The organism is Paenibacillus sp. FSL R5-0490 (assembly GCF_001956215.1).
In the GTDB taxonomy this organism is placed as follows: Bacteria; Bacillota; Bacilli; order Bacillales; family Cytobacillaceae; genus Cytobacillus.
This window is the reverse complement of record NZ_MRTQ01000014.1, coordinates 1-57,671: the sequence shown is the minus strand read 5'-3', so window position 1 is coordinate 57,671 and position 57,671 is coordinate 1. Positions and strand designations below refer to the sequence as shown.

The following is a 57,671-nucleotide window of genomic DNA, read 5'->3' as shown; positions in this document are numbered from 1 at the left end:
CGCTTAGCATTCCTGGCTTAAAGGCATATATCCGGTAGAACTCCCCTTTTTTTAGAGTTCTGGAAGTGATTCTTTTATTGCCATCCAGCTTGAATAAGGGTGTATCCTTCTCGATATTCAGCCTGCCGATTTGGCCCTTTTTCAGTTCCACGCCATCCCACCATATCCTTGTGGCTTCTCTGTAGGAATTGCATTCTCCCGCTGCGTTTGCCGGCTGATAAATTCCCGCAAGCATAATGAGGGACACAATCAGGGCTTTTAGTCCTTTTTTCATCTGTTCACTCTCCTGTTAACTAGTATATTAGTATTATATATGATTGATAAATAATAGGGGATATTATCCAATTTTTATAATAGGTTTCCGCCTGTAGCAGTTCTTATTTGGGGTTTTTTGCATATCATTATCTTAGTACCAAAAAAAATATAAAGTGAGGTAAATAGAATGAATAAATCCAGATTCAATGCAGCAGAAAATCAACCCCTAAGCCTCCGGTGTTCAGGCTGCTGGGTCGATTCACAACTGACCTATAGCCGAAAAAAGCATAGAAAAAGAGTCGGCAGATAATAAAAAATAAAGATTGGAATATTCGAACCACTGTATGACTGACCTTTAACAATTTCATACTGGAGCTTGCTCCAACCTTATAGCTTGATGGTTGGGCATCTCCTTTATGGAGTCCTTCCATCAAGCTTTTTTATATGATTATGGAAGGATGAGTGACAATGGATTTTATTAATTGGCATGAAGAAGTTCAACGGATTTCAGCGAAGAAGGATGAAGAGAAAAACCGCCTCCAGAGGATACTGGAATTGCAATCAGGAGTGGTAATTGCTTACGATGCTAAGGATAATTACAACGGATATGATTTTGACCTAAATAATCACATCTCTATACTTGTCGATAATTTTGCTGCTTATAAATATAACCTTTATGAGTCGATTATGCAGCATTATGCGAAGGAATTTCCCGATTTCTCCCCAGACTTGTGGAACTGGAATATTAAGAATGCCAGCGAATATCTGGACCGGGTATATTGCGTTGACCGGATTTTATCAATTTCCCATCCTGATTTTAATTATCCGGAAAATCCAATGCAGATAAACGTTCAAATGAAGGCCTGCCGCTATAAATCAGAAAGGCTGTTATTACCTGTTAGAAAAAGCATCAAGTACACGAACCATAAAGGAGATAGCTACAGTCATCCACGAGAACTTTCTAATCTAAATAACATTCAAATTTTTATTTGGTATCATTGGTGTCCTATAAGGCATGATGTGATTATCCATGTTCTAAAAGAACCTAGAGAGCTATTTAAATTGCTGCAAATTGAGAAGGGGTCTTATAAGGAACGCATAGCCGGAAATCCTTTGAAAATCGGGGATGATCATAAAAAAGCGGAAGTGCTCTACCTGGACCCAACTGCAGACCAATTTCCTTCTGATAACTTTATTTTAGTACACAATCCATTTGTTCATTAGCCGATAGGTTTCCTATCGGTTTTTTGTTGAGTCAAGAGGCAGTATTTTTGTTCTATTTTCCCTATAAACCTGTGCCCGATGTATGTAATAAAAGAGGCTGCCAAGACAGCCAAATTACGCTCTCCCGGTCTACCCCCTTTATTATAAAGTCGATTTAATTTTGCTTCACCAATTTCTTCTCTTTAAACCGATTACTCACTTCATTTATAACCATTACCAAGAGTAAGGCTATACCCCAAATAAAATCCTTGAAGAAATTCCCAACATGCAGCGCATTTAACCCGGTTGATAAAAATTGCAATGTCAAAACTGCCATAACAACTCCGGAAATTTTTCCAAATCCGCCTTTAACATTAACTCCCCCCATAACGGCAACAAGAATGGTCTGTAATATATAAGAGGTACCAAAATCAGCTTTTGCAGAATTCGTACTTGCTATAATAAGCAATCCTGCTATTGAAGCAAATAACCCGCTGCAAGCATACGCTTTTAATAAAACAACTGAGTTGCTAATGCCAGAGTATTTCGAAGCGACCGGGTTGGTACCCAATAGTTGAAGCTTTAAGCCAAATGCCCGCTTGTTAAGTAGAATGTAGGCCAGGATGATACAAATTATGAACATTATCAAGGGAAAGGGAATAATCCCAAGACTTCCATTTCCGATATCGGAAAATAACATCGGCAGTCCAACGATTGCCTGGCCTTTAGTTATTACGATTGCAATTCCCATAAACAGCTGCATTGTTCCCAGGGTTACTAATATAGGAGGAATTCCAATTAATGATACAGCGATCCCATTGACCAAGCCGCATAGCAAACCCATGATAACCGAACAAGCAACTGCCCCTGCAATAATTAGAATACTTGTCATTAATGACGCATCAGGAGGAAGAAACTTCACCATAATACCAGCTGCAAGAATTGATGTCAGGTTCGCAATACTGACAATTGAAAGGTCAATCCCTCCTGACACCATAGTAATCATCATAGCTATAGACAAAATTCCAAATACAGGAAATTGGTATGCCATCGAAATAAAACTATCTAAGGATAGAAATGTTGAAGGACTAATGCTGCCCATCAAAATAAAAACAAACATCATAATAAAGAATAGACGTGTTAAATTTCCGTCTTTGTTTAAAATCGGAAGAATCAACTGTTTTCTTTGGCCAGGTTCTATAGGTCCAGGGTTTGGCTTTGGAATATTTAACATAATAACCTCCTGACGTACTGCTTATGTTAATATCGATTTTCTCTTTGCATTTGTCTTTTTTACCTGAACAGCTGTAAGACCAGTTCCAATTAAAATAAGCCCTCCGATTACAAATCGCTGCCAGTAAGATGGAATCCCCATTAAAATTAAACTATTTTGAATTGTTATAACAAGAAGAAGGCCTAATAGTGCACCTTTAATGGTTCCATGCCCGCCAGAGATTCTTGTTCCCCCAAGGACCACAGCTGCTATGATCAAAAGCTCTGACCCCATTAAATCCACAGGATTAGAATTTCTCATCATACTTGTATGCATAATTCCGGCTATGCCGGACAACATTCCAACAAAGGAATACACGAAAAACTGAATAAAGACAGGTGAAAAACCAATTCTTTCTGCCGATGCCGGATCTCCTCCGAAGGCATAAATAGAACGGCCTATCATCGTATATTTCAATAATAATGAAACTAAAATTACTATACCTGCTGTTACTAATACAGATATAGGGAGACCTACCACAATACCTGTCTCATCAGTAAATTTCAGGATTTGCATTTTTGAGAAGTTAAGCATTGAAGTTGGAAGATTGCTAATTTGGCTGCTTCCAATAAACGTAAGTAAAAAACCACTAAATAAAGAGGATGTACCAAGAGTGACAATAAGTGTGGGAAGCTTAAATAAAGCTATAAAAACAGCATTAATAATTCCCAGAATCAACCCTATAGCACCTCCAATGAGAAAGGGAACAATTATAGGACCATTAAAACCAGCTTCTGATAAGATCGTGGTGGTAGTAAACATGCTAAATGCCGCAATGGCAGGAAATGATACGTCAATCCCCCCTGATACAAGGACAATCAAAGCACAAACTACAAAGACTCCAGGAACAATGCCGCTTCTAATCAAATCAAACAAATTATTTATTGAAAAAAAAGCACTATTTTGGCTGCCAATCGTCAAAAACAGCAAGCTAATAATTACAATTAAATAAAATTCAGTAGTCTGAAAGAATTTATTATACATAGAACACCTTCTTTCTGATAACTCTTCTAAGCTTCTTGAAGTTCTGACCAGGTTTTCTGATTAAAATCTCTGCCTTTTACTTCACCAGATATTCTTCCTTTATTCATAACCAGAACACGATTGCAGTTCTGCCTTAGCTCAGTCAGATCATCTGAAATTAATAACACGCCTAATCCACCCTTTGCTAAATCCTTTATAATATTATGGATATCTTCCTTAGCTCCAATATCAACCCCGACAGTTGGTCCATTCAATATTAAAATATTTGGATTGCTGGATAACCATTTTGCTAATACCACTTTTTGCTGATTTCCTCCTGATAGTGCTTTGACCGGAAGCTTGGAGGAATGTGTAACAACTCCTAGTTTGCCAATCCAATTTTCAACGGATTGATTTATTTTGTCCTGATTTAACATTTTTAATTTGGTCAAGAGACTAACCACTGTACTGGCAATAATATTTCTCTCTATAGATTGTTCTAAGAACAGACCTTCAGTAAGACGATCCTCTGGTACGTATACAATTTTTTCTTTTATCGCTTTTTGTACTGAATCTATCTTAATTTCTTTACTATTTATAAAAACTTTTCCGCTGGTTGCTGGCAATAATCCAAATAATGATTCAGCGAGCTCAGTCCTCCCTGAACCCAGCAAACCAGTAAGCCCCACTATTTCACCAGGATAAATTTCGATTGAGACATTCTCAAAGGAATGATCTAAACCAAATTTATCTGTTCTTAAAATTGGCACCTTATTTTTGACATCAACATCATAGTATTTATCCTGCAGCTTTCTGCCAGTCATATGATAAACTAATTTCTCTGTATTCATATTCTTGGCCTGTTCTGAAATGACATTTGAGCCATTTCTCAGGATCGTGATGCGTTCCGAAATGGCAAAAATCTCTTCAAGCTTATGGCTTACAAATAATACAGAAATGCCATCTTGTTTTAACCCATTAATTACTCTGAATAGCTCGTCAACCTCTTTATGTGTAAGCGCGGTAGTCGGCTCGTCCATAACAATTAATTTTGCCTTCTGCATCAGTGCCCTTGAAATAGCAATTAACTGTTTATCTGCAACAGATAGATTTTCAACTTTTTCGTTTAACTCAAGATCCACATTTATTTTACTCAGTGCTTCCTTTGCAATACGCCTCATATTAGGCCAGCTGACTACTTTTCTTTTAGCAGAAAGTTCACTGCCCAAGGCTATATTTTCAGCTACTGTTAAATTTGGAAAAATTGAAAAGTCCTGGTAGATTACTTGAATTCCCTCTTTAATGGCTTCTAATGGACTTAGATGTTTATACTTCTTGCCATTGATCAAAATTTCGCCATGGTCCGGTGTATGCACACCGGACATGACCTTTATTAATGTTGATTTCCCGCAACCATTTTCACCTGCCAAACAATGGATTTCCCCTGGTTGAATGGTCAGGCTGACTCCCTTTAATGCTTTAACTCCACCAAAGGACTTTGTTATATTCTCCAATTGAATAAGCGGACTTTCCATTCTTTAATCATCCTTCCTATCCAGAAGCGGATTTTAGAAGTTGTAATCAGATGCATTTTCTTTCCCAACGCCTACCCATGCGCTGCCATAGATATATTTTCCATCCACAACTTTAATATTTTCATATCCTGGCACACCAAGATCTACGCCTTCTTTAATTTCCTCTTTCTTTCCATCCAGTACCATTTCAGCAAGTTTATTCATCACATAACCTGCGTCAGCGGGATCCCAGAAACCAATTTGCGACATAGCTCCACTCTCTAAGTATTGTTTACTAACCGAAGGAACACTCGTTCCAACAACGCTCACTTTTCCATTCAGCCCCATCTCTTCTACTGCCAGTGCAGCACCTGCGGCATCATTACCCGAAGACCCCTGGAAGCCTTTTAGATCAGGATATGCCTTGATAGTCTCTCTAAACTTTTCACTAGCTGTTTTAAGGTCATCATTTGTTTCCAGTTTCCTCGCAACCGCTTTCATATTTGGATATTTCTCCATTTGACGTTTATAGCCGCCTTCTTCCCACTGTATGTGGGATTGAGTTGTTAAACTTCCAACTGTTGTCATGTATTCGCCTTCTTCTCCCATGGCTTCAGCGAGATTATCCATTAAAAAGGCGCCGTATTCATAGTTATCAAAAGCTTCAATATTAAAGTCAGTATTTTTCATTCCATCTGCTTCATGGGTAATTACCACTATTCCTTTGTCTCTGGCTTTTTTCAGTACCGGTTCTAACGCTTCTGCAGAGAATGGAACTACTGTAATGGCATCCACTTTTTGCGCTATTAAGTCTTCAATTATTTGCACTTGAAGAGCTGCATCTGCTTTTTGCGGCCCCTGCATAAAAGTTTCATGTCCAGTATCTTCACCAAACTTTTCTATGCCCTCTTCTAAACGGTCAAACCAGGCAACTCCAGTCAATTTAACAACTGTGGCAATCTTATATTTGCCATCACCATCTTTTTCCTCACCTGCAACTTGCTCTTCTCCATTATTTCCACAGGCGGCGAGAAATAAAGTAAGGATAAGCAGCATACTTAAGATAGAATAACTTGCTTTTTTCATTGACAAATTCCCCCTTGTTTTTTGCTACTAAAATATCTCAATATAGACGTTCACTTAGTATGAGTGAATGATATTTTTTAAATTATTTATATTTTCAGTAAACTTTTGCTGCACGAAATTCTTTTACCTTATCCATAAACTCTCTTGTCCGCTCCTGGCACACCATATTTTCAAATTTCCCATCAACCTTAAAAGTCGTTCCTACCACTGCCCCATCAGCAATAGTCAGCTGCTGCTCGAAGTTTGAACTCCTGACTCCTGTATTGGCAAGAACAACAGTTTCCGGAACTGCCTTTTTCACTTTCATCAGTGTTTGAGAGTCTGTCATAGCCCCTGCTGTCATACCAGAAACACAAAGAGCATCCGGACGATTATTAAAGACTGTAGATTTTGCGATACTCTCTATATCCCGATCAGCAAGATATTTGGCAGCTTCCGGTACAATATTGTATAAAAGCTTAACATTTTCTGCACCAATCCGATGTTGATGGCGGATGGTTTCTCCGACATTCGTATCCCAAGTTCCGAAATCACTTGCATATACACCTGTGAAGATTTCCCTGACAAATAGTGCATCCGTGGCTGCAGCTAAATCAAGCGACTTTTTCGCATCCCATAAGACATTGACACCAAAAGGGATTTTAATTTCAGATTTTAATTCTCCAATTACTCTTGCCATTGCCGCGACTGTTTCAGTATTCACGTCTGTTAAGTACGGAAGGCTAAATTCGTTGGAAAACATTACAGCATCAACGCCGCCCTCTTGAAGAGCATGTAAATCTCTGCGCGCCATCTGAACTACATAGTCCATCCCTCTGTCCTTATTATAATGCGGATCTCCCGGCAGAGGCTGCAAGTGACACATAGCAATAATAGCCTTTTCTGTTCCGATTACTTCATTTAACCATGTCATAATAAATTCCCCCTTGTCGTTTATAAAACTTAAATTCTATCCTCTTGCAAACTTATTTGTGCCATCTAGTGAATGTAAAATACCAACAAGTAAATCTGTTAACTGATCTACATCTTTTAAGTTTATTGCTTCTATTGGAGAGTGAGAATAGCGGGCTGGATAACCCAAGTCTACGATTGGAAACCCATCATTCTCAAGTTGACTGAATGATGCATCTGTAAGTATCCCCATGCAAACAGCCGGCTGAAGCGGCATGCTCATTTCACTTGCTACACTCTTAATATGCTTTACAAATTTCGGATTAGGAATTACTCCACCTAATGTGCCTCTTCCATGAAAAGTATACAACCCAATAGTCGGCCCTCCTCCCAGCTGAACATTTCCCTCATTTTCTAAATCCGGGGTGTCTGTAGCAATAGAGATATCCAATGTAATTCCAATATCCGGTTTTATTTTCCTTATAGCTGGAAGCACCCCCCTCAAATTAAATTCTTCCTGCACTGAAAACACCAGGTAAACTTCGCAAGGAAACTCTTTATCTTTCATACGATCTGCCAATTCAAGCAATGATAGACACCCTGCCCGATTATCGAGAGAATTGCTGAAAACCAAAGCTTCGTTATTAAAAAATTGTCTTGCGTAAGCTACAGGCGTACCAATATCAATTCCTGCCTGCAATGCTTCACTGCTTGATTGGAACCCAAAATCAGCATATATCTCATTTACAGGCAAAACACGGTATTTCTCATCAGGCTTTGTCACATGATGAGATTTTGCTCCGATGACACCCTGCCATGTTTTATTCTCTGTCTCGATAATAATAGGTGTACCTGCCAGACTCTTTTCAGGAATACCCCCTAATCTTTCAAGCCGGAGAAAACCGTTTTTTTCTACTTTTTTCACAACAAGCCCTAATTCATCCATATGGGCGAAGACCAGAACTTTAAATGGGGCGTTATCCTTTGACCTGTTCATCTGGACAATTACATTTCCTAGTGGATCAATGCTTAATTCCGCTGCTAAAGGAGCCAATTTCTCAGATACATAGTTGATCATTGAATCTTCATAACCAGACAGAGCCACAATTGATGTTAATTCTTTTAGTCTTTCTATCATATCTTCAAGTCTTTGTTCCATTTTTTAACCTCCTTTTTCAAGTTACAAATTGTCCATCAGATCCCTAGTCTGCTCATATAGTTTCCTATATACTTTGTAAGTACCTTCAAGAACCTTTTCTTTATCCGGCTCTGGACTAACCACGTAATCTGCTGACACCCATTTTTCCATTTCTTCTATTTTTTCATTCCAGCCTAATGCAAGTGAGCATAAAAAGGCATTTCCATAAGCAGCCCCAATCGTAACTTTCGGCACAATCTGAGTTAATCCGCAGATATTGCTTACACACTGAAGCCAAAGCTTATTCTTTGTTCCCCCGCCAACTGCGAAGATACGATTTATTTTAAATCCGCTTCTCGACATTTCATCAAGATTATGCCTAATAGAACAAGCTACTCCTTCTAAAATGGATCGGTACATATCCGCTTTTGAATGCTGAAGAGTTAAGCCGAAAAATACACCTTTGGCATTTGAATGATGAATAGGTGTTCGCTCCCCGCTAAAATACGGCAGAGTAATAAGGCCATTTGAACCAACAGGACTTTTTGCTGCCAGTTCGGTAAAATATTGATAACTTTCACTTATATTCATAGGTGATTGTTCATTAGAATTCCCTTCATTTTCGTCTCTCCATTGATCAATAAACCAACGGGTTAGGGAACCTGCAGTAGCCGTGCCTCCTGTCAGGGTTTTTAACTGTGGAACTGCATGTAAATTTGGCCAGAGTTTTTCTGATTGTGCTAATAAGCCTGTAACAAGAATAAAGAAAGTGGAACTCCCATACATAAGCATCAAATCACCTTCTTCTACCGCTCCTACACTAATCGATTCTGATAAAGCATCCGCTGTTCCGGCGATCACCTTCGTTCCGGCTTGCAGCCCCGTAATATCGGCAGCTTCACTCGTAACCTCCCCCACAATATCGCAGCTCCAAGCTAATCTAGGCATTTTATCCCTTTCAGTAATATGCAGAAGCATTTCTTCATTCCAGTCTTTTTTATGGATATCATAAAGAGGTGAATAAGATACGGCGGTATAGTGATCTATTGTTTTTTCCCCAGTTAGTTTATATACAATGAACCCTGAACCACAAAGAAATGTCCGGGTATTTTTATAGACTTCCGGCTCATTCTCCTTTATCCACAATATCTTCGGCCCTGCTGATTGCGAAGAGAGACTATGTCCAGCGATACTATGGATTTTGTCCTTCCCAATTCGCTCATGTAAATGAAGTATTTGCTGCTCAGCCCTTGTATCCACTCCGTAAAGAATGGCCTTCCTTAAAGGATTCCCTTCTGAATCCACAGGTACAACGGCTGGAGCAATAGAACTTATTCCTACTGCCTTAACATCAGATGCATTTATCCCAAGCTCAGCTTTCCCCCTGGTTAGGAGAGTATGGCTGATTTCCGCAAACTCCATCCACCAATTTTGATTTGCATCATGTTCAGCCCAGCCCTTGTATGGTATTTCAAGCCGATGTGGTACTGCATAACTAATCATTATTTCTCCTGCTTGGTTTACAAGAACGCCTTTTGACTCGTAGGTCCCAATGTCAACTCCCATAACGTAGGACAACCGCTACACCACCTCTTTATATATTAGACGAAGGTGACATTCGTGATATTTTGTAAACCAGGATGTAATGGGTGACTTTCTCTTGCATTCGTTACTATTTCATCGATCTGATTAAATTCACATAATCTCACTAGCGCCTTTTCCATAAACTTTGAGTGATCTACTACAGCAATAACTTTCCTTGACCGTGATATAAAAGCACGTTTAACTTCAGCCTCTTCTATACTGTAATCAGTTGGTCCAGATTCAAATTCCATCCCGGCTGCACCAAAGTAATACTTATCAAAGTTAAACTTTTTGACTGTCTCAAGAGCCATACTTCCAATTAGAGACATCTCATTTTTCCGAATTAAACCGCCAATCATGTAAACCTCAAGACTGCTGCTACGTGAAAGTATGTTCGCGACTTGCAGGGAAGATGTAAAAATAGTTATATTTGATCTTTTTAAAAGTTCCTTGGCAATTTCCGCTGTTGTTGTTCCGACATCCAGAGCTATTACTTCCCCTTCTTTTATCTGCTCTACCACGTATTTGGCAATTTTCCTTTTCTCTTCGATATGCTTCCTTTGCCTTTGATTATACAAAGGCTCAAAACCAGGTATCTGCAGAGTCGCCTTTCCTCTTTCACGCACAATTAATCCCTGTTTCTCAAGAAATGACAGATCTCTTCGAATAGTCACTTCAGAAACCTTCAGTTTTAACGCTAAGTCTTCTACATTAAGTGTAGAAACATCCTCCAGAAGGTTTAATATTGTTTTATGTCTTCCAATAAGCATTTATATCAAACTCCTTGTAGTTAATTTATCACAAATGATCATAAGTGATCAATAATTATCTGAAAATTTATAAAAAATAATTAATAAACCATTAAATTTGGTCATAATTGACTTTTACTTATAAAAAATGGTCACTTTTCTATATTTAATAATATTAACGATCATAAATGATCATTCTTTGATCATTCCAATTTTAATTATACACAACTTACCTCCTAGACAATTTTCTCATCCCTTATCATTATTTATCATTTCGATTCATATGCTTTCATAAGAAGGAGTGAAATTCATGCTTCAAGATGAAAGAACCGAAAGAATCGTTCAATACATCAACAAACAGGGGTTTGTCAAAACCAATGAACTTATTGATTTATTCAATGTCTCAAAACCTACTATTATAAGGGACTTATTAAAATTAGAAAAAGACGGTTCCATAATTCGTACTCACGGAGGAGCCAAAAGTATTCATAAGGGTACGAATTTTGAACCAACACATATGACAAAAGAACAGACCTCCCACTCAGAAAAAGAGAGTATAGCCATAAAAGCTAAAGAGCTGGTTCAGCCTGGGGAAACCATTCTCCTTGATAGCGGAACAACCACATTAATGTTGGCCAAACAGCTTGTGAACTTTGAGAACATCACTGTGATTACGAATGATATAAAAATAGCAATGTGCTTATCTGATAATGATTCTATTGACTTAGTTGTTCTAGGGGGACAAAGGCGTAAAGGAGTATATAGCCTAATCGGCCCCTTAACAGAATCCATTCTAAATCAATTACATGTTGATAAGGTATTTCTTGGTGCAGATGCAATCGATCTGCAAAAAGGAATTACAAACTCAAATATCGATGAATCAAATATCAAGAAAACGATGCTTACTATAGGAAATAGCATAATTTTATTAGCTGACAGCAGTAAATTTAATTGTGCCGCTTTCATGAAAATTGATGAAGTTTCTGCTGTTCATTTCATTATTACTGATAATGGAATCCATAAAAGGATCTCAGTGAAGCAGTTTAAAGAACAGGGTGTGGAAATTTTAATAGCGGAATAGGAGGGAATAAATTTGCACCTTTCAGATCTAATAAGTTCAGAGTTTATTTTTCTAAATGTAAGTGCTTACACGAATATCGAGGCGATCTCAATTCTTGCTGATTATTTATTCAATAAGAAAGTTGTGAAAGCATCGTTTAAACAAGCTGTTTTACAAAGAGAAGAAACCTCACCTACCGGCTTACAAACCAAATCAGCAGGCATTGCCATACCTCACACTGATATTGAACATGTGAACAGAAATATTATTGCGATAGCAGTTCTAAAAGAGCCTGTTTACTTTTGCAGCATGGAAGATCCCCAAAGAAAGATAGAAACCAATCTTGTATTTATGTTAGCTCTCCAAGATCCCCATGGCCATTTGAATGTATTAAAGGAATTAATAATGGTTTTCCAAGATGAAGAAACACTATCACATTTAATTTCATCCTCTACTCCGGAAGAGCTCTATGGTTATTTAAGAAACAGAAGTTGACCTTTAATATTATCGTTCTTAAGAAGTGATTCTAATTTGAATTGGGATAATCCCTCATGGGTTTATTTATAGATCAGCTTTGAGAAAACATAATGGCAATTGCTATAGATCTTGTTATTGGGAGGTGATTTATATATGAAGACAATCATAGTTGCCTGTGGTGCGGGTGTTGCTACTTCAACTCTTATTGTTGATAGACTCAACAGCCTATTAAAGAGTCATCAAATTCGAGCAAAAATTATCCAATGTAACCTGGGAGAAATTGAGGGCCATACGAAATATGCTGACCTTATTGTCACATCGATGAAATTGAATAAAAACTTTGAAATCCCTTCTATTACTGCAGTGTCTTTTATTACCGGAATTGGACAAGAGGAAACTGAAAGCTTGATATTGGGTCATTTAAACCCCCAAATTTAATAGAAAAGGGGAACTTCTATGGATTTAATTGTTAATCTTTTTGATTACATCAGCAATCTTGGTTCAATTGTTATGATCCCCGTCATGATCGCTATTGTTGGGCTTTTATTTAGATTAAGTATATTAAAAGCCATACGCGCAGGAGTCATGGTCGGGATAGGATTCATCGGCTTAAATCTCGTATTAAATTTGATTTGGGATTATATTGGTCCTGTCACCACTATTCTTATTGAAAAATTCAATTTAAACCTTTCAGTTGTGGATGCCGGATGGCCAGCAGCTGCAGGGCTAGCTTTTGCTACCAAAGTCGGAGTAGTCATCATCCCCTTCATTATACTAGTCAACATCCTCATGCTCATCACCAAACAGACAAAAACGGTCAATATTGATATATGGAATTACTGGCACTTTGCTTTCACCGGCGGGGTCATTATGACCATATCCGGCAGCTTTTGGTACGGATTACTAGGTGCTGCTGCCCACGCAGTCATTGCTTTAAAAATTGCTGATATTTCCGCTAAAAGAGTACAAGATGAGCTGGGTCTTCCTGGAGTCTCAATTCCTCAAGGGTTTGCGATCACGACAGTCCCTATTTATATGCTATTAGACAAAATATACGATAGATTACCCGGATTCAAGAATAGAAGAGTTGATAGTGAAGCCATTAACAAGAAGTTGGGAATTATGGGCGAACCATTAATGATAGGTCTAGTTCTAGGTATTATCATCGGAATCGCAGTTGGATATGATCTAAAACAAACCGCTGAGCTTGGAATTGCTATGGCAGCACTAATGCTCCTATTACCTAGAATGGTTAAAGTCATTATGGAAGGGCTGATTCCGATTTCAGATGGAGCCAAATCCTTCATGCAAAAACGTTTTAAAGGCTCTGAATTTTATATTGGTTTAGACTCAGCAGTTCTCCTCGGCCATTCAAATACAATCACAGTTGGAATTTTACTAATACCTGTAGCACTTATTTTAGCAATGGCACTTCCCTTTAATACTACATTGCCATTTGGCGACTTGGCCGCCACCGCCTTTTTTATAGCAATGGCTACTCCCATTCACAAAGGAGACTTTTTCAGAACATTAATAAGCGGAACAATCGTAATGGGAGTTGTATTAACATTCGCCAGTTATTTCGCACCAATTATTACCGAAACAGCTATGAATACTGGATTCCAATTCCCAGAAGGAGCCGCTAAAATCACAGCACTTTCAGCAGGTAACTGGATAGCATATGTGATTTCATTGTTTGCCCAATTAAAGTTTATTGGCGTCATCCTGATTATCCTTTTAACAGGAGGAATGCTATATTTCTTCCGTAAAAGCAAGAGCTTAGAAGAAGCGCAGGAAGAGGCAGGACAATGATATTGTCACAGCATCAATAATAGAGAAAGGATCGTATAAGCATTGCAGAAAAAACAGATGATTATATCTCCATCAATTGCTTCAGCTAATCAATTGTGCCTGGAAAAGGAAGTAAAACGCATCCACCATTCTTATGAAGATCTTCATATCGACATTGAAGATGGAAACTTTATCCCTAATATTACTTTTGGCATGAAGACTATTAAAGCACTAAGGTCTATAACATCTCTCCCTTTTTCCTTTCACTTAATGGTTACTGATCCTTATAGATATCTAGAAGACATCTTCTCATTAAACCCCAGTATCATTTTTGTACACGTTGAGTCAGTTGACTATACGAGCGATATTATCCAGCGTGTTAGGAGAGAGGGAATTAAATGCGGCCTTGCATTCAACCCGGCGACAATGGTGAATCAGTATAAGTATTTATTAAATAAAGTTGATGGTGTTCTCATAATGACAGCTGAGCCTGATGGGAAAGGCCAGATGTTCATCCCTGAAATGGCCGAAAAAATTAAATTTGTACGGAGTTTTAATCATCAGAAAACTGACATTTGGGTGGATGGGGCTATCACTTATGATAAGCTGGAATCTCTTAAAGCAATTGGGGTAAGTCACGCTGTAATGGGAAGACAGATATTTGGAACGTAGAATTCGCCTTTTGTATGGTGAAGTAAATCTCATATTACCCGGGATCATATGACATTACAGTTCCCGTCTATTACACTAGCACCTTCATTAGTAGGCGTACCGACTGCGCGATTGATGATATAGAGTGTAAAGAAAACGAGATCATCATTCCACCAGTCGACAGAAGATAGGTGGAAAGATGAAAGCATAGGGACAGGACTCTTACAAATGGAATGAATTTGGTTTCTTGCAAAAAGAAAAGCCCTGCAAAGATTTCTCACCACAGAGCTTTCTTTCTAAGTAAGCAGCAGAACCTTCCCTATGTTTGTAAAAGATGAGACACAAAAAGAGCTCAGCTGGATTGTCTCCAGCCAAGCTCTTCTTCTAACTATCTTAACTTCTTAGAACTCACATAACAAGTTATTCAATTTTACTTGTGAGACATTTCATAAGCTCTTTTGAGAAACAAGCTTCAATTGGCTCTGACAGACACCTAATACACTTTAAATGACTCATACCTGCTGTTTTTCTGTAAGATTTGAACCTGATGGAAGACAGATTCCAGTATTAAAGAGTTCTTCAGAAACACTTTTGGTGGAAGCGTGAGAAAAATATTCTGCTCCTTTAATTAATGGCTGCAGATGCAGCGGCTTCCACACCGGTAATGCCTCAGTACTTTTATCAGCAAGAGCATTGATTATATCCATAGGGGTTACTCCCAGCTTTTCAGCATCAATGGTAAGTGTAGTCACATTTAACCAATAATACTTTCGAAGAATTGGGCATGTGCTTCACAGAATACTTCTTTATTTATTCCAACTTTCGAATATTTTCTGCTGAAAAAAGACTCCGGATCCATAATCATTCAATTCGCTGGCAAATTCCTAACTATAGAAGCTCGCAATAATTTTTGCAGCTGGTAATACAAATATCTGTGCAATTAAAGTTCCCAGCAACTTTGTACCTATAAGCAAAATAACAAGTGCTTTCACATCTCCATATGGCCGCTTTTGTCTAAGTGCCTGATCTGTAATAATAGCTGACTGCGGATCAACCAATAATGTTAATAGAACTGTTGCAATACCATTTATCATACCGGAAGATGCTGAAGCAGCCAGCCGGTGTTCTTCCGGAACAAAAGAGGCTGCATAATAAGCAGACAAAACACCAATCGTATAGATGGCGGTTATAATTGTATTCAGGAGCAGGAAACGCTTGGGTATCTGCTTATATCTGATACTAAAAAGCATTCTTCTTCGAGGACTTGTGGTGCTCTTAACTATTCGCTTTATCGTATTTATCTTCAGGGACTCTGCTACTATAGACGGCACAGATCCAGTAATCTCAAGCTTATCAACAGCTTTAGAAAAAATCCTTAAAAAAGTAGGAATACATACTATACCTAGCAGCGTACCAGCTGTAGAGGAAAAAATGACCAGCCTGATATCAGGAAGCGAGTCCTGTCCAGCAGCAATACTCGCGCCGATTAAACCGCCGATTAAAGGTGCCTGAAACATGTTTGCCGTTCTTGATAACAGCACAAAGATATTAAACAATGAAATGGAGAGTGCAAATTTTCCGCTCTTAACAGAATTAAGGCGAACGGAATATGCCAAAGTATCAATTAAATGAATGATTAACGTGAGAATTACTAGTCCAATTAGCTGTATATCCAAAGTTCAAGCCCCCAGCCTGGATTTCCGGTCTTAAGAGATAGATTAAATATACTCTTATCACATAAATTATTTATTACGCTTATTAGCCTGTCAATACTGCAACTTCAACAAAATAGCCAGCTGAGCAGCTGGCTACCAATCTAGTTATTTACTTGCTTAACTAACTCCAGCTTAGCTTTAGAAGGTGTCTCATAGAATAAATTCTTTTGAAAATATTCGTTGCTGCCATCCAATCGGTGGCTGCTTCTATAGGCAAACAGGTTGGCTCCCAAAGCATAATTCGTTGTGTAGTCATCACGGTAGATTCCATAAACGCGGAATACTTCACCCTTTTTCACATAACGGGCTGGAACCATCTTCCCATCTTCTAACTTAAAGATAGAGAACCCGGTTTTCAGCATCGTCACTCTGCCTATTTGTCCCTTTTTCAATTCTGTTCCATCCCACCAGACCTTTGCAGATGCTGCTTCGGCATTTACTGTGGAGAATACAAAAGGAATAACTAACAATATCGCTGCTAAATATAATTTACATTTCATTTTCGAATTTCCTCCTGAAGTTTTGACTTTGATAATAGAAATAACTGTTTCCTAAGAGGAAAAGTAATGGTTCAGATGCTGTGCCGCAAATGTAAATTCTTCTTTTGCACCTTCCATATCAAATCTTTTTTCTGATTTATAGCATAATATGGTTCCCTTATTTTCCTTCCAATGGTTATAATCATTCATTATCAATCTTTTATTTTCAGCCTCATGATGTTGTTCTTCAATTCCGTATACATAATAATAAATTTTGAAATCACCTTGGGGAAGCACCACTAAAACAAGGTTTGTTTTCTCTCCCCATTTATCGGGGCAATAGAATCGTATAGCTGTTCTTTTTGACCAGTTATGAACCTTATCCAGCACAGCGCTGCCTGTGGTCTCTAATAAAACTGATGAAAACATCCTTCTTAAGGAATCAATATATTGTTCTTTAATCTCAAGGAGCTCGAGCATTCTGCTATAGTTTTTTTTCGCAAAATCCATTAATTGTTTGTCCACTTTTTGTTCTCCTATTAGTTCTTCTAAATTCAATATAAAGTCCCTTAAAAAAAAGGACCATTTGGCATTACTTGAGTTGAACATGAAAGGCCCAGCCTGTTTTTTAATTTCTTCTATCAGTTCTTGATACAAGATGTTATTCCAATTGTCAGGAATGCCTGATAATCCATTTAACGATAACACAACCAGTATATGGTCTCTATTAGGGTATTTTGCCTTTACATATAATTCATAGTCATTTAACGGATTAAGCAAAGAGTGATATATTTTATTTTCGATCACAAGAACCCAATTCTCGCTTGCAGCAACAATATCGATACGGTTCCCGGAGAGTGTTACTGCTTCCCGTTCTATCTTTTCGATAGGGCTCTCTTCAATAATCTCTAAGTTCTTCCCTAACACTGTTAAGAAACTTGATATGAAAAGTGCCCCAAAATTATGCTCTTCACTTGGATCCAAATAGAAAGCCATTACATCACTGATGGGATTTTCAAAATGCCCTCTTCCGCCTATGGAAAACACGGTTTTTTCTCTTTTAGGCTGGATAAATTGCTTCATATCTTCTAATAGCTCATTAAATTTATCAATTTTCTGCTGAACTTCTATGTGATCCGCCTTCTTTCATTTAGGCTCTTTTTTCAAAGTTTGTTATTTTTGGTTTATGAATTCTGCCCGTTGATTTCCGATGCAGGAAGAGGCGGCTCTGGCTGGACCTTTGCTCTTAACTCGCAATAATCTTATTCTATTTATCTACTTTATAATTATTTATAAATTTTTGTGATAAACTATTAAATTCGCTTAATGCTGCTTCTTCATTAAAACTGCCTTTATATTTAGGATTGCGGCTATCTACCACGTGTTCGTAAGCTATTCTTAAATCACCAACACTATCAATAAACTTTGTTTCTTTTTTTGAGAGCTTACTGTAATCAAATTTTTTTGTACATACTTCCTTAAAGTGATCTGAATTCGATACAACACCCTTGGATGGAGATTGGTCCATTTCATCGACACTTTTCTGCATGGATCCAAAATAGTTTGTTCCTGCTGAGTATATTTCAGTTCGAATTCCTTCTTCGCTTTTTTGAGTGCAGCCAGAAAGTGCAAAAAGCAGGATTAAGAAAATCAAAAAACGTACCAAATTCGCACCTCTTTTCCGGTGTCTATGAAGGAAGTTAATCATCTAGTTTCATTCTCCTTTCACATTGTTGATTATAGCAAAAATTGGTTTATTACAAATTTACATTAGGGTGCCAAAAGGACCCAGCTAGTACCCCTGACTTGAATTACAACTGTGTAAGAATATGCCTAGAGTTATAATACTGAAAGAAACAAACTAATAAACACCATTTTCCTTGGCGGGAACCTCCATATTCAAGTGACAATAGGACTACTATAATAATCATTAATTAGTAAAATATGCCTATAAATATCATCTTAAGAGGTATTCATATGTATCCAGCTATCGGTCACAAATTAAGAATGAAACGATTGGCCCGTAACTTAACCCAAAAAGAGGCTGCAAAAATAATCGGAGTAAGTGTTTATATGATATCCGCCTGGGAGAATGACCGATATTTTCCCTGTACAGTAAGAATGGAACAGTTAGCTTCACTTTATGATATTACTGTTGAAGAACTAAGGGATTATGAATAAGCAATCGGGAATAAAGGTGATGGAATGATGGAAGCAAAGGGACAGGTTTCTTGCAGATGGAACGGATTCGGTTTCTCGCAAAAGAAAAGCCCTGTAAAGATTTCTCTCCACAGAGCTTTCCTTCTACTATGGAAACAGCAGAACCGTCCCCATGTTTAAGAGACGGAAATTACCCAGTTTTCCTCAAATAGTCTTATAAGGTCAGTGTTTCCAGTTTCATACACTTCATCTATTAATTGTTCACCCGAAATAGGATTAACAAAGTCTGTGCTTGCACCTGCTTCGATTAAAATCTTGGCTAAACCAGCGTTTTGCTGGAGAACGGCATGAGACAGTGGCGTAAAACCTTGAAAATCTTCGAAGTTTGGATCTGCACCGCTATTTAGTAATAAGACAGCAATTTCATTATATCCAAATCTATTTCTATCCGTACTTAAATAAGATACCTGAGCCAATAATTTAGAAAGATCATATTTATCATCATAATCGCTTAGGTATTTCTCAATTTTGCCAAGGTCTCCTTCATAGATTACTGCTTTCTCCAGTTCTTTATAAGAAACAACTTTTGATGGATTATTGATACATTTTACCGCAGCTAATTTTGTTTTACTTGGAGTTTGATAGGTGATTTTTACATCACGATCAACATAATATCCTCCACCCACACTTAACATACCCGGCTTAAAAGCATAGATACGGTAAAACTCTCCTGCTTTCAACGTACGGGAAATAGTCTTTTTCTCTCCTTCTAATTTAAACAGAGGTGTATTCTGCTTAATACTCAATCGTCCGATTTGTCCTGGCTTTAACTCAATCCCATCCCACCAAATTTTTGATTGTCCTTTAAATTGGGAGCAAAAATCGTCCTCTGTACCGGCCGCACTTATATTTGAAGGATTTGCACTAATGACCAGCAGCAGAATGAGAGATATAAATAATTTTAACAACTTCAAGAAGTTCCCTTCTTTCTCTTTGAATATAGTTCATAGCACTAGCGCTGCATTAAAACTTCATTTAGCTCTCAACTATGAAAAGTTGAGCTTTTCGATACTGAGTGAGGCTCCAAATCATTCAATTGAAAAAGTCATTTTTACAGAGTTCTTTAGCTTTAAGCCATTTTCCCCTGAGATATCCTTGCCGATGTATAGTGTATAAGTTTCGCCTGCTTTATACGGCTGGGCAGGTTTGATTGTTATTGATTTTGTTTCTTCAGAATAACTGATTGATGTCTCAATAAGGTTTTCCGCTGTATCAAGAACAATTATGTCTAAGTTTGAAAGTGTTTTTTCATTAAGTTTTTGAGAAAATTTTATGTTCCATTCTTTTGATGCTGGAACCTCTGATTTTGTTGGTTCCAACTCTTCTGCAGATTCATCATTATCCACTTTTTCTTGTACATCATTCTGTAACTCTTTAAGCGTCGTTAAAACTTCGTTAATCTGAGTACTAAGCAATTCAATTCTGCCATAACGAGATTGCCATTCTTCGGCAGCTGTTCCTTTTGCAGCGAGTGAATCCAGACGATTATTTACTGCATCTAAGCGGTTTTGAAGTGCATTGAATTTGCCAGCATAACCAGGGTATTCATTTAATTCTTCTTCTACTTCCCCAGCTTCTTCGTCAATTGAACTGTCTGCTTCATCGACTTCATTTGTATCATCATTGTCTATACTGTCACTATTATCTTCTCTAATAGGTTCCTCTTCAGATACATCCACATTATCCTCAATAGGTTTATAAAGATTCTGCAGCTTTTCTTGATAGTGGGTTATTTTTTCTTCAATCTTATCTAATTGCTTGTCAATAGATTTTAACTGCTGAGTCTGACCTTTGTTAGACTGTTGATTCTCCTTCACTTTCTGTACCTTTTCCGACTTGGGATTATCTTTTGGTGCTGCAAAAGCCGGACCTGAGAACACCATTCCCAATGCAAGAACGGCAGCTACTGCAGGTGTAAAATTTTTCATTCCCTATTCCTCCTTCAAAATTTTAGGGCCTGGCAGCTGGCTGGCATAGAATCACTCCTTAGCCCCTATAGCTTTGTGACACCAAATTTCTTTGGCTGTACCCATTATTATTATCGGATAAATTTACAAATAATTTATATGGTCTGGTTGACAGGGACAGTGACCCCGTCCCTATTTCCTCGCTTTCTCCTTTCACTTAATGGTTCATGAAGATTTATTAGGGGCAGCCAACCAAAGTTAATGTATGTGAGACATAAGTAAAAAGAAAAGCCCTGTAAAGATTTCTCTCCACAAAGCTTTCCTTCTAAGGAAACAGCAGAACCGTCCCCATGTTTGTTTACAGGACTATGAATATACGTTTCGCCTGAAAACCTGGCTGTAAACTCACTTGGTAATTCTACCGATGGTTTAATATCGTCTTTATTATCTACAATCAATTTGATCTTACTGATCGCATCTGGCGTTTCTCCATTATCTTCATATCGTAAGATAATCTGATATCGATTCAACCCATCTGCCAGTGTATTTCCTGGTATATGAAAATGGTATTCATTGTGTGTTACACCACTTTGCTTAATTCTATTTACATGGTCTGGTTCACCTAGCTTTTCAGCAACCCCCTCATAGGAATCACCCATTCCAATCCCCAAGATGGTTAGCTGATCAGTCTCTGTAATCTCAAATAAGGGTTTTCCTTTTACCGCGGCAATTCTCTTGTTTATGATCTCTTCTGTCAGGTTAACACCTTCTGGCAACTGGTAACCTTTATCATCTATTGACGTTTCTAATTGAAGAGACGGCATACTGGAGTTTTCAATATAATAAGTTACATATTCATTTATGGTTTTATAGTATTCAGCAAGATCCGAATCTTCCTCATTAATAAAGGTCAACAGTTTTAAGCCTAATTCATCCTTATAGCCCAATTTATTCACCATGGGTATAATGGTTTCTCGCTGCTGTTGTTCACTTAACTTAACAAACTCTTTAAAAGAGTACTCCTCTTCTTTTGCAGCTTCTACTTTGCCCTCATTACCCTTAGGCCCTGATGCATCTTTATTAACGGTTTCTTCAAGTGTTTCATTTTGCTCTTTTTTCTCATTTTCATCACCGCTCTTTCCGGTTCCTTCAGAACAAGATGTGAGAGCAAATAGCGCTAAAATAATTGCACCCATATATTTTCTCATGTTCAACCCCCTTAATGATTATGTACTTATTATCATAGCACTATATTACTATTTTTTATAAAATTTTCCAGGGGGTTTATACTGCTTGTCATCGTATTTAGCTTTTTAACTTTCTGCATGAATTAAAAATACTATGAGATCTGAATCACCTGCACCAATTGTCTCGTGTATAACTATGATTCATGATTAGAGGGCCAAGGAGACAGGACCACGTTCCAGAATGAAAGCTTTGTGCAGGGAATTTTGCAGACTCTTCCAATCCTAAAAATAAATAGGAAAACCCTGTAGAGATGTTTCTCCACAGAGCTTTCTTTGGTGGGACGAGTATCTTGTCCCATTTTATAAATGAAACTCGAGAACCGTCCCCTTGTTTTAAAAATATACTTTAAGATATGTATTTCTTGAATCTTTGATAAGTCATCTGATGTTTCCTCATTTACTGGAGAAATCACTTCACTACTGGCCATTTTGACATAGCCAAGTGGATATTTTCCGTCATATGCCTCTCTTATTAAAACCTTTACTCTTCTTCCCTCTTTAACTCTAGATAACAACCTCTCTCTTTCTTCCTGAGAAATGGCTGTCAAAATTAGAAAGAACATTTTAAAATACTCACTTGAACTACTAAAGCTTTCTGTAATAAAGACTACGTGCTTTACCAAATCTAATATTTCTAACATCGTGTCAATATTATTAACTAGGTCTCTTCCAAATCGATCTACTGAAAATACCAGTAAGTAATCAACCTGGCTTAACTTTAAATCATTTAGCATCTCTAACAGTTCTGGCCGTTCTAGACTTGCCCCTGAATATCCAATATCGCTGTATTTCTTAATAATGTTCATATTATGCTTTTTTGCATACTCTTCTATGGTTACTTGCTGATAACTAACCCCTTGTTCAACTGAAATACCTTTTACTTTAACTGACTTTCAAGCATAGGTGATTGCAGTATGGTTTTCCATTTCGTCCTCCTATTAATTTTTAACTAGTTAATGATTAATAACTAGTTAATTAGATTAGAAGAATTTGGTTCAAGGGTATTATTTTCACTTACAGTCCAAATTATTCATTTTGTTATATTGAAATTAAATATGTTGCGCCAACTTGCAAAATAAAAAAGCTCTGAAGAGATATCTCTTCAGAGCTTTCCTTTGACCTGGGACGCTGAACCTGTCCCCTTGTCTCTTTGAAGATTACTTAGCTACAGTTACTGAAACGTCACCTTTAGCTGCATTATTGATTGCAGAAGTATCAGTTGCATCAGTAGTAGAAAGTAATTTAACTTGAATTTCTTTAGCTAAGTCTTCTGCTGTTAGAGCATTACCAGCCTGAAGAGTGATAACATAAGTATCGCCAGAACCAGCTACGCTAACAGTAGCAGGAATTTCTTCACGTTTTACTCCACCAACATAAACTTCGAAGTCTTTAACTGCGCCTGTCTCTAATGTTGTATCTGCAACTGCTTCAGTAAATTTAACTTCAATTTCAGTTGATGATAGAAGACGAGCTGATTTTAATGTAGGAGCTACGTTTTCAGTAAACGGTTGAGCAAATGTGATAGTATCCATTGCTACTCCAGCTGTTGAAGTTACGTTTTGAACAGTGAAAGCACGAGTAGCTGTTACAGCGATAGCATCTTGCTTCAATGTTAAACGAACTGTTTTGTCGTCACCAACAAAGATTGCTTTTTCAAATACTGCAACCCCATCAACTAGGTAGTTGTTAAGGTTTAGAGCTGTAGCAGAGGAAACTGGCTTATCAAATGTAAGAACGATTTCGTTCGGCTTAGCAATTGATTGGCCTGTAAATCCAGTAGAGATACCGTTTGTAGTGTCATTATCATCAGATACCTTAGGCTTAGCAGTAGACGTAGCCGCATTGTAAGAGAATGAAATTGACTTAGCTACGTTTCCATTAGGTGTAGCTGCTTTGTCTTGAACAACGCCAGCAGCCAAAGTAGCTGAGTATACACCTTTATCTTTACCCGCTAGAGAAATTTTGATTGTGTCAGTTTTACCATTGCCATCTGCATCATGAAGTGCAGCAGCACCAAAGTTAGCAACAGGATACTCAATGTTGTTATCAACTCGAGTGATGTTGATTAAATCAGTAGCAGTAGCACCTAATGCGATATCGCTATCATCGAAAGTTACATATAAATCGTCGCCAATTACCTCTGTTTTTGTAACAGCTGGAGCTTTTGTATCAACAGCAAAGTTGATAACTTTAATAAACTCAGATTCTTGTTTGTTGCCAGAAGCATCAAAGAAGTTGTCAACCTTTACAGAGTTTAATCCAGCTGTAGCAGGAGTTCCTAATACTACTGTTAAAGACTTACCATCTGTACTTGGAGTTACAGTAGTTACACCAGTGCTTCCAGTAAGAAGTTTCCCTGTGAAGCTACCAACTGAGATATCTCCATATCCGTTAGCAGGAGTTCCTGGGTCTACAGATACTCTTTCAGAGAAGTTGATTTTGAAAGTATCTAGAGAAATTGCTTCTACACTTTCAACTGTTGGTTTTACTGTATCAGCATTTGTTCTTACAACAGTGAAAGTTTGAGTACCAGCAAAATTACCATAAAGGTCTAATGCTCCGAATACTTTTACGGTGTAAGTTTTGTTAACTTCAGCATTCGCTAAATCGATAACGATTTCTTTATCTCCGTTATTTGCGATTCCGTTAACTGATTGTAAACCAGCACCAGTTACTTCTGTATTTCCATCGTATACTTTAACAGCGGAACCAGCTAAAGCAGTCATGCCCTCTGAGAAAGCAATTTTTGCTGTTGTATTTGAAGGATATGTTACACCACCAAGAGTTGGAGCTGCATGGTCTGCAAATGATACTGCATTCGTGTATTTAGCTACATCTTTAGCATCAACAGTTTTAACACCGTCTACTACTACTAAGAAACTGCTATCGTTAGCAAACTTGTTAGCAACAGGAACAGTAATTAAAACTGATTTCTTATCTTCTTGAAGTTCGTAAGTTGTTAATGCTCCTCCTGGAACAGCTGCACCATTAATAGTGTAGTTGCCTGGAGTTTGTGCAGAAGCTTGGTTAACAACCTTGTTAAATTTAACAAGTAATTGTGTACCGTTAATCGCACTTACACTCTCAACTGCAGGAGCAAGTTTAGCTTCGTAAGCAGCTTTAACTTCAGAAACTTTAGTTAATAGAGCAGCACCAAAGTCTGTGTCTTTGTCAAGCTTAGCTACGTAGTCAGCTACGTGATCCATAGCTTTTTTAGCATCTTCCAGTTTGCCATCAGCAACTAGATCTTCAGCTTTATCAAAGTACATTTTTACAGATACTTCGTTTGTAATGCTATCACGAGTATCTTGAGCTTCTAATTTGAAAGCGTCAACTAGAAGTTCACGAGCTGTTTGGCCGTATACACGGTGAAGGATTACTGTACGAGTTTTTAGTTCGTAAGAAATTTCGTGGTAAAGCGCTTCCGCTTCATCCCACTCTTTGTTTTCTAATGCAGCTTCTAGAGCTTCTTTCTTGTCTTCTAGAGCAGTTGCATAGTTGTATGCATCAATGTAAGTAACAACGCGCTTACCGATGTACTCGTTATATGTAGCATCTAATTGTGCAAGGTAAGCTTCTTTGTGCTCTCCGCCAGCTTTTGTTACAAGAGCTTTAGCGTTCTTGTATGCAGCTTTCGCAGCGTTGTACTCTTTGTACACGTCAGCGATTGGAGCAAACTCACCATTTGCAGTTACATCACTGTAAGTGTGGTATGCCTTTTTCATTTGTGTTACAGCTTTACTTACCTCAACAGCAACATTGCTTGCAGCGTCAGTTTGAGCTGGAGCAGCAGCAACGAATGCAGATGCAGCAACCGCGGAAGCAGCAGCTAATTTGATAGCTTTCTTTTTACTCATGTTTCGTATTTCTCCCTTCGAATATAAAAAGTAGTACAATGATCCGCCAGACTTTTACATCTGTTTTTAAGCTTATCGGCTAATGCTAATCATTGCCTAGCAAACTTAACGAGAATTATACTAATCTTCTATGGAAATATCAACCTATATGTCTATTTCCTTCTAAAAAATTAGTAGAATTGTGTCAGAGGACTATATAACTGGTTTAATTACCAGCGCCTCTCACATTTCCTATAATAATACATTTTTAGAGGAAATTCTAGGCTTTTCTTGTGTATATTTGCAGAATTTGGTTAGTAATTATTTCCTCTAAAACCACAAATAACAATAAAAGCACACTTTAAGATTATATTCTTACGGACTATGATTATGTCATTTTTGTTGTAATCACATCACAAACACTTATATACCAACGTTTTATATATTTTTTTAGTAACACCTTTGTAACATTAATGACTTATTAAAAAAGGCGGATGATTATGAGTGGTCCTTTTTGACTATATATTGTTTTTGTTAGCATTTTCAAGGAAAATTTTATCTTTTATCAGTCGAAAAGATATAGTTCGACTCAGTTTATTTTTCTGAAATTTGAATATATATGCTTTTGTTCCTTATTTAAAAAAAGGAACAAAGACTAATCCAAATTAAGGTAGAATAATATTTGTCTGATTCTAACGAAGGGGGTTATGTATTTTTGAAGTCAAAGTGGTATTTTATTAGTTTTCTATTTATCTTGTTTTTATGTGCCGGGACGGGGGAAGTTTCCGCCAAAACACTTGTGGATGCACCGCATATCAGGCAGATGCCTGAGCTGCCGAGAGGGTGTGAGGTTACGAGTCTGGCCATGCTTTTGGAAAGCCAGGGAGTCAATGCTCCTAAAATGACGCTTGCCAAAGAGGTTCGCAAGGTGCCTTTTAAGAAGAATGGCCTTCACGGCAATCCGTATGACGGGTTTGTCGGCAATATGTATACATACAGCCAGCCGGGGCTTGGTGTTTATAATGAACCCATCTATGATCTGGCCAACAAATATCTGCCTGGGAGAGTGGTGAATCTGACTGGATCCAATGCCAGCGCCATTTATCGTGCACTGGATAATGGAAGCCCGGTATGGGTTATTACGAACACAGTGTTCAAACCGCTCTCCAGCAGCTACTTCCAGACGTGGCAGACATCAAGCGGGCCGCTTCGCATTACCTATAAAGAGCATTCCGTTTTAGTGACAGGCTATGACAGCCAGTATGTCTATATCAATGATCCTCTCTACTATGGAAAGCATCGAAAGGTATCACGCAAGAATTTTGAGGGATCGTGGATCCAAATGGGGCGTCAGGCCATTACCGTTGTGCCGAAGCCGAATTGGGATGCAGAACTGATTCCGGGGCAGACCGGGAAGCTGACAGCGCTTAAGCCGATTACGCTTTGGAACCGGACAGGCAGCGGTCTTTCTGCAGCAAAGGTGCTCCAGCCATTGGAAGGATTAAAGGTCTGCGGATATGACAGCAAGCATGGCGGGCAGTATAAAATCTGCAGCGGCGGTTATGTTACAAACATGAGCGGGTATATCCGCTATGAGACACCATCATCTGCTGTATTAAGTAAAGCCAATATCGGATTTGCCGAACGGGATCTGAAAACAGCGATCTCTTATGCCGGCAGCCTTAAATGGGAAATTCACATTGATTACCGGAAGGATAAATATCCGGGAAAAGTGACGGATTACCCGAATATGACGTATTTTAACGGCACAAAGAAATACATGAATTCTGCTCAAACAGCCATTAACCGCATTTCTGACACAGCAAAGAAGAATGAATTGCAGGCTTCCCTTAATGCGAATGTCGCCGTTCATTATAAACGGGCACAGGGGTATATTGATGCTGTTACATCCGGCAAAAAGCTGCTGGCCATGACAGATGAACTTCAGAATAGCATGAGTGCTGATCCGCTGTCTGACACAGGAGAAAGCCTCTTCCATACTCTTTCTTATGAAATCAAAAAGAATGCCGTGCTTCTTTACAGAGTTTATGGGCAGTCGACAAGAGAAGCGATACTTGCTTCCTATAAAGCACCCGCTGAAAAGGAAATTGAGAAACACCGATTTGCGATTTCCGCCAAAATGAAAATCGACGAGCTTGAAGCATTAAGCAAACAGCCGATTTCTGATGAAGAATATAATACTAGAGTCGCAGAAATAGAAAAACTGGTCAGCCAGATACCGGATGCTTCGGTAAAAGCTGTTTATTTAGAAAAACTAGCTGAATTTAAGCAATAAAAAAATGGCCGGACGCTCATCAAGAGAGTCCGGCCATTTCCTTATCTTACTGTGTGCTTAACACCCAAACTGTCCCATTAAATGTTGCCTTAACAGATCCTGCAAGCTTATTTCCTGCCTTATCAAATAGTTCCTCATCTTTGTAAAGGACCGTGTCATTTGCTGCCGTACCTTCTGTTGTAAATGACCACTTATGCTGATCCGCGTTGACAGCTGCAGATTTCAGTTTCCCTGCTCCTGTATAAGTGAACAGTGCGTTAGCCTGAGTCTCGTCAAGCTCAGCGCTCTTAATCGCTGTAAGCTTTCCGGCTGAGTCCTTGTAATAAAGAGCTTCAGATGCTGTAATCACTGGAGCGCCTGCCGTTCCTGAAACCGTTAATGCCGGCGCTGTTTTATCGATTTCAAATTTAAGAACACTCTTGTTGCCGGCAAAATCTATTGCGGTTACTTCATACATTCCTTCATCTGTTAAAGGTGTGGATAATGTATATCCAGTTATGGCTGTACCATTTTTGGCTGCTGACACAGAAGCTACATCGGCTGCTTTTGTGGATACCGTTACTGCCTGATTCACAGCAGATTGATCAGCAGCACCCTCTAAAACAGGAGCCGTTTTATCAAGTGCAACTGGAATTGATTTCACGATGCCGTTTATTTTCACAATCAGGGAAGCTGTATCCCCATCTTTCCCCTTCACGGTGATGTTTTCACCGCTCGCTGTGAAGACAGACTCTTGGCTGGTAAACAGCTGGGCATTTACACTCTTCAAATCCGCTTCATTTCCATATTGATCTTTTGCCGTGAAGTATCCTGCATCAATTAAGCTGTCAAAATCAGTGTCACCGCTTAAGAGAATCTTTGTTTTCCCGGAAGCCAGTCCAAATTCTGCAACAGCAGACGCAGATTTCACTTCGATTGGAAGCTTATACTCCATTTCGTTCCATGTCACGATTAAACTAGCCTTACCAGGTGCCACAGGCGTAATTTTCCCGGAAGCATTCACAACGAACTTTGTTACATCAGAAGATTTAAACGTAATGCCAGGAAATTGGTCTAGCTTTAACTCTTCCCCTTCTTCATCACCGATGATATCTCCGTTTAGCGTCATCGCCTCAGATGGTGTGAACTGATAGGTTTGTCCAGTTACTGTATAAGCAGCATCTTTGCCTTCAGCATTTACGATTTTCCCTTTTTCCAGGCTGTAAAGCTGAGTTCCGTCCTTCACCTCAATTGTCTCTTCCAGAATTAATTCGCTTGTTTCACGGTCGAACAGCTGGATTTTAACAGGGCCAGTTTCTTTAAGACCGTCTTTTGCATATGCCGGTGCAAGAGATCCAAGGTCTGTGAAGTACCCCTTATCATCTTTAATGATAAAGGCATTTTCCACACCATCGATAAACAATTCATTTCCTTCACTGTCAAAGAAGCCAATCATATCATACGCTGTCATTCCAGGCAGACCAGTTACATAGTAAGCATCTTCATAAAATCCGATTTCAGCTACATCTTCAAGGCCATCCGTGTATGAAGCGATGATCTCTCTGTACCGGTCTGACAGCAGGTCATAGAGTTCCTCATTATCAACATACTCCAGCCACTCATTTACATTTTTATCGTGCTTTGCCACCTGGTCAAAATCTTCCTTCTCCAAGGCTGCTTCATATCGGTCCAGTTCAATGTGAATACTTACAGGGTAAAGTGCCTGAAACTTCGCATCCTCTGCAGGCGCCTTGTAGGTATCAAGAATGGCCTGTCTTGTAGACTGTCCATACACACGGTAAAGAATGATGGCCTGCTTCTTTATTTCATATGAAAGTTTATGGTAAGCCGCTGTTGCTTCTTCCATTTTCCCTTCTTCCAGATATTTCTCCATTTCACCAGTGCCTTTTAGAAGTTTTTTGCCGGAAGAAATGGCATCAATATAGGCAGCTGTACGGTCAATATAAAGCTTTACCGTATCCAGTCTGGCGCTTAGCTGCACTTTCTGCTTGCCTGATAATTTATTGACTGCTGCTTTAGCTGCTGCGTAATCTTTTTTGGCCTTGTTATAGAGAGCCCACGGCTGTGTGACAGCATCGGCATCATAGTCCACTGATGTTGCACGGATAAGAGGCACTTTGCTTTGTTCTGCTTTCAAAACCAGACTTTCGGCTGTTGAAGCTGCGTCTGCCTGAGCAGGATTAACGGCTGCGAAAGCGGAAGCTGCAATGGCTGCTGCCCCTGCCAATTTAACTGTCTTACTGAATTTTTTGCCCACTTGTTTATTCCACCTTTTCTATGATTTTAATAATCTTCCAAAATTTTTATTAACTTCCAGAATATCTTTATCATAATTTGTAATTATGAGAATTTCATTATGATAATATTGGTAATTTTGTTATTGAACCGTTACTTCCAAGCAGATGCCTTCATTCATCTTCCGGTCATTTAATCCTTTCCAGTTTGGATGGATGATCAGCAGGTAGTTTCCTTTAGAAGCGAGAGGTTTCTTCGGTATGATTTTGATCGTTTTTTCGTCCGTAACCTGCACGTCTATTTCAGCTTCACCGCCGCCAAGCTGAATCAGCTGAACATCCCCCTTCTTTAATCCATCCCATTGCATGCCGGCATTCATTTTTACAGTGAAGGTCTTGGTGACTGGGACATTTTGCAGCGTTGGCAGCTTCCTGTATCCCTTAAGGCCGCTTACCAGCTGATCACGATGTGAGATGAACAGTTCATCACCTGCAGCTGTCTTAATGTTCGGAGCAACGCCAATTTCATGGACTGGAGATCCCTTCGGCGAGAAGAATTTGGCGGTGGTCAGTTTAAGAACACTCTGATCACTCAAGGTAAACAGTGATTGCATGGATCCTTTCCCAAATGTGTTCTGGCCGTAAAGAACAGCTCCTTTTTGTTCCTTAACGGAGGCGGAGACCATTTCAGAGGCGCTGGCACTGTTTTCGTTAATTAAAATATGCACTGGTGAGGTGAAGCCCACAGGCTGCTGAATCGCCTGATAAACCTGTGCCTGATTTCCTTTGTATCTCAGCTGAAACGCTTTCGTCACTCCCGGAAAAAAGCCTGCTGTCTCCTGAGCCGCGGAAACATAACCGCCGCCATTATTGGTGATATCAAAGATCCAGCCATTTGCCGGCCCAAGTTTTTGAATAGCCGCGGCAATATCCTCTGCAGCATTCATAGAAAAGCTGTTTAAGCGGATATAGCCAATATTTCCGCCGAGCATGCGGGATTCCACATTAGGAAGCTGAATCACCTTGCGCGGAATGGTCATTGTCTGCATGCTCCCGGTTTCACTATTGATAAAAGTGAGCGTAACACTGGTGTTTTCTTTTCCGCTTATCAGTGAAATCGCGGTCTGTACGGACTCACCAGCAAGACTGGTTCCATCCGCCTTCACTAAGATGTCCCCCGGTTTCAGTCCAGCTGCTGCAGCAGAACCCTCCGGTATAACGGACATGATCCGGATCCCATTTTCACTCTCCTCTAAAACCACGCCAATGCCGACCAGTTGCTGTTCTATGGCATTCGTAAATTCCGCAAACTCCTCTGCTGACATGTAAACAGAGTATAGATCCAGGTACCGGACCATTTCCTTAATCGAGGGCTTGGCCAGCACCCAGTCCGGCAGCTCTTCCACATAATAATCCCGGATGAGCTCCCTCGCTTCTTCAACCGGCCCTGCCGATGCTGATGCAGCAGAGACATTAACTAATAGAATCAGAGCCAATAAAACAGAGAAATACCTTTTTAAAAGCATGCTTGTTCATCCTCTCTTGATTGAATTCTACTTATCTTATCGGATGAGAGGGTGATATTCTGCAGTGAAAAAGCCCTCTCATAAGAGAAGGCCCCATCCATTTTATTACTGTACTTTAAACCACAGCTCATCTTCCCAGCCGCGATTCCAGACGATATAAGGATTGTCATTGGCATCCACAACAAACGGAACCCATCCTTCAGTCTGGCCGCCTTTGTAAAGATCCTGAAGTTCAGGGCTTGGCGTAACAAAGCCGATGTAATGATCATTCAGCGCGCCTTTTTGTGTGACCGTATCAAACATGGCCTTATTGACCATCCAGGAATCAAATGTCTTTCCTTCATACTCGATTAATTTAATTTTGAATTTAGCAAGGATGTATTTTTTTCCTGCAGGCGGAGGAGGATTCAGCGAATTTGCCTGCTGCATCATTTGCCACGCCTGATTGGCGTCGGTTACGGCTTCTGTCATGGTAATCTGGTATTTCTTTTTGCCATCCATCCAGTCATTGGCCGTCATGTCCCAGGTAACGCCAACTGTAGTTGGGTTGCCCATTTTTCCATAAGGATTATGGATGCATTGAGCTGCTCTTAGTTTTGTTTTGCTAGGCGTTTCATATTTCACCTTTGTGTCGCGGTCTACATAATAGCCGCCGCCTACACTCAGCTTGCCGGGCTTAAAGGCATAAATACGATAAAACTCGCCTTTCTTCAATGTGCGGGAAGGGACTTTTTTCTCTCCCTGAAGCTTGTAAAGAGTTGTGTCTTTTAGGACCGTCAAACGCCCAATCTGGCCGGACTTTAATTCCACTCCGTCCCACCAGATCTTCTTCACACCTTTGTACTGATTGCAGAACGTATTGCTTTCAGCTGCGCTTGCCGCAGGTGCTGTAAATCCGAACAGCATTAAGAAAGATAGAATAACAGTTACCCATTTTTTCACTTTTTTGTACCATCCTTCCATTTTTTATCAAGGTTATTATACTGTAAATATTTTGGCGCAGGTAATAGTAAGGTGATAGATTAAGAAAGTTGAGAAAATAGTCCCTATTTATAGTTGTGCAGTTAGTCTGAAAGTTCTATTTGCAGAATTTCTTTCTCTATTTGCAGGTATGGAATTCTATTTGCAGAAGCCGGGATTCTATTTGCCAAATTGGAAATCTATTTGCAGAAAGCTGGCTGCTATTTGCATTGTTCACATTTAGCCGTAAAAAAAGGCTCCTGTTTCGGAGAGCCTTTTCATAGAAAATGGTTAAATAGGTTTTTATTTAATGCTCTTTAACATAGCTTCAATGCCATCCCGCACATAATCTGCATTGCGCTCAATGGAATAATTAATCTGCATCAGCCGGCCATCGTGGTTTATGACCATTTCATACAAGTAAAAGCCATTGGCAGCAGTGTGAACATGATAAAGAGTTCCTGGAAGCAGCTCTTCCTCCACGCCCTTCACTGGTGTGCCGTATGATTGCAGCGCCTCACGCTTCAGGGCTTCTATGTCTGTTCCCTGTTCAAGCGTTCTGAGGCTTAAGTGTCCGGTCGGATCACAAATGACTGTTCCCTTTATTGGGTCATCAATTAAACAGCTTTCGTCTCTCGGAATATAGACTAAGCCATTGCCATGGTCAAAGAGTGTGAACGCCCCTGCCACATCGATTGAGTACCCATAGTCAGTGTAATAGGTTCCTCTTTTAAAGCCGTTTCCATAGTTGAAAGCACCGATCCCGAGATTCGCGTAATAAGACTTGGTTTCACCGGAGAGGTTTGTAACATCGACTTTGAAGCGGAAAGTGCGGCCAGGAGCTCCGTCATTCTCTTTTAGAGTTGGGTCGGGCAGCTTGAAAAGTTCTGATTGAGATAAATCTGCAGAAAGCCGGTCCGCTTTTTCCACTGAGTGAATTTCTTCCGTCATTTCTTCTCCATTCATCTCTCTGGTAACATAGACAACTGCTTTTTTTGCTGGTGCAGACAAATGTAATTCCAATGATTCGAGCGGATAGGCATCTGTCAAACTCAGCATCATGGTGTGGTTTTTACTGATTGTCAGGTGTGTTCCTTTACTGCCTGCATAACGGACAAATGCCGACTCCAGCGTTACTTCTTCCTGGTCCCATTCGCTGATTAGCGTTTGATATTCTTCGTATGTTTTCATTAAAGTTTGATAGATGGCTGAGGAAGGCAGCAGATTTCCTGTCTTTTCCCCATTAACAAATAAAGCATATGTTTCATCCAGATATCTGTTGGATTCAGGTAAATTTCCGCTGTCTATATTGGTTTTCACTTTATCTAAAGCCATTTTAATAGAAACGGGATAAAGCGCCTGTCCACGCACCTGTTCGCCCGACTTTTTAAAATGCTGGCGGATTAAGTCCCGGGTGGTCTGGCCGTACACCCGGTCCAAGAGATACGATTGCTTTTTTAGCTCCCATGACAGATTGTGATATAGCCGCTCTGTTTCATTGTTTATGATATGTTTGTCCAGCTGTTTTTTCAGGGAGAGTTTTGCTTTCTCTATTTTTGCTCCTGCATTGATCGCATCGATATAAGCGACTGCCCGGCCTGTCTTGCCAGGCTGCACACTGATATATAAGTTCACATTTTTCTCCAGGCGATTTAGAAGCTCCATTTTCTTTGCACTTTGGGGAAGGCTCCCGACTGCCTTTTTTGCTTGAGCATAAGCTGTCTTCGTCCCATTATAATAACCCCATGGTATAGTCTTGCCATCACCTGTTCCTTCAATAGAAATGGCCCACTTAAGAGACCCTGCATAACTCTCCGACTGCCTTACGAGCTTTTCTGCGTAGACTGATGAAGCTGCGGCTTTAGCAGGTTCTGCTCCGCTTGAAAAAAGTATTGCTGAAAAGATAGCTGCTCCTGCGAGACATGAGGTCACCTTTCTGGCAGGTTTCAAATAACTCTCCTCCTTTTAACTGAACTGATAATAAATTCCATTCGATTATAGTCCCGGGTTTCTTTAAATTCTATAGGTAAATAAATATAAAAAACACTTCTGCTGCGGCACATCCAGGATAGTTCTTTTTCATTACAATTGTGGTATTATCGATCTAGGATTTTTAATTTGAGGTGAAATCATTTGGCTGGCAAAAAGGGACGGAAAAAGTGGACTCTTGTTATCGTGCTGTTTATTATCACATTGCTGTTAGGTGCAGGCGCTTATGCTTTTTATGTATATAACTCTTTGACTTCTGCTGTTGATACCATGCAGGAGCCGATTCAGCGGGAAAAATCGGAGAAGCGTGAAGAAACGATTACCTTAAAAGATAGAGAGCCGTTTTCGGTCCTAATGCTTGGAGTGGACGAGCGTAAGGGAGACAAAGGCCGATCGGATACGATGATTGTGCTGACTGTTAATCCCGACTTGAAATCTGTCAAAATGCTGAGCATTCCCAGAGATACGCGGACTGACATCATCGGGCACGGAACGGAAGACAAAATCAATCATGCCTATGCTTTTGGCGATGTTGAGATGGCCATCAATACAGTAGAAGATTTCCTGGATATCCCGATTGATTATTACATTACAATGAATATGGATGGCTTTAAGGATATTGTAGATGCTGTCAACGGGATTGATGTAACCAACGAAACAGACTTCAACATGGGGAAATTCCATTTTAACGAGGGAAGCATTCACCTTAACGGAAGCGAAGCATTATCCTATGTGCGAATGAGAAAGAATGACCCGAATGGGGATTTTGGCCGCCAGCAAAGACAGCGGCAGGTGATTCAGGGTGTTATTAACAAAGGGGCGAGCTTCAGCTCCCTGACTCGTTTTGATGACATCTTTGCAGCGCTCGGCAAAAACGTCAAAACTGATATTACCTTTAAAGAAATGATGGATATTCAAAAGAATTATAAAGACACAAGAAATAACATTCAGCAGCTGACCATAGAAGGCGATGGCCAGTATATAGGGGACATCTGGTATCTGATAGTGCCAGATGAAGAAAAGCAGCGGGTCCAGGGTGAGCTGAAGGGACATTTAGGATTATAACTTAAAAACAGTGCATTCCTGATGGGGGAATGCACTGTTTTTTATATGAAAACATGCAGGGAGGGACTGTTCTGCAGAAGCTTTCGAGAAGATCAACCTGGAGTGTTAGAAGAAAACCTGATTACATTGCAACTGCCTTTCCCTGTGTCATTTTGCCATATGCTTCAGAAAGATTCTTCAGGCATTCCTGCCTTAGTCTTTCATGACAAGAGAAGTCATACAGCAGTTCATTTTCAAGTTTGGATGTAATCGCCTTCAGCCTTTCAAGTTTAGATTCCTTTAAGCGATTATTTGCCAGATAAGCTTTTATCTCTTTTTCAAAGTATTCCACCGTTCCAAATATTACACCCATTAAAATCCGCCTCCTGTTATTAGATTTTTCAGTCATTTATTCGTTTCCCTATCTGCACACCAGCAAACATCCAAACAGCAAAGAGGCCTGCATTAAGGCAGACCTGATGTTTGGTTACAATGAGTTTAGGGCCAATTTTCCGGCACCAAATACACCTGCAACCCGACTATCATAGTCCATGACCTTAGACTCGTGGCTTTGCGTCCTTATTTTTCAATAAGTTTGCCGAATATTTGTTTATCGTTACTATTATAATAAGACTTTTCAGCTATTTATTTCAACAATTTTCGATAAAATCTTATAATAACATTACTTTTGATATATATATATATGCCCGGCGGATAAGAAACTTGTCCTCTATTTGCAGGTTTTCCTCTTCTATTTGCAAAATTAAGACTGCTATTTGCAAGATTAGATATCTAATTGCAAGTTCATGCTGGCTATTTGCGGTATCAGGCCATCTATTTGCTGGGACTGTTCAAGGTTCACAGCAGTCCTAATGTTTCGCCGGGCATAAAAAAAGCCTGCACCCTATGGATGCAGACTCTGTTCTTAAAATCGCCCTTTATGCTCTTCAAAAACCTTTTTCACTTTCTCCACTACCACTTTCGAACCGCCGCTGTTTTCAACGCCTTCTATCATCATCGCGATTAGCAGCTTAGGAGATTGCGGGTTGTAGGCAACGAACAAGCCATTTTCCTGGCCTTTTTCGCTTGCACTTTTCTTCAGCTCGGCTGTTCCGGTTTTCCCGGCCAGCGGGTAATCTTTCATATAAGCCGTACGGCCGGTTCCGCTTGGGTCTTGGATGACTTTAGCCATGGCGCCTGCCACCGTGCCGGCTGTTTCTTCACTCATGATAGCTTCCTTCAGCACCTGGCCCTTTTCCTCTTCTTCCAGGAGAACAGGTTTGATCATGGAGCCTTTGTTGATAAAAGGTGTGTAGGATGCTGCGAGATGGACAATGCTCATTTCCACCTGTCCCTGGCCGTAGCCCGAATCAGCGAGCAGGATTTCCGTATCAAGGCCGCCAATCTTAGATTGTTCCAGCGGGAATGCGTATGGAATTTCCTCTTCAAACGCGAATTTCTTGAGTCCGGCTGAAAACTTTTCTTTTCCCAGTTCAAGCGCCTGCTGGGCAAAATAGATATTATCCGAATACATCATTGCTTTTTCAAAATTGACCGGTCCGCCCGGATCTTTGACACGAGTGACTTTATAGCCGCCCCAGGAACTATCCTTCTGCCATTGCAGTCCTTTGACATTAATGGTTTCATCAAGAGTTAATGTTCCCTCTGTCAGTCCGATTGCTGCTGTCAGCGGCTTCATCACGGAACCTGGCGCATAGGTTTGCTTGAACCGTGTCAGAAGGGGCATGTCCTTATTTGCTTCAATCGCCTTCCATTCATCGGCGGTAAAACCGAGTGAAGCCTGGTTCGGGTCAAAGCTCGGGCTGCTGACAAGTGCCAGTGTACTTCCGGTTACCGGGTCAATTGCCGCTGCGGTTCCCGGCTTTCCTCCAAGCTCTGTGTAAAGAGATCTCTGCAGGTTCATGTCGATGGTAAGCTGAATCGTTTCACCGTTCTCTACCGGCTTTTCAGCGAGAACCACATCAGAACCGTCTTTCTTTTGGATGCCGATTTTGATTCCATTGGAACCTTTTAATCGCTCTTCAAGGACCTGTTCAAGTCCTCTTTTCCCGATGATATCGGTGCTTGAATAGCCTTTACGCTCTTTCATTTCATCTGCAGTAATCTGGCCGACATAGCCGATTAAATGTGCGGCTGATTCACCCATTGGATACACTCTGCCTTTGATGTCCTGCTTCAGGACGCCTGGCAATGCGAACACTTTATCAAGTGTCGCCTGATCATCCGGGGACACTTTTTTAATAGGAACAAAATAGCTCGGCTGGACCCAGCTCGCGTTCAAGCTTTTATTAATCTGCTCTTCTGACATTCCCAAGGCTGCAGACAAGCCTTTGATGGTCTGTTCCTTCTGGTCACCCATCTGTTCAGGCACGACACCGATTTCATAGAGGGTGCCATTTAAAGCAAGCGGGTCACCTGTGCGGTCCACAATATCTCCGCGCTGCGCCGGAACAGTTGAATAACTGATTTTATCCTCTGGCCCTAGCTCGGGAAAAATATAAGTCGTATCCCAGGCAACATACCAGTTTTCTTCCTCTTTCGCTTCTTCCTTCACAAGCTTGGCATCATGGGTAAACTCAATTTTGCCGGCAGCACTGTCCATGCTTGCTGAAAAAGGAAAACTTGCCTTTTCTGCTTTTTTGTATTCCTTTTCCATATCCGGCTTGTATGTTACCTTCAGATTATCTATCTCTAAATCCTTATAAACCTTTTCATACCGGGCTGCAAAATCCTTTTTGCTGATCGACTGCTTCGCATCCTCCGACAGGAATTCATACATCTTCTCAAACTCCTGCTTATTCCAGTGCTCCACATACTGCGAAAAGCGATCCTGCGGCTTAATCTCCTTATTGCACCCGCTCAAAGCGGCCAAAATCAGGGCTGCAAAAACAAAATATAAAACCTTTCTCATACATCACCCTCCCTGATACTATATTATCATTTAATTGGAGAAATTTCCTAGTGACAGGTACCACTTGAATTTTGTCGAATGTGAACTCTGCAAATTGAGTGGGGAAGGTTGCAAATAGATGTGTGATTTTGCAAATAGAATGGGCATTTGTGCAAATAGAACCGGAAAATTGCAAATAGCTGCCTGCTTCCTGCAAATAGGATATTTGAGGAAAAACCACTCGCAAATAGAGTGGCTGTTTCTGCAAATAGAGCATGAAAATCTGCAAATAGAATCCCGTCTAAAAGAGGTATATAGACATTTATATCGAAAATAACTAAGTAAACACAGAAAGGAGAGCTATACTTGATCAGTAAAAGTCTGAAAGTCCCCGAAATAAACCTCCAGCTTGAAGCATTGGTAAGAAGAATCCCCGAACAGCATCCCGCACGTGAGAAATTAATCTCAGAATACAAAAAAAGAAGCGCTGGCTTTAAGGGAGAAGAACGGTTATTTTATTATTTAAGCTTTCTGGAACCTAAGAAGTATTGGATTTTTCATGATTTGCGGTTATCAAACGGATCACAATTTTTCCAAATCGATGCATTGCTGCTCACTGCAAACTTCGGACTCATATTAGAAGTTAAAAATTGGACAGGCACCTTGTTTTTCAACCCTCATTTCCAGCAGGTCATCCGCATCCAAAATGACAAAGAAGAAGGATTTCCAGACCCCATTTCACAAGCCCGGCATCAGACGAATCAGTTTAGGAACTGGCTTGACCTTAATGGATTTCCTACCATTCCTCTTGATTTTTTAGTAATAATCAGCCATCCTTCCACCATAATTAAGGCAGAGACAGATCCGCTGCAAATATCTAAGAAAGTCTTACACTCTCATCACCTTTTATCCAAAATGAATGGCATTGAAAATAAGTTCCCTCATGAAAAAACTGACTCTAAGGAGATTCGGAAGCTGTGCCGGACTATGTTAAAAAAACATACCCCTGTACAATCTGAGATCCTTGAGCAATTCAATGTCTCAGCTGAAGAAATTCTCACTGGAGTCAGCTGCCCTAAATGTGCTTCCCTTCCGATGATTTTTCATTGGGGGAAATGGCACTGCCCAATGTGTTTATTTTCCACTCCCTTAGCACATGAGGCTGCAGTCCAAGACTACTTCCGGCTTATTAAGCCGGCAATTACCAACTCGGAATTCCGCTCATTCACCCATATCCCATCCCCCTATGCGGCTTCAAGATTACTCTCCAGGATGGACCTTTCTTTTAAAAGAAATAAAAGACACCGTATTTATGAAAAATCCCCTGAATAGTGATACACCTCACAAATTTTTCCAATAAGTTAATTTATAATTAGGCTGAATTGAGGTGCTAATATGGAAAAGAACTGGTCTATTTCACTTGAGCATGGTAATTACGCTAGTGATGTGGAGCTTCTGACCAACGATGCAATGGCGGCAGTAAGCCAGACGGCTAAAGGGTATTATGTCAATATAGTCACACCGGCTGAGTTAGGAAATCCCGATAACTACCTGACTGAAGCACTGCTCATATACTTCGGAAATAAAGTGGACACTCAATTTATCGATCAATGCGGATGCGGGGGGTATGTTTTGAGGGTATGGAAAAACAAGTGAGAGATATGACTATTTTGTGTGATTATAAAAATCGGAGTGTTATTTTTAATTCCTATTATGATGATGAGCTTATCGATCGTGATGGAATCAGCTTTAATGAGATTTGCGTACACCATGGAAAGATATATTTTATCAGGGACAGGAAACGGATCGTAACCATCAATTCCAAGAAGTATCGTGACATATTCATAGGTGAAGATTTTCAAAATTACTATATTATGCGGAAAGACAAAAATCGTCTGGATATCTATTTTCCTTAAACAGGAGCTGCGAAAGCGCTGGATGCGCTTTTGCAGCTTTTTTTATTTGGTGAGGAGTGTGCTCTATTTGCAGGAAGCCTGCGTCTATTTGCACTTTTATAGTTCTATTTGCAGAATGCAGCCTGCTATTTGCAGCTTCCTCTGTTCTATTTGCAGAATCCCCGGTTCTATTTGCAAATCAACTGAGCGAGCCATTTTCTGTTCAGTATGCAGTTCGCTTTTTGCAGAATTCAGTTTGCTATTTGCTGAATCCAGTCTGCTATTTGCAGAATCTCCGGCTCTATTTGCAAATCTCTATGTGAGCCGTTTCCTGCTCAGTATGCAGTTCGTCTTTTTGCAGAATCCGGCTAGCTATTTGCACTTTACCTGTTCTATTTGCTGAATTCCTAGCCCTATTTGCAAGTTTAAAGCACCTATTTGCAAGTTTCCGCACTCTATTTGCAGTGTTCACATTCTGAACACGCTTCCCCAGAGAATCAGCACAAACAAAAAATAGACCCGCCACTCCTGGCGGGCCCATCCTATTTACTCCACTTTAAACCTCTTAATAGAATCCAGCAGTTCCTCAGCCATCCCTGAAAGCGATGCAGCCGATGCCGCAATTTCTTCCATGGACGCCAGCTGTTCTTCTGTAGCAGCGGATACGTCCTGGCTTTCGGCTGTTGTGACAGCGGCAATTTCTTCGATTGCGCTGACGAGTTCCACTACCTGGTCGGCGCCTTCGGCCATGTCCCTGATGGATGATGACACTTCTGCGATCTGGCCTGAAACGGTGTCGGCAAATTGCTGGATGTGGCTGAAGGCATCTCCGGCATTGTTCACCAGGTCGATTCCTTTTTCCACTTCAGCTGTTCCCTTTTCCATGGAAGAGATGGCTTTGTTTGTATCTGTCTGAATAGTAGAGATCAGTTCGCGGATGCTTTCGGTTGACTTGGACGATTGCTCTGCCAGCTTGCGGACTTCATCGGCTACAACGGCAAAGCCTCTTCCGTGCTCACCTGCTCTTGCCGCTTCAATGGCTGCGTTGAGTGCGAGCAGGTTCGTCTGATCGGCAATGGCAGAAATCACATTGACAATCTGGCCAATTTCCTCAGAACGCTTCCCTAATGTATGAACAATGGAACCCAGTTCTGAGACTGTTACATTAATATTTTTCATCTGGTTCGTCGAAAGGTCGATGGCTTCATTTCCTTTTACCACGACTTCATTTGTCTCATTGGCCGTTTTGGCCACGACATTGGTGTTACTCATAATTTGCTGAATGCGGCCGGACATTTCTTTGACGACAGAGGTGCTTTCTTTCACCTTTTCAGTCTGCTGCTCAGTTGCCGAAGCTACTTCCTGAATGGAATTGGCCACCTGCTCTGTTGCCATGTTGTTCTGCTCAGAGCTTGCTGTCAGCTGTTCCGATGAGGATGCAAGATGGACCGCTTTTTCGCTCACCTGGTTGATCAGCTGCTGCAGTGACAGGACCATCTTATTAAAACTGACACCCAGTTTGCTGATTTCATCGTTGTTCCTGACAATAAACTTCTGGGTCAGATCCCCTTCGCTGACTTTATCGGTTGCCGCGATGAGCTGATTGAGCGGGCGCGTTATCGAACGTACAATAATATAGGAAACAAATGCACCCACAAGGACGAAGATGGCAATAAATATGATTGTCGAGACTAAGATAGGCTGGACAGCCGACGTCACTTCTCCCAGGTTCATCGTGCCGAGTACCTTCATGCCTGTCAGGCCATTAGTAGTAAAATGCATCTCTTTCTTTACGCCATCAATCGTGTACTCAACCTGTCCCTTTTCCTTTTCTAGGACTTCCGGCAGCCAGCTTCCCTCTGCCTGTGTGCCCGGCTTCTCCTGCGGGTGTACTAAAAAGCTTCCCTCTGCACTTAAAATGGCAGGATAGCCTTCTTTCCCAATTTTAATATTATTGGATAGCTCACTAAGAGCAGATAGGCTTAAGTCAATTCCAATAACACCGGAGCTGTCGCCAAGCTTTTGAGCTACAGTGATGAGGATATTTCCGCTGACAGCGTCAACATATGGCTCTGTAATGAAGGCTTTTCCCTTGGCCTCCATGGCTCCCTTATACCAGGGGCGTGTGGTGGCATCAAAGTCAGCTGGCAGATCTGCACGCGGATAGATGACTAAATCGCCATTCTCAGAACCGGCATAAATAGCGACTGCCTCCGGATGAAGCTCTTTATACTGGCTAAAAGCATTTGTTGTTTTATCTAATTCTTCCTTTGTATAAAAATCTTTTTTGATCCGCTTGGAAAAGTAATTTGTATCCTCCATCTTAGGTTTAATAAAGTTCATAATAAATTGATCAAGGATCTTAACATTTTCAACAGCACTCATGGTAATCTGTTTCTTTATCTCATCATGCGCCTTCTGATAGGATATGTAGCCGATTGAAATAGAAGGAATTAATAGAATAATAATAAATGAAAGCAATAATTTCTTTCTAATCGTAAATGAAAACAGCGACCCTTTTTCTTTCTGTTTTTTCTTTTTCATCATGTGACCCCTTTTAAAACTTAGTAATTTACCGCCTTAACCTGCGAGATGGCGCCTTCCAGCTTCTCGTCAACAACCCTGGCATCGTCAATATGCCTCTGAATCAGTTCGTTCACTTGATCAAAAACTGACTTTGTATCCGTAATTTCACCTGCCACCTCCTGGGAATATCCCTTCTGAATGTTGATCATTTCAATCACTTCACTGACTTCGGCTTCAACTGTACGGATCAGGTTCGTGATCGAATCAATTTTACTGGTAGTTTGGCCGCTCAGGGACATGCCATTTTTAATTAACTCGGTGCTTGCGACTGTTGAATTCAATGTTGCTTCAATATCGTCCTGAATATTTTTCGTCAGGGAACTGATATTCGCGGTGCTTGTCGCTGTGCTTTCGGCCAGTTTCCGGACCTCATCCGCAACGACTGCAAATCCTTTACCCTGCTCGCCTGCTCGTGCCGCTTCGATGGATGCATTCAATGCAAGAAGATTCGTTTGCTCTGCAATATCTTTAATGACCTGAACAATCATCTCAATTTCTTTGGACCGTTTGCTCAGCGCCTCCATTTTCTGTGAATTCACTTCCAGCTGCTCTCCCAGCTGCTTAATCAGCTGCTCAGACTTGCTGACGGATCCGCGGCCTTCCTCCGAGCTTTTGACCATCTCTTTTGCAGATTGAATCAGATTTTCCCCTTTACCCGATAGAGTGAGGCTGTTTGAAAAAGTAGCTTCGCTATGTTTTTTAACATTTTCAAAACCGTCTTTTATTTTCAGAACCAGGTCCCCCAGCATATAATGCTGACCATTGACCATTTCATGCTGGCTTACTGTAGTTGTCAAATCTTCATTAAATGATTGAATCAGTGTCTGATAAAAATTTTCCTTGCGCTGAAACTCTTCTTCAGCAAACTGGAGTTTTGCTTCCAGTTCCCGCTTTTCATCTTCCAGCTGCTTCAACTTTCCTTTTCCGAACATCATTGATCTCCCCATCTCCTATATACTCCTTTATTATATCGACAGAAAACGGGAAATTTTGTGACCTTTTTCACTCTTTTTTTAAATATATAGGTCTATGTATACAAAAAAGAGACACCTGCCTTTTATGGCAAGTGTCTCTGCGGTTGTTTTCATAGAAAAACGGGACATGGGGACAGGTTAGCTGTCCCCAATGTTAGTTGGGACAAGGAACCTGTCCCCTCGTCCCGCTTACCAGCGTGCAGTCAGCATCTTTCTTCTTGTATAGAATTCCACTCCGTCCGTTCCGTTTGCGTGAAGGTCTCCATAGAAGGAGTTTTTCCAGCCGGAGAATGGGAAGAAGGCCATTGGCGCCGGTACGCCGATGTTGACTCCGAGCATGCCGACCTCGATGTTTTCTCTGAAGTAGCGGACGCTGCTTCCGCTGTCAGTGAATAGGCATGCACCGTTTCCAAAGTCCGATTTGTTCGTAAGCTCGATTGCTTCTTCAAGATTTTTTACACGCACCACAGAAAGTACCGGTGCGAAAATTTCTTCTTTCCAGATTTTCATTGATGGATCTACATTATCAAAAATCGTTGGTCCAATGAAGTAGCCGTTTTCGTGGTATGCTTCGTCTTTGCGGCCATCACGGACAAGTTTTGCTCCTTCTTTTTCGCCAATTTCAATGTAATTGCTTGTGCGTTCCTTGTTTTCCTGTCGGATGACCGGGCCAAGGAATACATTTTCATCCAGGCCGTTTCCGATTGTCAGCTGGCTCGCCTGTTCATTTAATCTCGCAACCAGCTCGTCGGCAATGGAATCCACGGCTACTACTACAGAGCAGGCCATGCACCTTTCACCTGCTGAACCGTACGCAGCAGCGATAATTTCCTTAACCGCTCCATCAAGGTCTGCATCAGGCAGCACGATTGAGTGGTTCTTGGCACCAGCAAGCGCCTGGACGCGTTTGCCTTTTGCTGTTGCAGATTTATAGATATACTCGGCAACAGGCTGGGAGCCAACAAATGAGATCGCAGGTACATCTTTATGGTCGATCAGGCTGTTTACCACGTCATGCGCGCCATGAACAATATTGAATACGCCAGCTGGAAGGCCCGCTTCTGTGAACAGCTCTGCCAGGCGGTTAGCAAGGATTGGCGTTCTTTCAGATGGCTTCAATACAAATGTGTTGCCGCACGCAATCGCAAGCGGGAACATCCAGCAGGGAACCATCATCGGGAAGTTGAAAGGCGTGATGCCGCCAATGACACCAACCGGATAGCGGTACATGCCTGATTCAATGTTTGTCGCAATATCCGGAAGCTGTTTCCCCATCATGAGGGATGGAGCTCCTGCGGCGAATTCCACACATTCTATTCCGCGCTGCACCTCGCCGTATGCTTCTTTATAGTTTTTGCCGTTTTCCTGTGTAATCAGCTTTGCCAGCTCGTCCCAGTTATCTATTAAAAGCTGCTGGTATTTAAATAGAATTCTCGCTCTTTTTGGCACTGGCGTTTTACTCCAGACTTTAAAAGCTTCCTTGGCTGCCTGTACAGCATTGTCGACATCTTCACGTGTAGAAATCGGTGTGCGGGCAAGCTCTTCGCCTGTTGCAGGGTTTGGCACTACTTCAAATTTCTCTGTATTGGCATCCACCCATTCGCCATTGATAAAGTTTTTTAATACTGTAGTTGTTGTCGCTGTCATAAGTAAAATCCCCTTTCGAAATTAAAAGATTGAATATAAGAATATTGCCAGGAATAGTACAGCCGTTGGCATTGCTACACTTAGAATGAAAATTGGCCAATAGGAGCGTTTATGGGTTTCCCCGCATATCGCCCGGATCGTTGTCACGACATAGCCATTATGCGGCAGTGAGTCCAGTCCGCCGGATGCAAGCGCGGAAATTCTATGCATCGCACCAGGGTCCAGTCCTTGCGACATATACATTGGCGCCAGAATCGGCAGTGCAATGCCTAAGCCGCCGGATGCCGATCCGGTAATACCGCATATCAGGGTAACGGCAATCCCCAGTCCCATTAACGGAGGCCCCGGGATATTTACCAGTGCATCTACAAAGGTGTCAAACGCAGCAACCTGAGCCGCAACACTTCCGAAGCCTACAACCGCACATGTATTAGCTGCAGCAACTAAAGCATCCTGGGCACCCTTGGCAAGCGCCTCCCAGAACCCCACTAAATATTTCATCATCAATACACATGCCAGAACGATACCGCTTGTCAGGGAAATCAATGCGGCCCCCGTGGAAGAAGTAAAGTTGGCTGCCGTATTTAAAATCGCAATTACCGAGGCCAGCGGTAAGATGGCCATGATCACATGCGGATAGTCTTTCCCTGCCGGAGCAGCATTTGGTCTTTGCATTTCCAGCTCCGATTCAAGAGCTGCTGCCGACTCATTGGCACCGGCCGGCTGATTTGGCAAGGAGAATACCTCGCCATTATTCACCGCTTTTTTCACCATCCGGCTAAGCAGAATACCGCCTATTACCATAATCAGAAGGGCCATTAACACCCCGATGATTCCGCCCGCTGTCGGCTTTGTTCCGAAAAACTCTGTCGGAATCAGGTTTTGGATTTCCGGTGAGCCCGGTGCTGTCATCGTAAAGGATATGGATCCGAACACCAATGCCGCCGGGATAAAACGATGCGGCAGGTTTGCCACTTTAAATAGGGACACAGCAATTGGATAAACGGCGAAGCCTACAACAAACAAGCTGACGCCTCCGTAAGTCATGATGGCTGCTGCCGCCACGACTGCAAATACCGCTCTTGATGGTCCAAGTGTATCCTTGACCCAATTCGCAATGCTGTCAGCCGCCTTGGTTACCTGCATGATTTTTCCGAATATGGCTCCCAATAAAAAGATGAGGAACCACGAGTAAAAATAACCTGTAAAGCCTGTCATATAATGCTCTGTCAGGGCTGTCTCAAGGTTAAGTCCTCCTGTCAGAGCAACCACAACTGCACTGATGATCGCGGCAATAATAATATTTACGCCTTTCATAGTTAAATACATTAATAGAAGCAGCGAAGCGATTAACCCCAGCATTCCAATCATCTGTATGTCCCCCTGTTACACTTTCTCGGTTTCAGAGGAAAACTGATAATCGTAGCAAACATGGTATAGCTCTTCAAGTTCGCTCTTAGCCGGAACTCTTGGGTTATTGCCTGGGCTGCCGCTGTCGATGGCGTCGTCTGCCATTTTGCCAACCGCGTTCTTAAAGGCTTCCTCGTCTATTCCCCATCCTCTTAAGTTCGGAATATTTAATTTCCGGCAAAGCTCTTTGACGGATTGAACAGCCACTTCTGCAGCTTCTTCATTGGTAAGGCTTTCATTATCGGGCTGAAAAATTCGGCCGATATCCGCCAGGCGGTCCACACATGCTTCCTGGCTGAACTCAAGAACAGCCGGCAGGAGCATGGCATTCGAGATTCCATGAGGAACATGGAATAATGCGCCAATTGGACGGCTCATTCCATGCACAAGGCATACAGATGCGTTTGAAAACGCCATTCCAGCCTGCAGGGATCCAAGGCTCATCGCCTCACGGGCATCGACATTGTTTCCCTCATTGTAAGCGGTTAAAATATTTTCCACGATCAGTTTCATGGCTGATATTGCCATTGTGTCTGTCATCGGATGCGCCTTTTTGGATAGATATGCTTCAACCGCATGGCTTAGCGCATCAACACCGGTTGCCGATGTGACATTCTTTGGTGAGGAAAGGGTAAGCAGCGGATCCACAATTGCCACGCTCGGCATAAAAGCAGGCTGTTTGATCATCATTTTGACATCATTGAATGAATTTGTGATGACGGTTACATCTGTGGCCTCAGAGCCAGTCCCAGCTGTTGTCGGAATCGCTATGTGAGGAACCGGTGCATTCTGTGCCAGTTTCTTTCCTCCCATATACTCGCCGATATAGCCGCCGTTTGTTGCTAAAACCGCTATGGCTTTTGCTGTATCGATACAGCTGCCGCCGCCTACTGAAATAACCAGGTCACATTGCTGTTTTTGAAATAGCTCGAGTGCTTCTGCTACATACTCGTCAGTCGGCTCTGATGCGACCCCCAGATAGACCTCACTTTGTACGCCCGCCTCCTGAAGATAGGTTCTGCATTCACTTACATATCCAAGCTGATCCATTATCTTATCACTGATTATTAATGCATTTTTCCCTCTGAGCGCTGCTTCAGCACCAACTTTTTCGGAAGATCCCCTTCCATAAAAGATCGCTTCCGGCACCCGGAAAACTGCTGGTTTCTCCATTGGACATTCCACCCCTTTTTTTTCTATTACTACTTATACTTGCAAGGAGCGTGCCAACTTTGAAACCCAGTAAAGACAGTGTTTTCTTTCTGTAATAGTGTAGTCACTACACTACAAATGTAGATTTTTTGTAGCGATACCACTACACTGCATTCAGGTTATTCTATGCTTTTTCAGTTTTTGATAGAGAGTTGTCCGATGAATTCCAAGCAAATCGGCAGCTCTCGATTTATTTCCGCCTGCTCTTCTTAATGCATCCAGAATAATTTCAGACTCTCTTTGGCTGCCCAGTAATTTAGCTTCCTCAATAGACCCTGCAGCCCGATCCACTTTTTTCAAAGCGGGTTCCGGCTTTTTCAGCATCTCCGGCAAATGATGATAGTCAATGACCTTCCCATCAACCAGTGTGACCAGCTGTTCCACTGTATTTACCATCTCGCGGATATTCCCTCTCCACGGATGCTGGACAAAAGCGTTCACCGCCTCAGATGTAAATAGTTTTCCAGGTACCTGGTACCTCTCACAGATTTCCTTCAGATAATGGACCAGCAGAACAGGAATATCCTTTTTCCGTTCGCGCAGCGGAGGGATATGGAGCTGGATGATGTTCAGCCGGTAATAAAGATCCTCCCGGAATTCCCCGGTTTCAACCATTTGCATAAGATTGCGGTTTGTCGCGGCAATAACTCTGACATTTATCTGATACTTTTTCACACCGCCGACACGTTCAGCTTCCTTTTCCTGCAGGACCCGCAGCAGCTTTGTCTGCATGACAAGCGGCATCTCACCGATTTCATCGAGAAAAATCGTGCCGTTGTCTGCCAGCTCAAACTTCCCGGGCTTGCCGCCTTTTTTCGCCCCGGTAAAGGCGCCTTCTTCATAGCCAAACAGTTCAGACTCGAATAAAGGCTCCGGAATGGCCCCGCAGTTAACACTGATGAAAGGCCCGGTGGAAAAAGGGCTTAGGTGATGGATGCTCTTGGCAAACATTTCTTTTCCCGTCCCGCTTTCTCCTGTTACGAGTACAGTGGCCGCAGTCCTTGCAGCCTTCCGTGCCAGCCGCTTCACTTCCATGATTCCTTCACTTGTTCCCATGATCTGGTCAAGGGTGACCCGGCTGTCATTTTCCTTTTTCTTTGTGAAAAGATCCGGCTTGGCATCCTGATTTTCCTGCAGTTTTTCATAGATTTTATAGACTTCTGTGACTCCCTCGAAAATCAGCATTCCGATGGCGCCGGCAATCCGTCCTTCCTTCCAGAGGGGGATACGGTGCACCACCATGTCATGCCCCTGGATGTTCTGCAGAACCCCCCGTTCAGCGATTCCGGTCTTAACAGTCTCGTGAAGATGCGTATTATCAATCACCTCTGTGACATGCCTGCCAATCGCATCCTCCCGCTTTATGCCGGTAAAGCGGCTGTAGGCTTCGTTAAATTCCTGCAGAATGCCGTTTTCATCGACAACCGCTATTCCCTCATAGGCGCTTTCCAAAATGGCGCCAAGTGCACCCTCGGAATTATGCTGCTGCCTCAGCTTATACAGGTATTTGGAGAGCCCATCCAGGATATCCCTGGCTGTCAGAATGCCAAGGAGCTTTCCATCTTCACCCGTGACAGGAAGCTGATCGTATGGAAGCGACATGATTTCAAGGATAGAATCATCCGGCCGGACAGCTGCCTGATTCGATTTGGGAATGCTGCCAATTAAAGCATCTCCCGGGTTGCCCTGGGCAAAGTAGTTAAGCAGCTTCCTGGAAGTGATCATTCCAACTAAGCGATTGCTTTCATCTGCGACAGGCAGGCTTTCCAAATGAAGATCTGCCATCATTTTGGAGGCTTCTGCCAGTGTCTGCCCCGGCTGAATACAAAACGGGCTGGGTGTCATCCAGTTTTTCACTTTTAGATGCTCATCATTTAGTAAGTCCTCTTTCTTATCAGAAATGGATTGAGGCATATGGAACTCCTCCGGTAATTTTAATTTTCTAAATTATAACACTTTTAAAAGATAGATAGGTTCCAGTGTGGTGCCTGAGTGTGAACATTACTAATAGGAATGGGAATTCTGCAAATAGAGATGCTTATTTTGCAAATAGACCGGTTGATCCCGCAAATAGCTTGGCCCATCTTGCAAATAGAGATGGCAATTCTGCAAATAGAGCAATTCCGCACAGCGGATACCGCCGAGTTTTATAGAAAGTAACACTTTTTAAAAATAAACTGATTCCAGTTTCGGAGTTTTGAACATTACAAATAGAAACGGGAAATCTGCAAATAGAGATGCTTATTTTGCAAATAGACCGGGTGATCCCGCAAATAGCATGGCCCATCTTGCAAATAGTGATGGTAATTCTGCAAATAGAGCCGCACAGCTGATGCGGCCGAGTTTATAGAAAATAACACTTTTTAAAAATAAACTGATTCTAGTTTCGGAGTTTTGAACATTACAAATAGAAACGGGAAATCTGCAAATAGAGATGCTTATTTTGCAAATAGATCGGTTGAACCCGCAAATAGCATGGCCCATCTTGCAAATAGTGATGGTAATCCTACAAATAGAGCAATTTCGCACAGCAGATGCCGCCGAGTTTTATAGAAAATAACACTTTTTAAAAATAAACTGATTCCAGTTTCGGACCTTTGAACATTACTAATAGAATCGGGAAATCTGCAAATAGAGAGGCACATTTTGCAAATAGATCGGTTGAACCTGCAAATAGAAGCTCAATTTTGCAAATAGACTGGTTGAACCTACAAATAGCATGTCCCAACTTGCAAATAGTCCCAGAAATTCTGCAAATAGAGCAATTCCGCACAGCGGAGACCGCACCATTTTAATAGAAAGAAAGACAGAGAGCCCAAACCCTCTGTCTTTCTGCTAAGCACTTTAGAAAATCGAGAATAATATGACCGCTAAAATAACACCAAGTATCGGCACAATTACTGTCAATGCCCCAAATGCCGGATAAGCATCCTTATGGGACTCGCCGCAGATCGCCCGGATGGTTGTCACAACATAACCGCCATGCGGCAGGGAATCAATTGATCCGGATGATATCGCCACAACACGGTGAAGCTCACTTGCATTGACACCCATATCCAGATAATGCGGGGCCAGAAGCGGCAGGGCAATCGATTGGCCGCCGGAAGCAGATCCGGTCAGGCCGGCAATGACAGCAACAGCCAGGGCGCCGCCGATTAAAGGGCTTCCCGGAATGCTGGTCATGGCATCTACTGCACTGGCAAAGGCAGGGGTTGCTTTAGCCACACCGCCAAAGCCCACCACTGCAGATGTATTGGCAATGGCAATCAATGCGCCGATGGTTCCTTCTGATACGGCACCCCATACATTGGTAAAATACTTAAGGTTAAGAAAATAAGTTGCAAAACAGCCGCTCAATAAGGCAATAATCAAGGCTGACTGTGCTAATGAATCATGGAAAATAAACGAAATCACAAGGACGACCAATAGCGGAATCATACTTAATAATGGGCTTGGCAAGTTTTCACGGATTAGTGCAGAATCCGTTTCTCTTGCTTCAAATTTTTCTCCATTGCGAATCGCCTTGTTAATCATTTTCTTCAGCCACCAGTATCCGAATGCCATCATAAAGATAGCGACAATCAAGCTGACTTCCCAGGCGGCATATGGAGAAGTGCCCAGGAACTCAATCGGAATCCAGTTCTGGATTTCCGGTGAACCCGCCGACGTCATGGTAAAAGTAGTCGAACCGAAGGCAAGAGCTGCCGGAATGAATCTTCTTGGCAGGTTGGCTTCCTTAAATAGGCTCAATGCCATTGGATAGACGGAAAAGGCTACAACAAACAGACTTACACCGCCATAGGTTAAGACCGCACAGGCAATGACAACGGCTAATGCTGCCCGCTTCATGCCAATTTTATCGATAATCCATTTGGAAACACTGTCGGCTGCTCCGCTGTCTTCCATTAGTTTTCCGAAAATGGCCCCGAATAAGAACATCAAATACCACGATGTAATAAAGCCGGCAAATCCGTTCATATAGTTAGTCAGAAAATTGACCTCACCCTCGCCTGCCAGCTGAGGGAAAATCAGCAATCCACTGAATATTGCAACAATAAAAGCTGAAAGAGGGGCAGCAAGCAGCAGATTCATCCCTCTCATCGTCAAATAGATGAGAAGCCCGATCCCCCCAAGCAATCCAATCATACTTAGCATAAGATCCTCCTATCCCGAAAACCCACACCTTCTCTCCATTACCTTCTGTCCGCTACTGATCCTCTTTCCACCAAATGGCCTTCTAATCTTTGGATTTCAGGGGTGTCCGTGTCCCCGTTAATATGCTCCAAAAGAAGATTAATCGAATAATCGACCATTTCGTCAACCGGCTGGTGCCAGGTGGTTAATTCATAAGATGACCAATCTGACATAGCCACATCGTCAAAGCCTACAACAGAGATATCCTCAGGGACTCTGATGCCCTGTTTTTTCAGATAATCCATTGCGCCAAAAGCGGATATATCATTTGCACAGAAGATGGCATCTATCTTTTTACTGCGTTCCAATAATTTTTGAGCTGCAGCAAATCCTCCTTCATATGAATAAAGGCCGTTTTCGGTTAAAAAGGAAGAGATGCCGTGTTCTGCCAAAGCTTCCTGGAAGCCATTTTTTCGATCAACTGTTGTTGATGTATTCATCGGTCCGGAGATAAAGGCGAGATTTTCATGTCCTTTTTCTATTAAGTAGTGCCCAATCCTTTTCCCGGCAGCAAAGTTATCGCATACAACAGCACTGCTTAAGGAATCGTTCACATATCGGTTAAACAGGACGACCGAGATGCCATTGCGTGTAAATTTCTGCACAGTCGATGAGGTCAAAAGCGCATCGGTAATGATGGCTCCCTCAACGCTGTACTCAATTAAATGGCTCACTTCATCCTCTTGGATTTCGTTATTCTGGGAGTTGATAAACATCACCTTGTACCCTTTTTCGGCCAGCCTGCTGTAAAATTTATCGAGGATTTCCGGATAAAAAGGATTCTGGATATTCCGCATGACAACGCCAATGATGCGGGAATGATTGGTAATCAGGCCTCGTGCTATGGCATTCGGCTGATATCCAAGCTGTTCGGCAGCATCCAGAATAAGCTGTTTCTTTTTTGACGAGATACTTGAATTTTCACTAAAAGCCCGGGATACGCTCGATTGGGAAACGCCTGCCAATCGGGCGACATCCATGGCTGTCACTTTTTTATTTTTCAATGCGTGTTCCTCCTGCCCGAGTCTAGACAGAGAAATTATATCAGATTTTGCTTACTTCACGAGACTGCTGTAGCGTTTTACACGAAGATCAGCCTGTGCCTGGTGGCCTTTAAAGCCTTCAAGGTCACATAGGCGGGATGCATATTTACCGATTTTCGCACTCGCTTCAGGCGTTGTTCTCTGGTATGTGCATGTTTTCAGAAATTTGCCCACCCAAAGTCCGCCAGTGTAGCGGGCTGCTTTTTTCGTTGGAAGCGTATGGTTTGTTCCGATTACTTTATCACCGTAAGCCACATTTGTTTCAGGCCCAAGGAAAAGTGCACCGTAGTTAGTCATGTTCTCAAGGAAGTAGTTTGGATCTTCAGTTAAAACTTCCACATGCTCATAAGCCAGTTTATCCGCTTCCTCTACTGCTTCCTCCAGGCTGTCTACTAAGATGATGGAGCCGTATTCTTTCCATGCCGCTCCTGCAACATCTGCTGTTGGAAGAGTCTCCAGCTGGCGTTCGATTTCTGCCACTGTTTCATTCGCTAATTTTTCAGATGTTGTAATTAGACATGCCGGAGAGTTTGGTCCATGCTCAGCTTGTCCTAATAAATCCGTTGCAATTATCTCAGCATCGGATGTTTCATCCGCAATGACAAGAACCTCTGTTGGACCGGCGAACAGGTCGATTCCGACTCTTCCATACAATTGGCGCTTCGCTTCCGCTACAAACGCATTCCCTGGCCCGACAAGCATATCAACCGGCTCGATGGTTTCTGTTCCGATTGCCATTGCACCCATTGCCTGAATTCCGCCAAGCAGGTAAATCTCATCAGCTCCCGCAAGGTGCATAGCGGCTACCGTTGCCGAAGGAATTTCTCCTTTAATTGGAGGTGTGCAGGCAATCACGCGTTTAACGCCTGCCACTTTCGCAGTCAGAACACTCATATGGGAGGAAGCAACCATCGGGTAGCGTCCGCCAGGGATATAGCAGCCGACACTGTTTACTGGAATATTTTTGTGTCCAAGGAACACGCCAGGCAAGGTTTCCACTTCAATATCTTTCAATGATGCTTTTTGATGCTCGGCGAAATTGCGGATCTGTTCCTGTGCAAATTTGATATCGTTAATTGTTTGTTCAGGTACAGATGCCACGATCTCCTGGATTTGCTCTTCAGTTAATCTAAATTGCTCCGGTGACCACTTATCAAACTGCTCGGAAAGCTTGCGAACCTCTGCATCTCCGTTTTCTTCGATATTTTTAAGAATGGCGCTCACCGATTCTCTTACTTTTACATCTGCTTCTTGTACCTCTTGATCATTTTTGCCTTGTTTTAAGAAAGTTGCCATTTTTATATCACTCCTGTTTTTATATTTGAATACGTATGCAAAATTAAGGAAAAAAATTTAAATGGCTGTCCAGCCGCCATCTACTTTTATTGTATCGCCTGTGATGAACTTTGATAGTTTAGAAGAAAGGAATAGAGTTGCGGCCGAGACATCCTCCGCATCCGCAAGCTTTCCAAGCGGAATTCTGCCGTAGACTTCCTTTTCAAATTCCTTATCCTCAAACATTTTTGAAGTCAGCTCGGTTTCGATGGAGGTTGGTGCCACCGCGTTTACATTGATGCCATGTGATGCCCATTCCACCGCGAGCGCTTTCGTCAGCTGCACCATGCCGCCCTTGCTTGCACAATAGGCCGCCCGTTTGTAGTAGCCGACAAACGCCATCTGAGAAGCAATATTGACAATCTTGCCGGATTGATTCGGAATCATATACTCTGCTGCTTTCTGACTGCAGAAAAACGCTGCCTTCAAATTGGTGTCAAGCGTCAGGTCCCAGTCCTCTTCCGTTACTTCCATGGCAGGCTTGGCCCGGTTAATTCCGGCGTTATTGATCAGAACATCGAGTGAGCCCATATAATCCACTGCTGCTTCTGTCATTCTTTTAATCTCTGAGACATTATTTAAATCAGCGGAAACATAATAGCTATTGGTGTTAATTTTTTTCAGCTCATCGGTTGTCTGGCGGAGAGCGTCTTCATTTCTCCCCACAATCACAACCTTCGCTCCGTTTTCGGCAAAGGACATGGCGATATCCCTGCCGATTCCTTTGCTTCCGCCTGTCACGATTACCGATTTATTCTCCAGGTCAGGAAAGTTCTTCATACCATTCCTCCATCAGAATTATTGAATTCCCAGATCCTTCTTTAGAAAACGGATCAGCTCCGCTTCCCTCTTCTGATTGTACTCTTTGGAAAAAGCTTCATCCCACTTGTAGTAGCCTTCACCCGTTTTATCACCGAGCTTCTGTTCAGACACAAGCTTCTTTAGTGCCGGCAAAGATTCCTCTGCACTGGATAAGTGCTGGAACAGATAATCAGATATGGCTGAAAAGACATCCAGTCCGCCCATATCGGCTGTCATCAATGGACCGGAAACCGGCAGCCTGCGTCCAATTCCGTAAGTAACCGCATCATCAATATCTTCTTTGCTTGCGATGCCCTCCTCCAGAAGGTATTGGGCTTCACGGAAAAGTGCATATTGAAGGCGATTTCCGACAAAACCGGGAACCTCTTTTTTCACTTCAATCGGCTTTTTCTTCATTTGCTTTAAAAGCTGAAAGGATCTTTCCACTGCTTCATCGCCGGTCTTCTCACCGCGAACAACCTCTACTAGAGGAATCAGATGCGCCGGATTCCAGAAGTGTGTCACTACTGTTCGTTCCGGATGGGCAGTCTCTGAAGCAATCTCTGTTGGACTGAGTCCTGAAGTATTGCTTGCGAGAATGACATCAGGAGCACAAAGAGCGTCAAGACGCTTAAATAAGTCAATCTTTAATTGAATGTTTTCCGGTACAGCTTCAATCACGAAAGTAGCACCTTGAACTGCTTCTTCAACAGAGACAGTCATTTTAATGTTTTCCTGAATGTGGCCAGCTTCCGATTCGGATAAAATACCGTTATTGAGCATAACCTCAAGCTTCTTCAGCATATTGGTCCAGCCCTGTTCCAGGTCGGCGTCGCTGATTCCCTGCATGGTCACGCTCAGTCCGGCCCAAGCCGCATTAAGCGCAATTGAATGGCCCATCGTGCCGCACCCAAGTACAGCTATTCTCTCCAATCGCTCACCATCTTTCTGAAATTTCTAGTTTTTGAATACGTATTCAATATACAATGTAAGCGCTGTGATTTCAATATAAAATTATAAATTGTTAAAATATTCATTTGTTTTCAGGTGAAACATTAATCAAACGTTTGATTGATTTTAATAAAATGACTGACAGATCCATCCTTGCCGGACCGCCCTGGTCCCGAGAGTGTGAACATTACTAATAGAATCGGGAAAGCTGCAAATAGAGAAACTTATTTTGCAAATAGATTGCTGGAACCTGCAAATAGAATGGCTAATCTGCAAATAGAGAGGGGAATTTTGCAAATAGAGCAATCCAGCACGGCATACGCTGCCGGCTTTAATAGAAAAGGAAGTTACACTGATTCCAGTTACGGAGTTTGGCAGATGTGATGTGTGAGTGTGAACATTACTAATAGAAACGGGAATCCTGCAAATAGAGAAGTTCATTTTGCAAATAGATTGCTGGAACCCGCAAATAGAATGGCTAATCTGCAAATAGAGAGGGGAATTTTGCAAATAGAGCAATCCAGCACGCATACGCTGCCTGCTTTAATAGAAAAGGAAGATAGACTGATTCCAGTTACGGAGTTTGGCAGATGTGATGTGTGAGTGTGAACATTACTAATAGAA

The 57,671-nt window shown here is 41.5% G+C and carries 49 protein-coding genes and 2 riboswitches (1 of these 51 running past the window's edge); of the genes, 13 read left to right on the top strand and 36 right to left on the bottom strand.

The genetic code is table 11. The annotated features are described in order from the left end of the window. Positions 1–274: the beginning of a hypothetical protein gene (locus BK139_RS23995; RefSeq protein WP_076259450.1), read on the bottom strand. The gene continues 1,964 nt to the left of window position 1, outside the view; 274 of the gene's 2,238 nt are visible here — the first part of the coding sequence; its start codon is at positions 272–274; its stop codon lies off the left edge, out of view. A gap of 449 nt (positions 275–723) precedes the next feature. Here BK139_RS23995 and BK139_RS13080 point away from each other — a divergent pair, with 449 nt between their 5' ends. After that, complete coding sequence (locus tag BK139_RS13080; RefSeq protein WP_076259448.1) at positions 724–1,479, top strand: ubiquitin family protein; 756 nt, start codon at positions 724–726, stop codon at positions 1,477–1,479. A gap of 154 nt (positions 1,480–1,633) precedes the next feature. Here the strand turns inward: BK139_RS13080 and BK139_RS13075 are convergent, their stop codons facing one another. The 8 genes from BK139_RS13075 to BK139_RS13040 form a co-directional block, all read right to left on the bottom strand. Further along, positions 1,634–2,692: an ABC transporter permease gene (locus tag BK139_RS13075; protein ID WP_083675363.1), complete on the bottom strand. Its 1,059-nt coding sequence runs from the start codon at positions 2,690–2,692 to the stop codon at positions 1,634–1,636. A gap of 21 nt (positions 2,693–2,713) precedes the next feature. Then, positions 2,714–3,715 (bottom strand): ABC transporter permease, encoded by a 1,002-nt coding sequence (locus BK139_RS13070; protein ID WP_076259446.1) that lies wholly within the window; start codon positions 3,713–3,715, stop codon positions 2,714–2,716. Between the two features lie 26 nt (positions 3,716–3,741). Continuing rightward, a complete protein-coding gene (locus BK139_RS13065) occupies positions 3,742–5,229 on the bottom strand; it encodes a sugar ABC transporter ATP-binding protein (protein WP_076259444.1) in 1,488 nt (495 codons plus the stop codon). Between the two features lie 33 nt (positions 5,230–5,262). Further along, positions 5,263–6,294 (bottom strand): autoinducer 2 ABC transporter substrate-binding protein, encoded by a 1,032-nt coding sequence (locus BK139_RS13060; protein ID WP_076259442.1) that lies wholly within the window; start codon positions 6,292–6,294, stop codon positions 5,263–5,265. 94 nt (positions 6,295–6,388) lie between these two features. Then, positions 6,389–7,207, bottom strand: a complete 819-nt coding sequence (locus BK139_RS13055) for a BtpA/SgcQ family protein (protein ID WP_076259440.1) — start codon at positions 7,205–7,207, stop codon at positions 6,389–6,391. Between the two features lie 36 nt (positions 7,208–7,243). After that, positions 7,244–8,344, bottom strand: coding sequence for a M42 family metallopeptidase (locus BK139_RS13050; protein WP_076259438.1), 1,101 nt, complete (start codon positions 8,342–8,344; stop codon positions 7,244–7,246). Positions 8,345–8,365: 21 nt separating this feature from the next. After that, a complete protein-coding gene (locus BK139_RS13045; RefSeq protein ID WP_076259436.1) occupies positions 8,366–9,901 on the bottom strand; it encodes an FGGY-family carbohydrate kinase in 1,536 nt (511 codons plus the stop codon). 23 nt (positions 9,902–9,924) lie between these two features. Beyond that, a complete protein-coding gene (locus BK139_RS13040; RefSeq protein ID WP_076259434.1) occupies positions 9,925–10,677 on the bottom strand; it encodes a DeoR/GlpR family DNA-binding transcription regulator in 753 nt (250 codons plus the stop codon). A 289-nt stretch (positions 10,678–10,966) separates the two neighbouring features. On the opposite strand from BK139_RS13040, the gene BK139_RS13035 reads away from it, so the two are divergent. From BK139_RS13035 to BK139_RS13015, 5 genes are all read left to right on the top strand, one after another. After that, positions 10,967–11,737 (top strand): DeoR/GlpR family DNA-binding transcription regulator, encoded by a 771-nt coding sequence (locus BK139_RS13035; protein WP_076259432.1) that lies wholly within the window; start codon positions 10,967–10,969, stop codon positions 11,735–11,737. Between the two features lie 12 nt (positions 11,738–11,749). Beyond that, on the top strand, positions 11,750–12,211 hold the full coding sequence (locus tag BK139_RS13030; protein ID WP_175609115.1) for a PTS sugar transporter subunit IIA: 462 nt from the start codon (positions 11,750–11,752) through the stop codon (positions 12,209–12,211). A 135-nt stretch (positions 12,212–12,346) separates the two neighbouring features. Continuing rightward, entirely contained in the window at positions 12,347–12,631 is a 285-nt protein-coding gene (locus BK139_RS13025) for a PTS sugar transporter subunit IIB (RefSeq protein WP_076259430.1), read from the top strand. Between the two features lie 18 nt (positions 12,632–12,649). Continuing rightward, on the top strand, positions 12,650–14,005 hold the full coding sequence (locus BK139_RS13020) for a PTS galactitol transporter subunit IIC (RefSeq protein WP_076259428.1): 1,356 nt from the start codon (positions 12,650–12,652) through the stop codon (positions 14,003–14,005). Between the two features lie 42 nt (positions 14,006–14,047). Further along, positions 14,048–14,656 (top strand): ribulose-phosphate 3-epimerase, encoded by a 609-nt coding sequence (locus tag BK139_RS13015; protein ID WP_083675361.1) that lies wholly within the window; start codon positions 14,048–14,050, stop codon positions 14,654–14,656. 491 nt (positions 14,657–15,147) lie between these two features. Here BK139_RS13015 and BK139_RS13010 read toward each other — a convergent pair whose 3' ends face one another. The 5 genes from BK139_RS13010 to BK139_RS12990 form a co-directional block, all read right to left on the bottom strand. Continuing rightward, complete coding sequence (locus BK139_RS13010) at positions 15,148–15,342, bottom strand: hypothetical protein (protein WP_076259426.1); 195 nt, start codon at positions 15,340–15,342, stop codon at positions 15,148–15,150. Positions 15,343–15,519: 177 nt separating this feature from the next. Beyond that, entirely contained in the window at positions 15,520–16,311 is a 792-nt protein-coding gene (locus BK139_RS13005) for a lipid II flippase Amj family protein (RefSeq protein ID WP_076259424.1), read from the bottom strand. A gap of 140 nt (positions 16,312–16,451) precedes the next feature. After that, positions 16,452–16,850 (bottom strand): hypothetical protein, encoded by a 399-nt coding sequence (locus BK139_RS13000; RefSeq protein WP_076259422.1) that lies wholly within the window; start codon positions 16,848–16,850, stop codon positions 16,452–16,454. A 51-nt stretch (positions 16,851–16,901) separates the two neighbouring features. Further along, on the bottom strand, positions 16,902–17,912 hold the full coding sequence (locus BK139_RS12995) for a PDDEXK-like family protein (protein ID WP_076259420.1): 1,011 nt from the start codon (positions 17,910–17,912) through the stop codon (positions 16,902–16,904). A 184-nt stretch (positions 17,913–18,096) separates the two neighbouring features. After that, complete coding sequence (locus BK139_RS12990) at positions 18,097–18,495, bottom strand: hypothetical protein (RefSeq protein ID WP_139325627.1); 399 nt, start codon at positions 18,493–18,495, stop codon at positions 18,097–18,099. A gap of 311 nt (positions 18,496–18,806) precedes the next feature. Between BK139_RS12990 and BK139_RS12985 the strand changes: the two genes are divergently transcribed. Further along, entirely contained in the window at positions 18,807–19,010 is a 204-nt protein-coding gene (locus BK139_RS12985) for a helix-turn-helix transcriptional regulator (RefSeq protein ID WP_076259416.1), read from the top strand. Between the two features lie 155 nt (positions 19,011–19,165). On the opposite strand, the gene BK139_RS23990 is transcribed toward BK139_RS12985, so the two are convergent. From BK139_RS23990 to BK139_RS12960, 5 genes are all read right to left on the bottom strand, one after another. Further along, positions 19,166–19,963 (bottom strand): ankyrin repeat domain-containing protein, encoded by a 798-nt coding sequence (locus tag BK139_RS23990; protein WP_076259414.1) that lies wholly within the window; start codon positions 19,961–19,963, stop codon positions 19,166–19,168. A 114-nt stretch (positions 19,964–20,077) separates the two neighbouring features. Next, entirely contained in the window at positions 20,078–20,977 is a 900-nt protein-coding gene (locus tag BK139_RS12975) for an Ig-like domain-containing domain (protein ID WP_076259412.1), read from the bottom strand. A gap of 28 nt (positions 20,978–21,005) precedes the next feature. Then, positions 21,006–21,089: riboswitch (cyclic di-GMP riboswitch) on the bottom strand. Positions 21,090–21,111: 22 nt separating this feature from the next. Further along, positions 21,112–22,164, bottom strand: coding sequence for a hypothetical protein (locus BK139_RS12970; protein WP_076259410.1), 1,053 nt, complete (start codon positions 22,162–22,164; stop codon positions 21,112–21,114). 173 nt (positions 22,165–22,337) lie between these two features. After that, complete coding sequence (locus BK139_RS12965) at positions 22,338–23,075, bottom strand: recombinase family protein (RefSeq protein WP_083675359.1); 738 nt, start codon at positions 23,073–23,075, stop codon at positions 22,338–22,340. Between the two features lie 285 nt (positions 23,076–23,360). Next, entirely contained in the window at positions 23,361–26,060 is a 2,700-nt protein-coding gene (locus tag BK139_RS12960) for a hypothetical protein (RefSeq protein WP_076259405.1), read from the bottom strand. Between the two features lie 694 nt (positions 26,061–26,754). Here BK139_RS12960 and BK139_RS12955 point away from each other — a divergent pair. Continuing rightward, the gene (locus BK139_RS12955) at positions 26,755–28,335 is read left to right on the top strand and encodes a C39 family peptidase (protein WP_076259402.1); all 1,581 of its coding nucleotides are present in this window, start codon (positions 26,755–26,757) and stop codon (positions 28,333–28,335) included. 46 nt (positions 28,336–28,381) lie between these two features. Here the strand turns inward: BK139_RS12955 and BK139_RS12950 are convergent, their stop codons facing one another. The 4 genes from BK139_RS12950 to BK139_RS12935 all read right to left on the bottom strand — a co-directional run bounded on the left by BK139_RS12950 (position 28,382) and on the right by BK139_RS12935 (position 35,005). Then, positions 28,382–30,592, bottom strand: coding sequence for a cell surface protein (locus BK139_RS12950; protein WP_076259399.1), 2,211 nt, complete (start codon positions 30,590–30,592; stop codon positions 28,382–28,384). Positions 30,593–30,712: 120 nt separating this feature from the next. Continuing rightward, positions 30,713–32,095, bottom strand: a complete 1,383-nt coding sequence (locus tag BK139_RS12945) for a S41 family peptidase (RefSeq protein WP_076259396.1) — start codon at positions 32,093–32,095, stop codon at positions 30,713–30,715. Between the two features lie 105 nt (positions 32,096–32,200). Then, positions 32,201–33,037 (bottom strand): hypothetical protein, encoded by an 837-nt coding sequence (locus BK139_RS12940; RefSeq protein WP_076259393.1) that lies wholly within the window; start codon positions 33,035–33,037, stop codon positions 32,201–32,203. A 321-nt stretch (positions 33,038–33,358) separates the two neighbouring features. Beyond that, positions 33,359–35,005: a hypothetical protein gene (locus BK139_RS12935; RefSeq protein WP_076259390.1), complete on the bottom strand. Its 1,647-nt coding sequence runs from the start codon at positions 35,003–35,005 to the stop codon at positions 33,359–33,361. Positions 35,006–35,188: 183 nt separating this feature from the next. Here BK139_RS12935 and tagU point away from each other — a divergent pair, with 183 nt between their 5' ends. Further along, positions 35,189–36,109, top strand: coding sequence for a polyisoprenyl-teichoic acid--peptidoglycan teichoic acid transferase TagU (tagU, locus tag BK139_RS12930; RefSeq protein WP_076259387.1), 921 nt, complete (start codon positions 35,189–35,191; stop codon positions 36,107–36,109). A 121-nt stretch (positions 36,110–36,230) separates the two neighbouring features. On the opposite strand, the gene BK139_RS12925 is transcribed toward tagU, so the two are convergent. Both BK139_RS12925 and BK139_RS12920 read right to left on the bottom strand, forming a co-directional pair. After that, positions 36,231–36,461 carry a hypothetical protein gene (locus tag BK139_RS12925; protein ID WP_076259385.1) on the bottom strand — a complete coding sequence of 77 codons (231 nt, stop codon included), beginning with the start codon at positions 36,459–36,461 and terminating at the stop codon, positions 36,231–36,233. A gap of 153 nt (positions 36,462–36,614) precedes the next feature. Continuing rightward, positions 36,615–36,698: riboswitch (cyclic di-GMP riboswitch) on the bottom strand. 315 nt (positions 36,699–37,013) lie between these two features. Then, positions 37,014–39,020: a penicillin-binding transpeptidase domain-containing protein gene (locus BK139_RS12920; RefSeq protein ID WP_076259382.1), complete on the bottom strand. Its 2,007-nt coding sequence runs from the start codon at positions 39,018–39,020 to the stop codon at positions 37,014–37,016. A 345-nt stretch (positions 39,021–39,365) separates the two neighbouring features. Here BK139_RS12920 and BK139_RS12910 point away from each other — a divergent pair, with 345 nt between their 5' ends. The 3 genes from BK139_RS12910 to BK139_RS12900 all read left to right on the top strand — a co-directional run bounded on the left by BK139_RS12910 (position 39,366) and on the right by BK139_RS12900 (position 40,915). After that, positions 39,366–40,331: a nuclease-related domain-containing protein gene (locus tag BK139_RS12910; RefSeq protein ID WP_076259376.1), complete on the top strand. Its 966-nt coding sequence runs from the start codon at positions 39,366–39,368 to the stop codon at positions 40,329–40,331. Positions 40,332–40,394: 63 nt separating this feature from the next. Beyond that, entirely contained in the window at positions 40,395–40,655 is a 261-nt protein-coding gene (locus BK139_RS12905) for a CGCGG family putative rSAM-modified RiPP protein (RefSeq protein WP_076259373.1), read from the top strand. Next, entirely contained in the window at positions 40,640–40,915 is a 276-nt protein-coding gene (locus tag BK139_RS12900) for a hypothetical protein (protein WP_076259371.1), read from the top strand. The genes BK139_RS12905 and BK139_RS12900 overlap by 16 nt, the downstream gene beginning before the upstream one ends. Positions 40,916–41,440: 525 nt before the next feature. On the opposite strand, the gene BK139_RS12890 is transcribed toward BK139_RS12900, so the two are convergent. From BK139_RS12890 to BK139_RS12840, 11 genes are all read right to left on the bottom strand, one after another. Next, on the bottom strand, positions 41,441–43,438 hold the full coding sequence (locus BK139_RS12890; protein WP_076259365.1) for a HAMP domain-containing methyl-accepting chemotaxis protein: 1,998 nt from the start codon (positions 43,436–43,438) through the stop codon (positions 41,441–41,443). A 20-nt stretch (positions 43,439–43,458) separates the two neighbouring features. After that, positions 43,459–44,427, bottom strand: coding sequence for a methyl-accepting chemotaxis protein (locus BK139_RS12885; protein WP_286148727.1), 969 nt, complete (start codon positions 44,425–44,427; stop codon positions 43,459–43,461). A 216-nt stretch (positions 44,428–44,643) separates the two neighbouring features. Further along, positions 44,644–46,101: a CoA-acylating methylmalonate-semialdehyde dehydrogenase gene (locus tag BK139_RS12880; protein WP_076259363.1), complete on the bottom strand. Its 1,458-nt coding sequence runs from the start codon at positions 46,099–46,101 to the stop codon at positions 44,644–44,646. Positions 46,102–46,122: 21 nt separating this feature from the next. Next, positions 46,123–47,472 (bottom strand): GntP family permease, encoded by a 1,350-nt coding sequence (locus tag BK139_RS12875; protein ID WP_076259361.1) that lies wholly within the window; start codon positions 47,470–47,472, stop codon positions 46,123–46,125. A gap of 15 nt (positions 47,473–47,487) precedes the next feature. Further along, positions 47,488–48,684, bottom strand: a complete 1,197-nt coding sequence (locus tag BK139_RS12870) for an iron-containing alcohol dehydrogenase (RefSeq protein WP_076259359.1) — start codon at positions 48,682–48,684, stop codon at positions 47,488–47,490. 153 nt (positions 48,685–48,837) lie between these two features. Then, a complete protein-coding gene (locus BK139_RS12865; protein WP_076259357.1) occupies positions 48,838–50,637 on the bottom strand; it encodes a sigma 54-interacting transcriptional regulator in 1,800 nt (599 codons plus the stop codon). A 930-nt stretch (positions 50,638–51,567) separates the two neighbouring features. Next, complete coding sequence (locus BK139_RS12860; RefSeq protein WP_076259354.1) at positions 51,568–52,878, bottom strand: GntP family permease; 1,311 nt, start codon at positions 52,876–52,878, stop codon at positions 51,568–51,570. A gap of 38 nt (positions 52,879–52,916) precedes the next feature. After that, a complete protein-coding gene (locus tag BK139_RS12855; protein ID WP_076259351.1) occupies positions 52,917–53,921 on the bottom strand; it encodes a LacI family DNA-binding transcriptional regulator in 1,005 nt (334 codons plus the stop codon). A gap of 51 nt (positions 53,922–53,972) precedes the next feature. After that, entirely contained in the window at positions 53,973–55,256 is a 1,284-nt protein-coding gene (hisD, locus tag BK139_RS12850) for a histidinol dehydrogenase (RefSeq protein WP_076259348.1), read from the bottom strand. A 57-nt stretch (positions 55,257–55,313) separates the two neighbouring features. Then, on the bottom strand, positions 55,314–56,075 hold the full coding sequence (locus tag BK139_RS12845) for an SDR family NAD(P)-dependent oxidoreductase (protein WP_076259346.1): 762 nt from the start codon (positions 56,073–56,075) through the stop codon (positions 55,314–55,316). Positions 56,076–56,093: 18 nt separating this feature from the next. Next, positions 56,094–57,029: a 3-hydroxyacyl-CoA dehydrogenase family protein gene (locus BK139_RS12840; RefSeq protein ID WP_076259344.1), complete on the bottom strand. Its 936-nt coding sequence runs from the start codon at positions 57,027–57,029 to the stop codon at positions 56,094–56,096. A gap of 405 nt (positions 57,030–57,434) precedes the next feature. Between BK139_RS12840 and BK139_RS23720 the strand changes: the two genes are divergently transcribed. Continuing rightward, a complete protein-coding gene (locus BK139_RS23720) occupies positions 57,435–57,650 on the top strand; it encodes a hypothetical protein (RefSeq protein WP_139325626.1) in 216 nt (71 codons plus the stop codon). Positions 57,651–57,671: the final 21 nt, after the last annotated feature.

Excerpts from the sequence above, each read along its gene's own strand:
- BK139_RS12925 (WP_076259385.1), bottom strand. The coding sequence starts at position 36,461 with ATGGGTGTAATATTTGGAACGGTGGAATACTTTGAAAAAGAGATAAAA.
- BK139_RS12975 (WP_076259412.1), bottom strand. The coding sequence starts at position 20,977 with ATGAAAAATTTTACACCTGCAGTAGCTGCCGTTCTTGCATTGGGAATG.
- BK139_RS13070 (WP_076259446.1), bottom strand. The coding sequence starts at position 3,715 with ATGTATAATAAATTCTTTCAGACTACTGAATTTTATTTAATTGTAATT.
- hisD (WP_076259348.1), bottom strand. The coding sequence starts at position 55,256 with ATGGCAACTTTCTTAAAACAAGGCAAAAATGATCAAGAGGTACAAGAA.
- BK139_RS13050 (WP_076259438.1), bottom strand. The coding sequence starts at position 8,344 with ATGGAACAAAGACTTGAAGATATGATAGAAAGACTAAAAGAATTAACA.
- BK139_RS12905 (WP_076259373.1), top strand. The coding sequence starts at position 40,395 with ATGGAAAAGAACTGGTCTATTTCACTTGAGCATGGTAATTACGCTAGT.
- BK139_RS12985 (WP_076259416.1), top strand. The coding sequence starts at position 18,807 with ATGTATCCAGCTATCGGTCACAAATTAAGAATGAAACGATTGGCCCGT.
- BK139_RS13080 (WP_076259448.1), top strand. The coding sequence starts at position 724 with ATGGATTTTATTAATTGGCATGAAGAAGTTCAACGGATTTCAGCGAAG.
- BK139_RS12845 (WP_076259346.1), bottom strand. The coding sequence starts at position 56,075 with ATGAAGAACTTTCCTGACCTGGAGAATAAATCGGTAATCGTGACAGGC.
- BK139_RS13000 (WP_076259422.1), bottom strand. The coding sequence starts at position 16,850 with ATGAAATGTAAATTATATTTAGCAGCGATATTGTTAGTTATTCCTTTT.
- BK139_RS12960 (WP_076259405.1), bottom strand. The coding sequence starts at position 26,060 with ATGAGTAAAAAGAAAGCTATCAAATTAGCTGCTGCTTCCGCGGTTGCT.
- BK139_RS12920 (WP_076259382.1), bottom strand. The coding sequence starts at position 39,020 with ATGAGAAAGGTTTTATATTTTGTTTTTGCAGCCCTGATTTTGGCCGCT.
- BK139_RS13040 (WP_076259434.1), bottom strand. The coding sequence starts at position 10,677 with ATGCTTATTGGAAGACATAAAACAATATTAAACCTTCTGGAGGATGTT.
- BK139_RS12945 (WP_076259396.1), bottom strand. The coding sequence starts at position 32,095 with ATGCTTTTAAAAAGGTATTTCTCTGTTTTATTGGCTCTGATTCTATTA.
- BK139_RS13075 (WP_083675363.1), bottom strand. The coding sequence starts at position 2,692 with ATGTTAAATATTCCAAAGCCAAACCCTGGACCTATAGAACCTGGCCAA.
- BK139_RS12890 (WP_076259365.1), bottom strand. The coding sequence starts at position 43,438 with ATGAAAAAGAAAAAACAGAAAGAAAAAGGGTCGCTGTTTTCATTTACG.
- BK139_RS13035 (WP_076259432.1), top strand. The coding sequence starts at position 10,967 with ATGCTTCAAGATGAAAGAACCGAAAGAATCGTTCAATACATCAACAAA.
- BK139_RS12870 (WP_076259359.1), bottom strand. The coding sequence starts at position 48,684 with ATGGAGAAACCAGCAGTTTTCCGGGTGCCGGAAGCGATCTTTTATGGA.
- BK139_RS12875 (WP_076259361.1), bottom strand. The coding sequence starts at position 47,472 with ATGATTGGAATGCTGGGGTTAATCGCTTCGCTGCTTCTATTAATGTAT.
- BK139_RS12880 (WP_076259363.1), bottom strand. The coding sequence starts at position 46,101 with ATGACAGCGACAACAACTACAGTATTAAAAAACTTTATCAATGGCGAA.
- BK139_RS12900 (WP_076259371.1), top strand. The coding sequence starts at position 40,640 with ATGGAAAAACAAGTGAGAGATATGACTATTTTGTGTGATTATAAAAAT.
- BK139_RS12860 (WP_076259354.1), bottom strand. The coding sequence starts at position 52,878 with ATGCTAAGTATGATTGGATTGCTTGGGGGGATCGGGCTTCTCATCTAT.
- BK139_RS12865 (WP_076259357.1), bottom strand. The coding sequence starts at position 50,637 with ATGCCTCAATCCATTTCTGATAAGAAAGAGGACTTACTAAATGATGAG.
- BK139_RS12885 (WP_286148727.1), bottom strand. The coding sequence starts at position 44,427 with ATGGGGAGATCAATGATGTTCGGAAAAGGAAAGTTGAAGCAGCTGGAA.
- BK139_RS13055 (WP_076259440.1), bottom strand. The coding sequence starts at position 7,207 with ATGACATGGTTAAATGAAGTAATCGGAACAGAAAAGGCTATTATTGCT.
- BK139_RS13020 (WP_076259428.1), top strand. The coding sequence starts at position 12,650 with ATGGATTTAATTGTTAATCTTTTTGATTACATCAGCAATCTTGGTTCA.
- BK139_RS13060 (WP_076259442.1), bottom strand. The coding sequence starts at position 6,294 with ATGAAAAAAGCAAGTTATTCTATCTTAAGTATGCTGCTTATCCTTACT.
- BK139_RS13065 (WP_076259444.1), bottom strand. The coding sequence starts at position 5,229 with ATGGAAAGTCCGCTTATTCAATTGGAGAATATAACAAAGTCCTTTGGT.
- BK139_RS13025 (WP_076259430.1), top strand. The coding sequence starts at position 12,347 with ATGAAGACAATCATAGTTGCCTGTGGTGCGGGTGTTGCTACTTCAACT.
- BK139_RS12970 (WP_076259410.1), bottom strand. The coding sequence starts at position 22,164 with ATGAGAAAATATATGGGTGCAATTATTTTAGCGCTATTTGCTCTCACA.
- BK139_RS13010 (WP_076259426.1), bottom strand. The coding sequence starts at position 15,342 with ATGGATATAATCAATGCTCTTGCTGATAAAAGTACTGAGGCATTACCG.
- BK139_RS12995 (WP_076259420.1), bottom strand. The coding sequence starts at position 17,912 with ATGAAGCAATTTATCCAGCCTAAAAGAGAAAAAACCGTGTTTTCCATA.